We start from the raw sequence: 56,563 nt of genomic DNA, 5'->3' as shown, positions 1-56,563 counted from the left end.
ACCACTTGCCCCGGGCGGGGGCACGATCTCCGTACCGGGCGGCCGGTCCGTCGGGTAGGGTTACCGTCCGGCCGTGGAGGGACCCGGCCGTCGGCAGCCGAGGAGGTGAGACCCATTACCGCTGTGTCAGCGCGGGTGCTCTCCTCTCGTCGTCGCGCGGATCGCCGGTAGGCGATCGCGGGAGCGCCCTTCGGTTCCCGAAAGGCTCTGGGCTTCCATGCCGTCTGTGTCTGCCGTTCCCCCTTCCACGCCGTTGTCCCGCGACTCCGTCGTCGCCGCCCTGCGCACCGCGGGATGCGTCTTCGCCGAGGACGAGGCGGAGTTGATCCTCACCACCGCGCGCGCCCCGGCCGAGGCCGCCACCATGGTCGAGCGCCGCGTCGCGGGCCTGCCGCTCGAACTCGTCGTCGGCTGGGCCGAGTTCCGCGGCCTGCGCATCGCCGTCGCCCAGGGCGTCTTCGTGCCCCGCCGGCGCACCGAGTTCCTGGTGGAGCAGGCCCTGGCGCGGGCGCCCGGGGCCACCGTCGTCGTGGACCTGTGCTGCGGCTCGGGCGCCGTGGGAGCGGCGCTGGCCGCCGCGCTCGGCGACGTCGAACTGCACGCCGCCGACATCGACCCGGCCGCGGTGCGGTGCGCACGCGGCAACATCGCCGCCGCCGGCGGCCACGTCCACCAGGGCGATCTTTTCGAGGCGCTGCCCGCCGCGCTGCGCGGCCGCGTGGACATCCTCGCGGCCAACGTGCCGTACGTGCCCAGCGACGAGATCGGCCTGCTGCCGCAGGAGGCCCGTGACCACGAGCCGCTGGTCGCCCTCGACGGCGGCACGGACGGCCTCGACGTGCTGCGCCGGGTCGCGGCCGAGGCGCCCCGCTGGCTCGCCCCCGGCGGCTGCGTCCTGGTGGAGACGAGCCGCCACCAGGCCCCGGCCGCCGTCGAGGCCTTCGAACGCCACGGCCTCACGACCCGGCCGGCCGCGTCGGAGGAGTGGTACGCCCATGTGGTGATCGGTGCCAGGCCGTAGGGACCGTCGGCCTCGCGGCCCTCAGTCCGGTGCGGTCGCCCGCGCGATGAGCAGCGCCACGTCGTCGAAGTTGTCCGGCTCGTGCAGCGTGCGCAGCAGCAGGTCGCAGACGTCCTCGAGTGGCCGGTCGGGCCCGTCGAGCAGGGACAGCAGCGTGTCGAGCCGATCGTCGAGCGAGTCGCGCCGGGTCTCGACGAGGCCGTCGGTGTAGAGCACCAGCCGGTCGCCGGGGGCGAGGTCGACGGTGGTCGTGGAGAAGGCGACACCGCCCACCCCGAGCGGCACCCCGGTCGGCAGGTCGAGCAGCTCCGGCGACCGGCCCGGCCGGACGCGCACCGGCGGCAGATGCCCGGCGTTGGCGATCCGGCACTGCCGCAGATGCGGGTCGTGAACGGCGTAGACACAGGTGGCGATGGTCTGTTCCAGACCCGCGGTGATCTTGTCGAGGTGCTCCAGGAGCACGTTCGGATCGAGGTCGAGGGAGGCGAGGGTGTTGGTCGCCGTGCGCAGCCGCCCCATGGCCGCCGCCGCGGGGATGCCGCTGCCCATCACATCGCCCACGACGAGCGCCGTCTTGCCGCCGTCCAGCGGGATCACGTCGAACCAGTCGCCGCCGACCTCGCTCGTGGCCCCGGCCGGCTGATAGCGGGAGGCGACCTCCAGCCCGCCCGTCACCGGCGGGTGGCTGGGCAGCAGGCTGCGTTGCAGGGTGAGCGCGGTCTCGCGGGCACTCTGGTACCAGCGGGCGTTGTCGATCTGCACGGCGGCCCGGGCGGCCAGCTCGCGCGCCAGCAGCAGGTCGTCCTCGCTGAACGGCAGCGGATTGCGGGTGCGTTTGAGGTCCAGGGCGCCCAGCACCTCGCCGCGCGCGATCAGCGGCACCGCGAGATAGGAATGCACCCCGGCCCGGCCCAGCAGCTCGGCCGCCTCGGAGGAACGGGCGATGAGGTCCAGGTCCTCGTCCTTGACCTCCGGCAGCATCACGGGGCTCGCCGTGCGCACGCACCGGGTGACGAGCCGGTCGGGGGCGTACCGGGCGACCTGCCCGGGAGGGTCGGCAGCCTCCAGCGCCTCGGCGGAGTCGTACCCCTGGACCGCCAGCGCGCGGATCACGGCCGCCTCGGTGGGGCCCAGGCTGGTGCGCCTCCCCTGCACCACCGCGTCCAGCAGGTCGACGGCCGCGATGTCGGCAAGCTCCGGCACGGCCACGTCGGCCAGTTCGCGGGCCGTGCGGTCCAGGTCGAGCGTGGTGCCGATACGGCCCGAGGCGTCGGCGATCAGGGCCAGCCGTCGGCGTGCGGCCTCGGCCTCGATGCCCGCCCGGTACTGCTCGGTGACGTCGACGATCGAGACCGCCACGCCCAGCACGGTCCCGAAGGCGTTCTCCAGCCGGTACAGCGAGATCGACCAGGCGTGGTCCTGGTGCGGGTCGGCCCGGGTGCGGCCGATCGTGGACTGGTCGACGACCGGTGTGCCCGTCCGGAGTACCCGGCGTGTGGCGGCCTCCAGGGCGTCGACGTCCATCCGGGGCACCACCTCCCGGGGAGTGCGGCCCAGGTGCTCCTCGGCCGGCACGCCGTTGATCTCCTCCAGCGCCGCGTTGACCGAGACGTACCGCAGTTCGGTGTCCAGCACGGCCAGCCCGATCGGGGACTGCGCGATCATCCGCGTCGACAGCGCCACCTCCCGCTCCAGCCGGTGCACGGTCCCCTGGTCGGCACACAGCCCCAGCGCGTAGACGTCGCCCTGGTCGTCCAGCAGCCGCATGTTGCGGAACTCCACGAGCCGCGTGCCGCCGTCCTTGCGGCGGATCGGGAAGGCCCCCGCCCAGCTCTGTCCGGTGCCCATGACGTCGGCGAACAGCTTGACCACGAGGTCGACGTGCTGCTCATGGACCATGATCCGGGCGGCGTACTGGCCGAGCGCTTCCCGGGCCTCGTACCCGAACAGCTCCTCGGCCTGCGGGCTCCACAGCACGATGCGGCCCTCGGCGTCCAGGACCACCGAGGCCACGCGCAGCACGTCCAGCAGCCCGCTCGGGCGCGCCGACCCGCGCACCGGACCGTCGCTCTCGGACCCGGGAGACCCGGCTGCACCCATCCCACGCCCCGCCTTCGCCGTCCTCGTGGCACGCCGTCGTGTGCCGGCACCCCATGTTCTACCGCGCGGAGCCGTTCTCGAAGGCCCCTTCCGTCACCTTCCACCATCTCCCACCACGGCCCGGTCCGCCCCGCAAACCCGTCACCGGCAGCGGGGCACCGCCGGTAGTGCTCGCCGGAAGGTGGTGCTTTGCTGGGGTAGGGGCGGATACGGCATCCGGTGGCCACGAGAGGAGCGATCACGATGGCGATGGACCACGAGCGACCGCACCCCCATTCCGTCTCGGTGGAGATCAGCGGGTGCAGCAAGCACGACGCCCGGATCGTCTTCGACGCACTGTGCTCCTGCTTCGAGTCCGACCGGTGCGCCGACGACGTGCCCGAGGACCTGCACGCGACCCGCCCGACCGTGTGGCTCGGCACCTTCGACGTGGCCGACGAGCACGAGGGCGCGCGACCGGTGCACCTGTCGTCCTCCGTCGAAGCCGACCTGCACGGCGGCTACTGGGCGATCGAACGGTTCCGCACGACCCTGGACTCGCTGTTCGACGTGCACGATCTGAGCACGGTCTCCGGCGACCAGGAGAAGGAACTGCACGTGCGTCTGCGGAGCCGCTGACCGCCGCTCAACTCGTCAGCGGACCCAGTCCGGCCCGCCGCTGAACGGCGCGCGCCACCGGCAGGTCCGCCACGCCCCACCCGTCCACACTGCGCAGCCCCTCGTACGACAGGGCCGTGGCGGGGACGCCCTCGGCCCTGCCGGGACATGCCGGCCTTCGACGCCCCGGCCCGACACGGCCCGGACAGGCCCCCGGTGCGCTCCACCGTCGAGGAGAGCGGTCCAAGGTCCCTGGTCATGGCCCCACTGTGCCCTCCATCACCTTGTGCAACTAGTTGCATAAACCGTCGGTAGTCCTCTACAACTACAGGCACGACACCGCGCACGGAGGGCCCGATGAGCCGTTACCCGCACCTGCTGACCCCCCTCGACCTGGGCTTCACGACCCTGCCCAACCGGGTCCTCATGGGCTCCATGCACGTCGGCCTGGAGGAGGCCGAGGGCGGCTTCGCGCGCATGGCCGCCTTCTACGCCGCCCGCACCCGCGGGGGAGTGGGCCTGATCGTCACCGGCGGCATCGCCCCCAACGACGAGGGGCGGCCCTACGAGGGCGGCGCCAGGCTCACCACCGAGGCGGAGGCCGAGCAGCACCGGGTCATCACCGACGCCGTGCACCGCGAGGGCGGGCGGATCGCGATGCAGATCCTGCACTTCGGCCGGTACGCCTACCACAAGGACCTCGTCGCGCCGAGCCCGCTCCAGGCGCCTATCAGCCCCTTCCCGCCCCGAGAGCTCAGCGACGCCGACATCGAGCGGACGATCGACGACTACGTCCGCGCCGCCCGCCTCGCCCGGCAGGCCGGCTACGACGGCGTCGAGATCATGGGCTCCGAGGGTTACCTCATCAACGAGTTCATCGCCCTGCAGACCAACCACCGCACCGACCGCTGGGGCGGCTCGTACGAGAACCGCACGCGCTTCCCCCTGGAGATCGTGCGCCGGGTGCGCGAGGCGGTCGGCGAGGACTTCATCGTCATCTACCGGCTGTCCATGCTCGATCTCGTCCCGGGCGGTTCGACGCTCGACGAGGTCATCACCCTCGCCAAGGCCGTCGAGGCCGCCGGGGCGACGATCATCAACACCGGCATCGGCTGGCACGAGGCCCGGATCCCCACCATCGCGACCTCCGTGCCGCGCGGCGCGTACACCTGGGTGACCAAGCGGCTGATGGGTGAGGTGTCCGTCCCGCTCGTCACCACCAACCGCATCAACACCCCCGAACTCGCCGAGGAACTGCTCGCGGAGGGCGCCGCCGACATGGTGTCGATGGCCCGCCCGATGCTCGCGGACCCCGACTTCGTCATCAAGGCCGCGGCCGGCCGGCCCGAGGCGATCAACACCTGCATCGGCTGCAACCAGGCCTGCCTCGACCACACCTTCAGCGGCTTGATCACCTCCTGCCTGGTCAACCCGCGCGCCTGCCACGAGACCGAGCTCGTGCTCTCCCCGACCCGGCTGCGCAAGCGCGTCGCGGTCGTCGGCGCCGGCCCGGCCGGCCTCGCCTGCGCGGTCTCCGCCGCCGAACGCGGGCACGACGTGACGCTGTTCGACGCGGCGAGCGAGATCGGCGGCCAGCTCAACGTCGCCCGCAAGGTCCCGGGCAAGCAGGAGTTCGACGAGACGCTGCGCTACTTCCGCACCCAGCTCGACTGGCACGGCGTCGACATCCGGCTGAACACGCCGGTCACGGTCGCGGACGTCGACGGCTTCGACGAGGTCGTCGTCGCCACCGGCGTCACCCCGCGCACCCCCGAGATCCCCGGAATCGACCACCCGAGCGTCGTCGGCTACCTCGAGGTCCTGCGCGGCGGCGCCCCCGTCGGCGACCGGGTCGCGATCCTCGGTGCGGGCGGCATCGGCTTCGACGTCGCCGAATTCCTCACCGACGGCGGCGACAAGGCCCACGAGGACCCGGCGACGTACTTCCGTCAGTGGGGCGTCGACATGGACTACCGCGGCCCCGGCGGACTCGCCGCGCCCGAGCGGCCCGCCCCGCCGCGCACCGTGCACCTGCTCCAGCGCAAGACGTCCAAGGTCGGCGCCGGCCTCGGCAAGACCACCGGCTGGATCCACCGCACGGAACTCAAGCACCGCGGCGTCATCATGGTCCCGGGCGCGCGCTACGACCGGATCGACGACGCCGGACTGCACATCACCGTGGGCGAGGAGAGCACGGTGCTGGAGGTCGACACGGTCGTGCTGTGCACGGGCCAGGAGCCCCGCCGCGGCCTGTACGAGGAGCTGATCGCCGCCGGGTGCAGCGCGCACCTCATCGGTGGTGCCGACGTGGCCGCCGAGCTGGACGCCAAGCGCGCCATCAAGCAGGGCACCGAGCTCGCGGCCGCCCTGTAGTGCGGGAACGCGTCCCTAGGATGAGGCCATGTCACTCCCGCACGCGATCCTGACCGCCCTGCTCGAGAAGCCGTCGTCCGGGCTGGAGCTGACCCGCCGGTTCGACCGGTCGATCGGCTACTTCTGGTCGGCGACGCACCAGCAGATCTATCGCGAGCTCGGGAGACTGGAGGCCGACGGCCTCATCAGGGCCCTGCCGTCCGAGCAGCCGGCCCGCGGGCAGAAGAAGAGCTACGAGGTCCTGCCCGCGGGCCGCGCCGAACTGGCCCGCTGGACCTCCGCCTCCCAGGACCCCAAGCCGCACCGTGACGCACTGCTGTTGCGTCTCAGGGCGGCGGCCGTGGTCGGCACGGCGGGCCTGGAGGCCGATCTGCGACGCCATCTGGAGTTGCACGAACGGCAGCTGGCGGAGTACGAGGAGATCGAGCAGCGCGACTTCCCGCCCGGCCGGGACGGCACCGAGGACCGACTGCGGCATCTCGTGCTGCGGGCCGGCATCGACCTGGAGACCTTCTGGACCCAGTGGCTCAGGCGCGCCCTGGCGGACTTCGCCGAACTCCCGGAGGGCGAACCGACCTGACCGCACCGCGCCGTGACATGACGGCGGCCCGCCCGACCGGAGCGCTTCGGAAGGGGCGGGCCGCCGTTCGCACCGGATCAGAGCCGGTGCGGCTTGTTGCGCCGGCGCAGGTACCAGGCCGTCGCCAGCAGGCCGGATCCGACCAGCGTGCCGCCCGCCACCAGCGTGACGGTGCCGTAGTCCGTCGAGGACCCGCCGACCCCGCCCATCACGCCGCGGGACGGCGAGGCCGACGGGGTCACGGACCGCGAAGGGGAGGGGGCGGTGGACACCATCACGGACTGGGTGCCCGCGGTGGTGCCGTCCGAGCAGACGACGATCACGGTGTACGTGCCCGGGGTGACGCTCGACCAGGCGGCGGACTGACTGGTGGACGTGCCCGACAGCGTCACCTGGCGGCCCTGGGCGAAGCTGCCCTGACTGCTGGTGAGAAGCGAGGCGGTGCCCCAGCTGCCGTTGATCTGGGTGCACGAGCTGGTCGTGACCGACACCGTGGACCCCGTGGTGCTCACGGAGATACCCGGGCCCGCGACAGCGGCCGAGGCCAGGGCGATGGGCAGCGCGGCGGCGACTGCCACAGTCAGACCGGAGCGGAGAACTGACGATGAATTGCGCATGTGGACTGCCCTCCGGCGGCACGGTTGGCGACATCCCTTGCGCCGCCGAGGGTCGGGGAACGCCCGTGCTGCCTCAGGGGTCAGCCAAAGCGCCCGCGGCCCCGGCCGCACTCCAAGCGCCCCCGTGCAGGTGACGGGTGCCCGCTACCGGCCGATGCCGGGGGTACGTCAGCGCCCCGCGCCCGTCGTCACCGACCGCTCCGCCGAGAAGCCTCCCCAGGTGCCGTCCGGCAGCATCGCCCGGACGCGGACCCGGTGGGTGACACCGGCTTTGCGCCCCACGTAGAAGCTGTACGTGGCCCGGTCACGCGGCGCGCTCCCGCCGTACACCAGGGACGTGGCGGGCCGGCCGTCCAGGTGGATCTCGTACTCGGTGACCTCACCGTCCACGCGGGGCGGCACCCAGCTCAGGCCGACGTGGTACGCCCCGTCCTCGCGACGGCTCGTCGCCCGGAAGCCCGTGGGGGCCGTGGGAGCCGTGGCGTGACCGTCGTCCGTGCCCGGGGTGGTGAGACGGACGGCGGGACTGGCGGGGGAGACGTTGCCTGCCGCGTCCCGCGCCCGGACGGTGAACGCGTACTCCCTGCCGGGCCGAAGCCCCGTGAGCACGGTGGCCGTCCGGCCCCCGCCCACACCGTGGATCTTCGTGGCTCCCTGGTGGATGTCGTACGACACCACGCCCCGGTCGTCCGCCGAGGCGGACCAGGACAGCTGGACGGCCCGGCTTCCGGCCGCCCGCCCCTTGAGCGCCGCCGGGCGGGTCGGCGCGGAGCGGTCGTCCGCGACGGCCGTGGGCGTCCTCGCCCGCACCGTGCGGCTCGGCGGCCCGAGCCGCCCGTCGGCGTCCCGCGCCCGTACGGAGAACACGTACAGCGTCGAGGGCCGCAGCCTGGTGACGTCCACCATGTGCTTCGAACCTGGCACCTCTTGAACCTTGGTGGCGCCGCGATACACCTCATAGGCAGCCGCCCGGGCGGTCGTGTTCCACATGACGTGCACGCTCGTCGCGCTGCCCGCCGCGGCGGTGACACCCGTGGGCGCGCCGGGCACACTCCCGCCGTCCCCTCCCTCCGCTCCGGCCCAGCCGCAGGAGGCGACCAGCGCGAGAGCCCCGCAGAGGGCGAGGTGGCGCAGGAGGGGCGGGGGAGCGGAACGGCCTCGCACGGCACTGCCTCCCGGGGGTGGCACACGGGAATGGTCCGGACCAATATGCCGCCGTTGGCGCGATCACATCAAGAGGGCGTCGCGGGCACATCAAGAGAGCGTCGCCCGGGTGCGGAAAACACCTCCGGAAGGGCGTCACCCCCACCGTGCGCGACCACCCGGGGAGTTACGTATGCTGAAGGTCCTCACGGCCGAACTCCTGGCGGTCATCAGGGAGTTCGCGCCAGTCGCGCGGACCGCTGTCGTCGCAGATCCCGCGCCGGCGCGGGTGGCCGGGCGGCCGGAGTCCGACACGGACTCAGGTCCCCGGCCCCTGTCGGAGGTTGGGGACGTGCACCGTCCGGCCCCCCAGGGGTGGCCGGGTGATCGCCCTGGGCCCAGATTGGGCTGAGTGCCCGTCAGGTCCCCCAGGAGAGGCTCTCGTGTCGTGCGTGTCCAGTCGCTCACTCTCGCCGCGGCCAGCGCCGCCCTGCTCGCCCCGACGACACTTCCCGCCGTCTCGCCCCGCCCCGCGGTGTGGCGCGAGAGCACGGTGAGCGCCGCCGAGCTGCTCGCCAAGGTGCGGGACTGCACTCCCCTATCCCGCGGCCGCTACCGCAGTGACAACGGCGCACCCGCGAACATCCCGGTCTGCGGCACCCGCGACGCCGTGTTCTGGAAGGCCGACATGGACATCGACTGCGACGGCCGCCCAGGGCCCCGCTGCAACCGCCGCACCGACCCGTACTTCGCCCCGAGCACGGCCTACGCCCAGTCCGACGGCCGGCCGTTGAGCGCCGAACGCCTGCCCTTCATCGTCGTACCCGCGCCGAGCGGCCTCTGGGACTACCGGGACCACGGCATCGGCGGCGGTTCGGTGGTGGCCGTCGTGTACCGCGACCGGGTGCGGTACGCGGTCGTCGGCGACACCGGCCCGCAGGGCATCATCGGGGAGGCGTCCTACGCGACCGCCAAGGCCCTCGGCATCCGCGCCGACCCGCACGGCGGCGGCGCACCCTCCGGCGTCACCTACATCGTCTTCAAGAACACCAAGGTGTCGCCCATCGAGGACCACGCGGCAGCCGTGACGGAGGGGGAGTGGGTGGCGAGGCGGTTCGCCGACGGGAGCCGGACGGACGGAAACCAAGCGACTGACGACGCGTCACGGGCGCCGGGAGGCTGACGACGCGCAACGGCGCTGGAAGGCTGGCGATACGTCACGGGCACGCCTGCGGCCGGGCACACCGCCGGCCCGGCGTGCCCGGCCGCATCCGTCGCTCACACCTTCCGGTAGGTGTACGCCTCCGCGGCGGCCGCCTCCACCGCCGCCAGATCCGCCCCGGTGGACGCGGTGACGACCGCGGCCACGGCTCCCTCCACGAAGGGGGCGTCCACCAGGCGGGTCCGCTCCGGGAGTTCGTCGCCCTCCGCGAGCAGCGCCTTCACCGTGAGCACCGCGCTGCCCAGGTCGGTCAGGACGGCGACTCCGGCGCCGCGGTCGACGGACGCGGCCGCCGCGGCGATCAGTTCGGAGCTCGTACCCAGCCCGCCGCCCTCGGTACCGCCCGCCGGAGCGACGGGCACCGCCGGGCCACCGCCGGCGAGCCCCTTCGCCAGCTCGGCGACCGACGCGGCCACCTGCGCGCTGTGTGACACCAGCACGATCCCCACCAGCTGCTCGTCACTCACCGGCGGCCTCCGCGAGTCCGGCGATCAGCAGCGCGGACGACGTGGCCCCCGGGTCCTGGTGGCCGATGCTGCGCTCGCCCAGATAGCTCGCCCGGCCCTTGCGCGCCTGCAGGGGCGTCGTCGCCACGGCGCCCTCCTCCGCGGCGGTCCGGGCCGCCGCGAACGAGTCGCCGAGCGCGTCCACCGCGGGCACCAGCGCGTCGATCATGGTCTTGTCGCCCGGGGCGGCACCGCCGAGCGTCATGACCGCGTCCACCCCCGCCCGCAGGGCCTCGGCCAGCTGCTCCTCACTGACCTCACCGGCATCGCCCAGTGCCTTGCCGGTACGGCGCAGGAGCGTGCCGTACAGCGGTCCCGAGGCGCCGCCGACCGTCGAGATCAGCTGGCGTCCGGCCAGGGTCAGGACCCCGCCGGGCGTGCCCGGGGCCTCCTTCTCCAGGACGGCCACGACGGCCGTGAACCCGCGCTGGAGGTTGCTGCCGTGATCGGCGTCCCCGATGGGGGAGTCGAGGGCGGTGAGCCGTTCCGCCTCGCGGTCGACGGACGCGGCGGTCGCCGCCATCCAACGGCGGAAGAATTCGGCGTCGAGCACTGGATCTCCTTGCCTGGTAGGTATGTGGTGATCCTCTACCCCCTGTGGGTCACACGCCCCAGCGCAGGCCCGGGGTCTTCACCGGCGCGTCGTACAGCCGCAGCAGCTCCTCGTCGACCTGGCACAGGGTGAGCGAGGCGCCCGCCATGTCCAGGGAGGTGACGTAGTTGCCCACGAGGACACGGGCCACGGGGACGCCGCGCTGGGCGAGGACCCGGTGCACCTCGGCGTTGAAGCCGTACAGCTCGAGCAGGGGCGTCGCGCCCATGCCGTTGACCAGGACCAGCACCGGATTGCGCGGCTGGAGGTCCTCCACCACCGCCTCCACGGCTGCCTCGGCGATCTCGCCGGAGGTCATCATGGCGCGCCGCTCCCGGCCGGGCTCGCCGTGGATGCCGATGCCCAACTCCAGCTCGCCGGGCGGCAGATCGAAGGTCGGACTGCCCTTGGCCGGCGTGCTGCAGGCGCTCAGCGCGATCCCGAAACTGCGGGCGTTCTCGTTCACCTGCCGGGCGATGGCCTCGACCCGCTCCAGAGGCATGCCCTCGGCGGCGGCGGCGCCCGCGATCTTCTCCACGAACAGGGTCGCGCCCGTACCGCGCCGCCCCGCCGTGTACAGGCTGTCGGTCACCGCCACGTCATCGTTGACCAGCACCTTCGCGACCTGGATGCCCTCGTCCTCGGCCATCTCGGCGGCCATGTCGAAGTTGAGCACGTCACCGGTGTAGTTCTTCACGATGAACAGCACGCCGGCCCCACTGTCGACGGCGGCGGCCGCGCGCAGCATCTGGTCGGGTACGGGGGAGGTGAACACCTCGCCCGGACAGGCCGCCGACAGCATGCCGGGGCCCACGAAACCACCGTGCAACGGCTCATGCCCCGAGCCTCCGCCCGAGACCAGCCCCACCTGCCCGGCGACGGGGGCGTCCCGCCGCACGATCACCCGGTTCTCCACGTCCACGGTCAGCTCCGGGTGGGCGGCCGCCAGACCGCGCAGCGCGTCCGCGACCACGGTCTCCGGGACGTTGATCAGCATCTTCACGGGGTACCTCCAGGTGAGACTGTTCCATGTGCCTCTGGCCTTCATTTTTGCAGTCCAGGATGTGCCAGGCCAGTTGTCGACCTTGGTGGTCCACGATGACCGGCAGTGGGGTGCGGCGGCACGCGTCCGCCGTGGTGGCGCCCTTGATGACGGAACGTCAGGCCGCCGAGGATGCGTCGCACGGTGCGGCAGGGGTGGCCGGCCGGTTGGCGGGTGAGTGGTGCACACAGTGATGCACACCCCTAGACATCCGATCTCTGTCCCGGTGACGATGTTCGCGCCCTCGGCAGTAGTCGATGCGGCGTCATTTCCTCCGCGAATCCTCCGTGAAAGAGCCGATGATTGGGCCGGGAGATCTCACCGTGAGCCATGCATCCCAACCGCAGCGACGAAGCGTCCTCAAGTTCGGCGGTGGCCTCGCCTTCGCACCTCCGCTCACTCAACTGACCGGCGGATCTTCCGCAGGGCAGGCCGCCGCCGCAGGGGCCGACGCACCGGCGTCCGTCCCGTGGCCCACCCTGTCGCGTGAGGCGCTGACCTACTCCGTCCCCGCCGTGGACTGGCAGTCGCAGGCCCTGCCCATCGGCAACGGCCGGCTCGGTGCCATGCTCTTCGGCGATCCCCACGAGGAGCGCATCCAGTTCAACGAGCAGAGCCTCTGGGGCGGTGCCAACAACTACGACAACGCCCTCGCGGGCAAGCCGGACAGCGATTTCGACACCGGCATGACCGGCTTCGGCTCGTACCGGAACTTCGGTGATGTCGCCATCACCTTCGCTCCCCGGGCCAGTCCGAAGGTCACGGCCCCCGGGGGACCGTACAACAGCTCCTCGTCGGAGGGTGTCGACAAGACGTACGACGGTGAGTCGAGCACCAAGTGGTGCATCGAGGGGCCGGGCCCGAAGGTGCGGTGGCAGGTCGAGCTCCCCGTCCCCGCCGCCGTCGCGTCCTACCGGCTGACGAGTGCCAACGACGTACCGCAACGCGACCCGCAGGAGTGGACGTTCTCCGGTTCCGCCGACGGCACCACCTGGACCCCGCTCGACAGACGCACGCTGCAAGCGCCCTTCGAAAGCCGTTTCCAGACCAAGGAGTTCACCTGTGCGGACCCCGCGGCCTACCGCTTCTACCGGTTCGACTTCGTCCCGAAGGCAGGCGTCAGCCATTTCCAGGTGAGCGAGATCGGTCTGACCGGTGTCGACCTCGGCGGGGGCGGTGCGATGTACCTGTCGTCGCCCAGCGGGCACTCCGGGGGAACCGGCGCCGGGGCCCGGCCGCGGGTCACGGGCATCTCGAGCTCGGTGGACCGCGATCCGGCCACCGTCTGGCGGGTCGGCGCCGCCGCACCGGCGGTCGTGTGGCAGGCCGACCTGCCCCGCGCGGTCGCCGTCACCTCGTACGCGCTGACGGCGGCCCCGGACCGCCCGCAGGACGACCCCGGGCAATGGCGACTTGAGGCGTCACAGGACGGGCGTGCCTGGACGACCCTCGACACGCGGAACCCCGGAGTGCCCTTCGCCGGTCGTGGTGAGACCCGGACCTTCCGGATCGCCAACAGCACGGCCTACCGTGCCTACCGGCTCACCCTGACCCCCGGCGCGTCGTCCACCGGCTTCCAGATCGCGGAGATCGCGCTGGAAGGCCAGGGCTTCGACTCGCGCACACAGCGCACGGTCGTCGACTACCAGCGCTCCCTCGACTTCGTGAACGGTGTCCACGTCACCCGCTTCGGCGCGCCGGGACGGCGCGTCCTGCGCGAGGCCTTCGCCGGCCGGTCCGCGGACGTCATGGTCTTCCGGTACACCTCGGAGCGCGCCCGGGAACTCTCCGGAGCCATAGCGCTGACGTCCGCCCAGGACAAGGCCCCGACCACCGTCGACGCCGCCGCCGGGCGCATCGGCTTCAGCGGCGTCCTGGGCAACGGCCTCAAGCACGCGTGCACCGTCCAGGCCGTGCACACCGACGGCGAGCTGCGCTCCGACGGGTCGGTACTCCGGTTCAGCGGCTGCACCACCCTGACCCTCTTCCTCGACGCCCGCACCGACTACAAACTCGATGCCGCCGCCGGATGGCGCGGAGCCGATCCGGAACCGGTGGTCGCCAGGACGCTGGGCAAGGCAGCCGCCCGGCCCTACGGCACACTGCGCGACGAGCACACCGCCGAGGTGCGTGCCCTGATGAACCGTGTCGCGGTCGACTGGGGCACCTCCGGCGCCGCCGTCCTCGCCCTGCCGACCGACGCCCGGCTGGCGCGCTACGCCGCCGGCGGGGAGGACCCGACACTCGAGCAGACGATGTTCGACTACGGCCGGTACCTGCTGATCGGTTCCTCCCGCCCGAACGGCCTGCCCGCCAACCTCCAGGGCCTGTGGAACGACAGCAACCAGCCGGCGTGGGCGTCCGACTACCACACCAACATCAATGTCCAGATGAACTACTGGGGAGCCGAGACGACGAACCTGCCGGAGTGCCACGAGGCACTCGCCCGGTTCATCGAGCAGGTGGCGGTGCCCAGCCGCGTGGCGACCCGCAACGCCTTCGGCAAGGACACGCGCGGCTGGACCGCCCGCACCAGCCAGAGCGTCTTCGGCGGCAACGCGTGGGAGTGGAACACCGTCGCGAGCGCCTGGTACGCGCAACACCTCTACGAACACTGGGCGTTCACCCAGGACCTGGGCTACCTCCGCACCGTCGCCCACCCGATGATCAAGGAGATCTGCGAGTTCTGGGAGGACCACCTCAAGGAGCGCGAGGACGGACTCCTCGTCGCGCCGAACGGCTGGTCCCCCGAGCACGGGCCGCGCGAGGACGGCGTCATGTACGACCAGCAGATCATCTGGGACCTGTTCCAGAACTACCTCGACTGCGAGTCGGTGCTCGGGGCGGATCCCGCCTACCGGGCCAAGGTCGCGGACATGCAGGCACGCCTCGCACCGAACAAGATCGGCAAGTGGGGTCAGCTGCAGGAGTGGCCGGAGGACATCGACAGCCCCACCGACATCCACCGCCACACCTCGCACCTCTTCGCGGTCTACCCGGGCCGCCAGATCACCCCGAAGACACCGGACTTCGCGGCCGCCGCCCTCGTCTCGCTCAAAGCGCGGTGCGGCGAGAAGGAAGGCGTCCCGTTCACCGCCGCGACGGTGTCGGGCGACAGCCGCCGCTCGTGGACCTGGCCCTGGCGGGCGGCTCTCTTCGCCCGCCTGGGCGACGGGCAGCGCGCCCGGATCATGCTGCGGGGACTGCTGACCTACAACACACTGCCCAACCTGTTCTGCAACCACCCGCCCTTCCAGATGGACGGCAACTTCGGCATCTCGGGCGCCGTGGCGGAGATGCTCCTGCAGAGTCACGACGGCGTCATCCACCTGCTGCCCGCCCTGCCGGACGAGTGGAAGGCCAAGGGCTCCTTCACGGGACTGCGCGCGCGGGGCGGCTACGAGGTCAGCTGCACGTGGCGGAACGGGAAGGTCACGTCGTACGGCATCACGGCCGACCGGGCCCGGAGCCGGAGGAGGGTCACCGTGCGGGTGAACGGCATCGAGAAGAAGGTGAAGCCGGCCAAGCCCTGACCGTGTCTTGGTCCACCTGTACGAGTGCGGTTCCGGTCCTGGCCGCCTTGGGCCCGGGCGGCTCGGCCGGCAACGGCGGCGGGGCGCGGCCGGCAGGATGGCCGCCGGCCTGCTCGCCACCCCGCCGCGATCCGCGACGCGGAAAAACGGGCCCGCGGGAGCCGGCCGTGATGAGAAGGTCGACTTCATGTCCACCTCAATGCTCGTTCGCCCCATCCCCCTGGTCGCCGTGGCCCTCGCCGTCGTCGCGACCCTCACCGCCTGCGGCGACCTGCACGCCCCGGACGCAACGGCGAGAGCGACCCCCGGCGCGTCCTCGCCCAGTGCCCTGGGCGCCTCGCCGTACGTGGAGCCGGGCGCCGGTGACGGGGCGCCGCACCACAACGACAACAACGCCTACCGCCGGGCCGGTGAGATGCCTCCCGCCCACGCCGCGGACGCCGGGCGGGAGGCCGCCCGCATCCGGCCGGTGCTCGAGCGGCTGTGGGAGCAGCGCGAGTGGGACCCCGCGACCGTCCGGACGGCCCTGCTCCGGCTCGGCTACGAGGAGGAGCGCATCGCGAAGGACGGCACGCGCCTCGGCGGCACGCTCACCGTCCAGGGAATGTCCTCGCGCTGGAAGGACGACGGCTACGTCACGCCCGAGGGGGCGCGGGTCGCCCTGCGCGTGCACGACGACGCCTGCGTCACGGCCTTCCTGCAGAAGTCGAACTTCGACGTGCGGACCAACGGCCCGTATCCCGAGACCGGCTGCTTCGAGCCGCCCTACGGCCACTGAGGATCGCCGGGCGGGGTCCCGTGGGTGAGGCCGTGTGCACCGGGTACTCGACGGCACATGATCAGGCGCGCACTGTGGCAAGGGCTGGTCGCCGGCACCGCCGGAGGCGTCGTGATGACCCTCGGCGAGAAGATCGAGCAGGTCCTGACGGGCCGCCCCGACTCCCATGTGCCCGCGCGGGTCCTTCAGCGTCTCACCGGCCTGCCCGAACGCCCCGGCACCCAGCCGCTGCCGGTCAACTGGGCCATGCACTTGGGCCAGGCCGCCCTCCTGGGCGTGCTCCGCTCGATCATGGCCCAGTCCGGGCTGCGCGGCCCGGTCGCGTCCGCCAAGTTCACGGTCGTCCGCCTCACCAACGACCAGATCCTCGAGAACGCCACCGGAGTCGGCGCTCCGCCCACCACCTGGCCCCGCACGGAACTCGCCGTGGACGTCCTGCACAAGGCCGTCTACGGCTTCGTCACCGGTGCCGTGGCCGACGCCCTGGCCGCCCGCGACGGCCCCGGCCCCGGTGAACGCCACGCCGACCGCCGCCCCGGCCGCCATGCCGATGCCGGGCCGCTCCCCCGCGAGGAGGGCCAGGGCCGGTGAACCGGACCGTCAGCGGCTGAGCACACCGGCCAGTGCGCTCACCCCGGCGGCACAGGCCAAGACCACGCAGGCACCGGCCGCGTGACGTCGCAGCAGGACGCTCCGGAGCTCGGCGTAGCGGCTCTCGTACTCCCGTCGCAGCTCGTCGGCTCGTCGCACGGTGCCGTGCATCAGCTGCCGGGTGACATCGAGGCGCCCGCGGACGTAGTGGGCGGTGAGTTCCTCGGCCTGGGCGGTGGTCAGCCACGCCATCCGCGCGCAGAGATCCTCGGCCTCGCGCTGTGCCTGGTGGCGATGGGAGTGGGCGAGAAGATAGCCCTCGGTCTCGTCGGCCAGGACGTTGCGCGGCTCGCCCGCCGGTGTCCCGTGCCTGCCGCGTCTCACCGCCGTTCGCCCTTGTGCCCCTCGACGTCGAGCACATCGCGCTGCCCGGTGTTCTCCGCCTGGTCCAGGCTCGCCAGTTCCGGGTGGCGCAGGTCGAAGGCGGGGGACTCGGAGCGGATCTTGGGCAGGGTGAGGAAGTTGTGGCGGGGCGGCGGGCAGGACGTGGCCCATTCCAGGGAGCGGCCGAAGCCCCAGGGGTCGTCGACTTCGACCTTCTCGCCCTTCTGGGCGGTGCGCCACACGTTGTACAGGAAGGGCAGGGTGGACAGGCCGAGCAGGAAGGCGCCGATCGAGGAGACGGTGTTGAGGGCGGTGAAACCGTCGGCGGCCAGATAGTCGGCGTAGCGGCGGGGCATGCCCTCGGCGCCCAGCCAGTGCTGCACCAGGAACGTGGTGTGGAAGCCGACGAACAGCGTCCAGAAGTGGATCTTCTCCAGGCGGTCGTCGAGCATCGTGCCGGTCATCTTCGGCCACCAGAAGCTGAATCCGCCGAACATCGCGAACACGATGGTGCCGAACAGCACGTAGTGGAAGTGGGCGATCACGAAGTAGCTGTCGGTGACGTGCCAGTCGAGCGGCGGAGAGCCCAGGATGACGCCGGTCAGGCCGCCGAAGAGGAAGGTGACCAGGAAGCCGAGCGCCCAGAGCATGGGTGGTTCGAACGACAGCGAGCCCCGCCACATCGTGCCGATCCAGTTGAAGAACTTCACACCCGTCGGCACGGCGATCAGATACGTCATGAAGGAGAAGAACGGCAGCAGTACCGCGCCGGTGGCGAACATGTGGTGCGCCCACACCGTCACCGACAGCCCTGCGATGGAGACGGTGGCGCCGATCAGACCCATGTATCCGAAGATCGGCTTGCGGGCGAAGACGGGGATGATCTCGGTGATCACGCCGAAGAACGGCAGCGCCAGGATGTACACCTCGGGGTGGCCGAAGAACCAGAACAGGTGCTGCCACAGGACCGCGCCCCCGTTCTCGGCGTTGAACACCTGGGCCCCGAAGCGCCGGTCCGCCTCCAGCACCAGCAGCGCGGCGGCCAGCACCGGGAAGGCCAGCAGCACCAGCACCGAGGTGAGCAGCACGTTCCAGGTGAAGATCGGCATCCGGAACATGGTCATGCCCGGGGCGCGCATGCAGATGATGGTGGTGATGAAGTTGACCGAGCCGAGGATGGTGCCGAAGCCGGACAGCGCCAGCCCCATGATCCACAGGTCCCCGCCGACGTGCGGGGTGCGCTCCCCGCCGCTGAGCGGGGTGTACGCGGTCCAGCCGAAGTCGGCGGAGCCCTGCGGGGTGAGGAAGCTGGCGAGCACGATCAGGCCGCCGAAGAGGAACAGCCAGTACGACAGCATGTTCAGCCGCGGGAAGGCCACGTCGGGTGAGCCGATCTGCAGCGGCATGATCGCGTTGGCGAAGCCGGCGAAGGTGGGCGTCGCGAACAGCAGCAGCATGATCGTGCCGTGCATGGTGAACGCCTGGTTGTACTGCTCGCTGGAGACGATCTGCAACCCGGGCCGGGCCAGCTCGGCCCGGATGAGCATCGCCAGCGCCCCGGCGACCAGGAAGAACCCGAACGACGTGATCAGATACAGGTGCCCGATTTTCTTGTGATCGGTGGTCGTCAGCCAGGAGACGACCACCTTCCCTCGGCCGCGGTGCTCCACCGCGGGTACGGGCGCAACCGGTTCAGTATGTGTCGCCATGGGTTCCTCGATCGGCAGCAACGGTGCACGGACGGTCATCCGCCCCGGAGGAACCTATTGCGTCTGGTTCGTCACCCTTGTCTGCCGCCGAGTGTCCCTGCGCCGAATGGCGGAATGATCCATTCGACCGAGCGGCGCGGCCTCAACGTCGCTTACGCACGACCGCGGCGACCGCGGCGGAAACGAGCAGGCCGGTGAGTGCGGTGAGAACCCTCTTCAGTACGGCCGGGGGAAGGATCGGCCCGAGCCTGTCGCGTAGCCGGTCGTAGAGACTGAGCGGCACGCCGAGGAGTGCGTTGCCGGGAGGGCGTCGCGGGACGATCGGGTGGGGGTGCGTGGGCGCGCTCCTGCGTACCGTCTCCCACGCGGCGCCGAGCCGGCGCAACTGAGCGGTGTCCGAAGCCTCTTGCAGCCGGGGCAAAACCAGGTCCTCCTCGTCCCGGATGTCCTGGCGGATCAGGGTGAAGACCCGTGCCACCTTCTCCTCGCGCTCCGGGTCGCCGGGACTCAGACGCTCGATGCCGGCGACGAGATCATTGATCTGTTGGTGCTCCTCCTCGACCCGCGAGGTCAGCTCCTCGCCGTCCGCCACCGAGCGCCGCACGGCCGGCCACAGCACGGTCTCCTCCGCGAAGGCGTGGCTGAAGACGAGCTGGACGACCTCCTTGAGGACCTGCTCCCGCTCTTCGCCGTCGGTCAGGGCCCGATACCGTTCCATGAGCCGGTCCATCTCCGCGTGATCACGCCGTTGCCGCGCGAGGACGCTGCGCGGACCGCCCAGTTGCTCCACCGTCTGCTCTTTCGCCGTCCTGGGCATGGACCGCTCCCTTCCGCGAGCCTGCGAGGACTCCTGCACGGTGACGGCAGCGCCGGGCTGCCGGTGCGCGAGTACCCCGGCCCGGCGGGCGACACCGCGGTCGGCGTCCTTTCCGACGTAAGCGGTTTCTGTATCTGTGTCATGTTTTGTTCCGACCCGACCGCGGCACTCGGTAGCCCACCAGCGTGCCCCCGAGAGGTGACCATCGCTGCGTGAAGGTGCGCCTGCCGCGCGCCGGAATCCGGCCCGGCCGCCGGGCGGAACAGAGGGTGGTCGATGACGACGATCGGCGTGGAAGAGGAGTACCTGCTGCTCGACCCGGTCACGGGTCTGCCGGTACCTCAGGCGGACAAAGTGCGCGCCGCGGCGGGTGTGGGGCATCTCGTGACCGACCAGGAGGTGCAGTACGAGCTGCTCCAGGCGCAGGTCGAGGTGGCCACCCCGGTCTGCGACACCCTGCAGGAGGTCGGAGGCCATCTGCTGCGACTGCGGCACGCGGTCGGCGTGGCCGCGGAGGAGCACGGCTGCCGGATCGGGGTCTGCGGGACACCACCGCTGCGGCACGGCCGCCCCATAGCCGTCACCGACCAGGCACGCTACCGGGCCATGGTCGTCCAGGCGCCGCAGCTGGTGGCGGAGCAGCTGGTCAACGGCACGCACGTGCACGTCGCCGTACCCGGCCGGGAGGCGGGCGTGCAGGTGCTGAACCGGATCCGGTCCCGGCTGCCGACGCTGACGGCCATGGCGGCGAACTCCCCGCTCTGGGACGGCCACGACACGGGCTTCGCGAGCTGGCGCACGGTGATCTTCAGCCGGTGGCCGGTCAGCGGCATGCCCCCGCATTTCCGTGACGCCGAGGACTACGACCGGCGCGTGGCACGGCTGCAGGAGTCCGGCCTGATCTCCGACACCGGTCAGCTCTACTGGCAGGCCCGCCTTTCGGCCACCTACCCCACGATCGAGGTGCGCTGCCTGGACGTCCAGCTGCGGGCGGACGAGGCCGTCATGCTCGCCGCGATCATCCGGGCTCTCGTGGAGACCGCACTGGCGGAAGCGGTCGCCGACACGCCCTTGCCCGACTGCGCGCCGGAACTGCTGCAGGCCGCTATGTGGCACGCCGCCCGGCACGGGCTCGGCGACACCCTGATCGACCCCGCCGGCACATCGCACCGCGCCGGCGACGTGCTCTACGAGTTCCTGCGGCATGTCGCTCCCGCCCTCGACGCATCGGGCGACTCCCGGCAGGTCACGTCCCTGGTCCACCGGCTGCTGCAGGACGGGACCGGCGCGGACCGGCAGCGCGCCGCCCTCGCCCACGGTGGTCTGCGCGCGGTCACCGAGCTGATCAGCGCCCAGAGCACGATGCCGTGACACCGCGGAACCGCTCCTCGGGCCGCCGCGGTGACGGCGGTGCCCGAGCGGGCGTGGGTGACCAGCCCCGCTGTGCCAGTGGATCGGCCCGCACCTGGAGCCGGCCGACCTGACCGGCCTGTCGCCGAGCGGCCCCCGCGACGCCGGCGGACCGGCGGGGGACCGCATGCAGGCAGTGAGCACCCGCTTGGGGTGCGCACAGTGGCCGGAAACCGCCCCGGCCGAAACAGTGGGAGAGACGAACGCGTTCTCGCCGGCCCTGGCGGGGCACTCCGTCGGCGCGCGAGTCCCTTCACCCCCAGGAGACCGTCCATGAGCTTCAACCCATTGGAACAGCGGGGCATCCCGCTCGACCGCCAGGTCCGCAACTGGCGTGAGCTGAACGTGCAGCCCATCGACCCCGACCGCTGCGACCCCTACACCCGCTGCCGCATCATCGCGATGAACGGCATCGAGGTGGAGGCCATCCTCTTCAGCCACCAGCTCGCCCGCAACACCGTCGACCCGGAGGTGAAGCGGCAGCTCGCCGAGACCCGCTACATCGAGGCGCAGCAACAGAAGGCCGTCAACTGGCTGCTGCCCGGCGTGTCCTCCGTCCTGGAGACGACGATCGCCTATGAGCAGGTCGCCGTGGACCTGACGGCGTGGGTGGCACGGATGGAGCCCGACCCGTACCTGCAGCAGGCGTACCAGTTCGGCGTGCTGGAGGACTTCGACCACCTGTACCGGTACGCCAACCTCTACGAGATGATCGAGCACCGCAAGGCGGAGTCGATCGTCGACAACCTCACCGAGGTGATGCCGGGCCGCCCGACGAAGTACCACCACCGCCATCCGTACGACAACGTCCGCGACCCGTACGACAAGAGCGGCACGAACCCGCTGTCCAAGCTGCACGCGCTGACGATCATGGCGGCGGAGCAGCAGACGATGAACTTCTACATGAACACCGGCCCCACCTACATGGAGCCGATCGCTCGGCAGCTCTACCAGGAGATCGGGCTGATCGAGGAGGAGCACGTCACCCACTACGAGTCGCTCGTCGACCCCGGGGAGACGTGGTGGGAGCAGCTGGTCAACCACGAGTACAACGAGTGCTACCTGTACTACTCGTTCATGGAGCAGGAGAGCGACCCCAAGGTCAAGGCGATCTGGGAGCTGCACCTGAACATGGAACTGGAGCACCTGCACGCGGCCTGCGACCTGATGCGCCGCCACGACGGCCGGGAGCCGCAGGAGGTGCTGGCCCCGGAGCTGCCGAACGTGCTCACCTTCGAGCCGAACAAGCAGTACCTGCGGGAGCTGCTGGACACCCAGATGGACCTGACCACCCTCGGCGCCGGCTATGTGCGCGAGGCGCACGAGCGGTTCGAGAAGATGCAGGAGCAGATCCACGGCGGTGAGGAGCCGCCGAGCGAGCGGGTGATGGTCCAGCACGACGAGATGTTCGGCCGCGAGTACCGCGTGCAGTCCGAGGGCGAGCACCCCGACCCCGCGATGCGCGAGAAGTGAGGAGGCCGGCCATGCCCGAGACGCACACCCCCCAGGCCGGCGACGACCGTGCCGCGGACGACGACGTGGTCGCGCTCCTCATGCGCCAGCACGGCGACATCCGCAATCTCTTCGACGAGGTCGAGCAGAGCCGGGGCGAGGAGCGCCGCGAGGCCTTCCGCCGCCTGGTGCGGCTGCTGGCCGTGCACGAGACCGCCGAGGAGGAGGTCGTCCACCCCTTCGCCCGGCGGGCCCTGCCCGGTGGCGAGCAGGTCGTGGAGGACCGGCTCGCCGAGGAGCGGGCGGCCAAGGAGACCCTCGCCGCGCTGGACGAACTGGACACCGAAGACCCGAAGTTCATGCTCCAGCTGATGAAGCTGCGCAAGGACGTGCAGGAGCACGCCCGGGCGGAGGAGCGCTACGAGTTCACGCACATCCGCCGAAGCACCGACACCGACGGCCTCGCCACCCTGGCCAAGGCCGTGAAGGCCGCCGAAGCCATGGCCCCCACCCGCCCCCACCCGGGCGTCGAGTCCGGCGCGGCCAATGTCGCCCTCGGCCCCGTCGCGGCCCTCGTGGACCGCACGAAGGACGCGGTCCGCAAGGCGATGGGTAAGGACTGAACCGTCGTCGGCGTCACGTTCCCGGCCGGGGATCGGTGAGATCCCCGGCACGCCGGCTGTTCGCACGCTCGTAGGCGGTGATGACGTAGCGGGCCTCGTCGTCGACCGCGTTCTCCTCCCGGTCCAGGACGATCCGCACCGGGTGCCCGTCGGCCGCTTACGCCGCCTCGGCCGTGTCCGCGTCGTTCCGTCGCGCCGATTCCAGCTCCGCGAGGCAACGTTCGGCGGTTCCAGGCTACGGCTGCTGTTGCCGGCGCACCATCTCGTTGATCCCTGCGGGTTCTTCCGCACCACGTAGTTCACGAGCCAGTCGTGGACCTTGAGGGCGAGCGCCCGGCGCAGCATGACGTCCAGCTCGTCCCGCCCGAACGCCTTCGGGCGGCAGATCAGGAGCGCCGGCAGCCGCGCCGACGTGTCGTCCGTCTCCCAGAGCCGGCGGGCGAGCTCCTGCTGCGTCTTCAGCCGCTTCGCGAGCGCCCTGTCGTCGTGTGTTCAGACGGGAAGGACGAACGGAGGGTGCGCACCGTTGAGGAAGTAGTCCCCGACGTCCCGGAGCCGGTGGCCGACGGGCTCGTACAGGGTGTGGGTCCGCGCGTTGCGCCAGAACCGGTCGAAGCCCAGCCGTGCGGACGTGGAGCGGGCGCCGATGACGTCGAGGGCGCGGGCGGTGCACTCCTGGGCGGCCCTGCACGCGGCGGCTTCCGCCATGGACGGCGCCGGGGCAACGCCCATCGCAGGGATCTCCTCAAGTTCGTTTGCGCAGGGGGGTGTTGAGCCTCACGAGTAGGAAGGATGTGTGGGCCATGCGCATCATCCTGCGCAGTCCCGCAGTGCCCCGTCAAAATTTCCCTAGTGATTCGATAGGGAACATAGGGAATGGTGCCCCCGCCTGGGACGGACGCCGAACGCGGTCACGACCTGACCGCGTCCCGTGCGACCGTGAGCGCGCAAGCCGCCCGACACCTGGACCACGGGTCGGCACACGAGTCGAAGGCCGAGGTGTACCGATGACCGTTCTCGACGCCAGGGCGCTCAACCGCGCCACCCTCGCCCGGCAGTTGCTCCTCGACCGCGCCGACCTGCCCGTCCTCGACGCCGTCGCGCACCTGTGCGGGCTCCAGGCGCAGGAACCGCAGGAGCCGTTCCTTGGGCTCTGGTCGCGGCTGCGGGCGTTCGATGCGGCGGAACTGTCGGACCTGCTGACCGGGCGGCGTGTCGTGCGCACCCACCTCATGCGCCGCACCGTCCACCTCGTCACCGCCGACGACGTCGTGGCCTGGCGAGCCCGCCACGACGGCATGCTGAGACAGCGGATCCTCGGGGTCTACCGACGCGAGCTCGCCGGGGTCGATCCCGGTGAACTCGCCGCGGCGGGCCGGAAGGTCATGGCCGACGGCGAACCCCGCTCCCTGCCCGAACTCGCGCGAGCCGTCGCCGACGGGTGGCCCGTGGCGGGACCCCGGCCCCTGGGCGAGATGCTGGTCGCCGCCCTCCTCCCGACGGTCCAGCTGCCGCCGCGCGGCCTGTGGCGCATGAAGGCGGGAGTGTGCTACGCGCTGATCTCCTCCTGGCTGGGACGCGAGATCGACCCACCCTCCCCGGACGGCTCCGACCCCGTGGGCCAGACACTGGTACGGCGCTACCTGGCGGCCTTCGGCCCCGCCGCCTCGGCCGACCTGCGTGCCTGGTGCGGCCTCACCGGACTGCCCGCCGCGGTCTCCGCCCTGCGCGAGGAACTGGTCTCCTTCCGTGACGAACGCGGCCGCGAACTGCTCGACCTCCCCGGCGCGCCCCGCCCCGACCCCGACACCCCGGCGCCCGTGCGGTTCCTGCCGGCGTTCGACAACGCGATCCTCGGCTACCACGACCGCAGCCGGATCATCGACGACGCGCACCGTCATCTGTCCGTCGCCGGCGAACGCGTCGTCCTGGTCGACGGCCACGTCGCCGCGACCTGGACCGTCGAGAGGGACACGGTGCTCGTCACCCCGCTGCGCCGCTTCTCCCGGACCGACCGCACCGGCGTCGCCGAGGAAGGACGGGCGATGGCCTCCTTCCTCTCCGACGACGAGAGCGACCGGGTACGGATCGCGGCCTCGCCCGGCTGAACCACGCCTCGCGCCCCGGGACGAGCCGCCGGCGTTGATCGGCGAGCGTTCCGGGCTGTCAGGCGCACACTGGAAGGGTGCTGCCGGTGCTCACGAGGGGGTGTCGGCCCATGGAAGCGTCGGAGCGGATGACCGTGCGGTGGTGGCGGTGGCGGCGCAACGCGCTCAAACGGCGCGTCGACGTCGTCGAAGCCTGGGTCGTGCTCGCCGGCTGGGTGCTCGCCCTCCTGGGCGGACTGGTCGCGGGGGTGACGGCGGCGGGCACGGTCGAGCGGGCCGTCGAACGGCAGCGGGCCGAGAGCCGCCGGGTCACGGCGGTGCTCGTCGAGGACGCGCCCGGCCCGTCACCGGCCCGCGCGGCGAGCGACCACCGGGTGTGGGGGAAGGTGCTGTGGACCGCGCCCGACGGCTCGACGCACCGGGAGGAGGCCCGGGTGGCGGCCAGGGCTCCCGCCGGGAGCACCGTCTCCCTGTGGGTGAACCGGAGCGGCGACATCACGACCCCACCGGTGTCCAGCGGCGAGGCGTGGCTGCACATGGCCATGGGCGGCGCGCTCGCAGGGTTCTTCGCGGGCGGTGCGGTCCTGGGAGCCACATGGGTGACCCGTCTGGCCCTCGACCGGCGGCGCATGGCCCAGTGGGACGCGGAGTGGGAGCGGATCGACACGCGGAGGGGCTGGAAGACGGGCTGAACACGCCGGCACCGCGGCGGTTCCACCGAGCGCGGCCACCGGTTGCCCCGGCGGCATTACGGCCCAGTACCCGCCGGTCGCGTGCGTGGCAGGTGCGGGGTGCTCACTGGCTGTCCCGCCCCGCTGGACGCCATTGAACCCCTGGATGGTCGGCGGTACGTGCCCGCTGGTGGCCGGGCCGGCCGGGACGGCCGGGTTGCCACGGTGCTCATCGGCTGCCCGGCACCGCCGGATCCCATCGCGCTCGCAACGGCCCGGTACCCGGCCCCTGAACCCGGTACCCGACCCCTGACCCGGTCCCCGCTCACGTGCGGCCGACCGTGTCCTGGTCGTCGAGTGCCTCGTGCGCGCCCGAAGGAATCGGCGCCGTCCGTCGGTGGGAGCGTCGGGACAGGCGCGTCGCCAGCGGCTCCGTCCAGCGGGCGGTCAGGGGGCCGAGGAGGACCAGGATGAGGACGTAGGCGGTGGCCAGGGGGCCGAGGGAGGGTTCGATGCCGGAGGTGACGGCGAGCCCGGCGATGACGATGGAGAACTCGCCCCGGGCCACGAGCGTGCCGCCGGCGCGCCAGCGGCCCTTGGGCCCGATTCCGGCGCGCCGCGCGGCCCAGTAGCCCGTGGCGATCTTCGTGGCGGTGGTGACGGCGGCCAGGGCGAGGGCGGGCAGCAGCACGGGCGGAATGCTGGCCGGGTCGGTGTGCAGGCCGAAGAAGACGAAGAACACCGCGGCGAACAGGTCCCGCAGTGGCGCGAGCAGACTCGTCGCGCCCTCGGCGACCTCACCCGACAGCGCGATGCCGACCAGGAACGCGCCCACCGCGGCCGACACCTGCAACTGCTGGGCGAGACCCGCGACCACGAGCGTCACGCCGAGGACGACCAGCAGCAGCTTCTCCGGGTCGTCGCTGGAGACGAAGCGGGAGACGTGGCGGCCGAAACGCACCGCGAGGACCAGCACCACGGTCAGCACACCCACGGCGATGGCCAGGGTGACACCGCCCGCGGCCAGGCCCACCCCGGCCAGCAGGGCCGTGACGATGGGCAGGTACACCGCCATGGAGAGGTCCTCCAGGACCAGGATGCTCAGAACGGCCGGGGTCTCGCGATTGCCCAGCCGCCCCAGGTCTCCGAGGATCTTGGCGATGACGCCGGAGGAGGAGACCCAGGTGACACCGGCCAGGACGACGGCGGCGACCGGGCCCCAGCCGAGCATGAGGGCCAGGACCGCGCCCGGCAGGGCGTTGAGGACGGCGTCGAGGAGCCCGGCCGGGTAGTGGGTCCTGAGGTGGGAGACGAGGTCGGTGGCCGTGTACTCCAGGCCCAGCATGAGCAGCAGCAGGATGACACCGATCTCGGCGCCGACGGCGACGAAGTCCTCGCTGGCGCCCAGCGGCAGCAGCCCGCCCTCCCCGAAGGCGAGCCCGGCCAGCAGGTAGAGGGGGATCGGCGAGAAGCGGAAGCGCCCGGCGAAGCGGCCGAGCAGCCCGAGCCCGAGGATGAGACACCCGAACTCGATCAGGAAGACCGCGGAGGAGTGCATGGCGGGTCACACCCGCCCGAGTATCGCGGCGGCCGCCTCCACGCCCTCGCGGGTCCCGATGACGATCAGGATGTCGCCACCGGCCAGCCGGAAGTCCGGGGTGGGGGAGGGGATCGCCTCCGCCCGGCGCAGCACCGCCACCACGGAGGCACCGGTGTCGGTACGGATCCGGGACTCGCCCAGCAGCCGCCCGTTCCAGTGCGAGGAGCCGGGCAGCTCGATCCGCTCGGCGACGAGCCCCAGGTCGGTGGTGGACAGCAGGTTCGGGGTGTGGTGCGCGGGCATCAGGGCGTCGATGAGCGTGGTCGCCTCCTCCGACGTCAGCCGCACCGAGAGGTCGCAGGCGTCCGGGTCGTCCTCGCGGTAGGCGCTGATCGTCCGGTGCCCGTCGCGGTGTGCGACCACCGAGAGGCGTCGGCTCTCCCGTGTCGTCAGGTCGTAGCGGACCCCTATGCCCGGCAACGGGGTGCTGCTGAGGCGTGGCGCGCTCATCTCCGTCCCCCTTCGGTCGGCCTGCGCGTTCCTGCCTGGGGGCCGCGCCCGGACGAGCGCCCAGATCCGGCCTGTGTGGCTCATCCTAGGCGGCGGGGCGGGACCGTACCCGTCCTGCGTGGGCTATCGGGACGGCTGCGGGAAGGGGGATGCGGACGGGACGGGTGTGGCCGTGGACAGCCGCGCGGTCGCCCCCTCGACCTGCCGGACCGTGCTCTCGCCGGGCCGGTGGCCCGTGCCGGCGCCGGTGGACAGCTGGGACCAGGCGCTCAGGGCCAGGGCGACGGCGGCCGCCGTGGCGACGAACCGTCCCACGCGCCGGACCCTGGCACGGCGGTCCAGGTCCCGCCACGCCACGCGGACCCACAGGTCCTCGGGCTGCCACAGGTCACCGACGGCGTGCGGGGGTTGGAGCCGCAGCCCCGCCGCCCTCTCCTCGGCGGAGGGCTCCCTGGGCGCGGAGGCGCGTATGGCGGACTCGCTGTCCGTGAGGAACCTCAGCCACACGTCGTCGGGGACCGGGGGAACGCCGCGCGGCTCGTGGGGAGTTCCCCGCCCGTCCGGCTCATCGGTGGTCACGTCCCGTCATCCCCTCTCCGACCGTCGGCCCGATCACTGCTCAGCGCAAGATCAGTATGCCGCCCGGGCCCCGGAGCCGCCGCCCCGCCGGCGCCCGCGCAGCGCGTCCGAGACCGAGTTGGAACGTGCCGTACGGCGGAAGCACCGGGCGGCGCTCCCGCCGTACGGGTCAGACCGCGGCCGGCAGGACGTGGTCGCCGACCTTGTCGGTGCTCAGGCACAGCGAGCAGACGACGGCGTCGTGCGTCAGGCAGGCGGCCACGTCCGGCCGCTCGAACTGCTGCCGGCACACATGGCACTCGTAGGTGACGGCGCTGGGATTGCCGTCCTCGTCCAGGAGGGGCTCGGCGATGCCGTCGTCGGTGCGCCGCAGGTAGTACCTGCCCTTGGTGAACACGGCCATCAGCGGCGTGAGGACGAAGGCGATGACGGCCGCGGCGACTGGGGAGTACGGCTGGAGCGTGTCGCCCAGGGCGTGGAAGTACATGGCGATGGACAGCCCCGAGGCGGCGACGAAGGAGACGACCCCGACCGGGTTGACGGCGTAGAGCATGCCGCGGCGGAACTCCGGGGCGTGCGGGGACAGCTTCAGCACGTACTTGTTGATGCCGATGTCGGTGGCCACGGTGACCACCCAGGCGATCGCGCAGTTCGAGTAGAAGCCCAGGATGCCGTTGAGGAAGCTGAACATGTCGGCCTCCATCAGCGCGAGCGCGAAGCCCAGGTTGACCAGGACGAAGACCATCCGGCCCGGGTAGCGCCGGGTGACCCGGGTGAAGGAGTTGGTCCAGGCGAGGGAGCCGGAGTACGCGTTCGTCACGTTGATCTTGATCTGGCTGATCACGACCAGGGCCACGGCCAGCGGGAGGACGATCCAGGACGGCATCATCGCGTCGAAAGCGTGCTTGAACTGCTGGATCGGCTCGGGCGCGGCGGAGGCACCGACCTCGGCGATGATGTACACCGCGAGGAACACGCCGATGGCCTGCTTCAGCGCGCCCAGCACCACCCAGCCCGGACCGGCCATCACCACGGCCGTCCACCAACTACGCTTGTTCGCCTCGGTCTTGGGCGGCATGAAGCGCAGGTAGTCGATCTGCTCGCCGATCTGCGCGATCAGCGACAGGCACACGCCCGCGCCGAGCAGCACGGAGGCGGTGTTGACGCCGCCGTCCCCGTCGGTGCCCGCGTAGGCGAGGAAGCGGTCGACGCTGCCCGGGTCGGTGGCGACCAGGTAGACCAGGGGGCCGACCATCAGCAGCAGCCAGACCGGGGTGGTCCACACCTGGAGCTTGCTCAGCGCCGCCATGCCGTAGATCACCAGGGGGATCACCATCAGAGTGGAGACCAAGTAGCCCAGCCAGAGCGGCAGTCCGAGGCCCAGCTTCAGGCCCTGGGCCATGATCGAGCCTTCGAGGGCGAAGAAGATGAAGGTGAAGCTGGCGAAGATGACGCTGGTGAGGACCGAGCCGAAGTAGCCGAAGCCGGAGCCGCGGGTGATCAGGTCCAGGTCGATGTTGTAGCGGGCGCCGTAGTAGGCGAGCGGGAAGCCGGTCACGAAGATGACGACGGCGGCGACGCCGATCGCGAGCAGCGCGTTGCCGGTGCCGTGGGCCAGGCCGATGCCGGCCCCGATGGAGAAGTCGGCCATGTAGGCGATGCCGCCGAGCGCGGTCGTCGCCACCACCATCGGGGTCCAGCGCCGGTAGCTGCGCGGCGCGAAGCGGAGCGTGTAGTCCTCGAGGGTCTCCTTGACGGCCTGATCCGTGCCCGGCGCTGCCTGCTGTGCGGGTTCCGGCTCGGTGACTTCGGCCAGTCGTGGCTCGGTACTCATGCCACGCCTCCTTGCTGCGGGTTGGGGACTGACAAGGCAGGCACGGTAGGCAGCGGTCGTTACCCCTAAATACTTCCTGCGTGAAGGGAATGTTTCGGAGCCATCTCACCCGGTGCCGACGGCTGTCTACGGCACCCCCAGCACGAACAGCACATATCCCGCGTACGACCCGGAAGCCAACGCGGCCATGCCGAGGACCGTGGCCAGGGACGGCCATCTGAGCCGGCGCATCGCGAGAGCGAGAGGGACGAACAGCGGGAAGAGCGGGAGCAGATAGCGCGAGACGTTGCCGAAGTACTGCTGGGTGGTCATCACCATGAGGTAGGAGAGGACCGTGTAGACGACGAGCACGGCAGGCGGCCGAAGGCGCACCAGCAGCACGGTCAGCACCGGCACCATCAGCACCACGCAGACGCCGATGACATCCTCGAACGGCATCGCGAAGAGGTAGTCGAAGTGACCGACCGGGATGGACGTCAGCACGTTGAACGAGTGGACCCCCCAGTCGAACTTGTGGGCCCAGGCGCCGTCCTGGAGCTTGGAGTAGCCGTTGATGTCGCCCATGCGGTAGTTGACCCAGGCGAGGTAGCCGAACAGGCCCAGCGGGGCGATGGCCACGGCGGCGAGCGGACGGCGCACCCCGTCCTCGCGCCGGCGCAACGACAGCACCGCGGCGACGGCGAGGGCGGCGACGAGCGCGACAGCGGTGGGCCGGCACAGCCCGGCCGCGCAGGTCAGCAGACCGGCGGTGAGCCAGCGGCGGGTCATGACGGCGTGACAGGCCCACGCGGCGAGGGCCGTGTAGAGGGACTCCGAGTAGCCCGACCACTCCGTGCCCGAGCCGGGCCACACCGCCCACAGCCCGGCCGAGACCAGACCGGCCCGGTGGCCGCCCAGGCGCTTCGTCACGGCGTAGATGCCGAGCGCGGCGGCGAACGAGGCCAGGACGGAGACCGTCAGGCCGGCGCCGTACAGGCCGAGTCCGGTGCACTCCGAGACCAGCCGCATCAGCGTCGGGTACAGCGGGAAGAACGCCGCCGAGTTGCCCTCCAGCGTGATCAGGCCCGTCGCGCCCGGGACCGGCTCGAGGGCCGGGTCGTACCCGTGCTCGGCGATCTGCTGGTACCACCAGCCGTCCCAGCTGGCCAGGACGTCCCAGGCGTGCTCGCCGCCACCGAAGCGGGGGTTCTTCCTACGGAAGTCGCCCGCGGAGTCCAGCAGGTACATGAAGACGGCGAAGCCGGCCAGCTTCAGCACGCCGTACGTCAGCAGCACAGGCCCGTAGCGCACGGCGGCGGCGCGCAGCCGCAGACGGAACTCCCGGGGGCCGCGCGGGACTTCGGGGCGGTCGACGCCGGAGGGCGGGCGGCGCAGCTGGACGGTGCTCATGGGGCGGAGGGTCCTGTCGTACGGCGGGCCGGGAACACCCAGGCCCGCAAGAGGAGGAAGCGCAGCAGCGTCGCGGCCAGGTTGGCGGCGATCAGCGTCACCAGCTCGATCCGGCGGCCGGCCCCGGGCGCGCTGTGGTGGAGGACGGCCAGCGAACCGCTGGTCAGGGACAGCCCGACCAGGAAGGCGGCGAGGCCCTTGAGGTGGTGGCGCAGGGCGCCGCCGCGACCCCGGACCCCGAAGGTGAGCCGCCGGTTGGCCGCCGTGTTGGCGATCGCGCTGGCGAGCAGGGCGAGCGCGTTGGCGGCCTGGGCTCCCGTCGCGGGTCTGAGCACGGTGTACAGGAGCAGGTAGCACAGGGTGCTGGCGGCACCGACGGCGGCGAAACGCACCAGCTGCCGGGCCAGGCCCGGGGGCAGTTGCCCGTCGAGGTCGCCGCCGCTGCGGCGCAGCGCGGTCAGCGGCAGCCTGCCGCAGGCCAGGGCCCGGCCGAGCCTGGCCATGCCCCGCAGATCGGCCAGGGCCGTGGACAGGATGTGGACCCGGCTGTCGGGGTCGTCCACCCAGTCCACCGGCACCTCGTGGATCCGCAGCCCCGCGCGCTCGGCGATCACCAGCAGCTCGGTGTCGAAGAACCACTCGCGGTCCTTCACCAGCGGCAGCAGCCGTTCGGCGACGTCCCGCCGCACCGCCTTGAACCCGCACTGCGCGTCGGAGAACCCCACGGCGAGCGTGGAGCGCAGCAGCCCGTTGTAGCAGCGGGAGATGATCTCCCGTTTCGGGCCGCGCACCACCCGCGAGCCACGGGCCAGCCGGGTGCCGATGGCGATGTCCGAGTGGCCCGAGATCAGCGGTGCGACCAGCGGCAGCAGCGCGGCGAGGTCGGTGGACAGGTCCACGTCCAGATACGCGAGCACCGGGGCGCGGGAGCGTGACCACGCGGTGTACAGCGCACGGCCCCGCCCCTTCTCGTCGAGCCGGATCCAGTCCGTGCCGGGCAGTTCCGCGGCCAGCCGTGCGGCGATCCGCGGGGTCCCGTCGGTGCTGGCGTTGTCGGCGATGGTGATGCGGAAGGCGTAGGGGAAGGTCTCGCAAAGGTGCGCGTGCAGCCGCCGGACGCAGGGCTCCAGTCCGCTCTCCTCGTTGTACACGGGAACGACCACGTCGAGAACGGGGTCCGGGTGGTGCGCGGGCAGGGGCGCCCGGCGCGGCAACGCGGACGGCTCGGGTATCGGGCGGTCGATCAGGGCCGACCGCCGTACGGTTCGCATGGCTGTCTCACGGTCTCTTTCTGGCGCGGGGCATGCCCCGCGCGCCGGTTCTCGGGCATGCCGAAGGCGCCCGTGGCGGGTGGTGCGGTGAGGGGTTCGGGGCGAAGTCGCCCCTGACGGGAAGGGCCGCTCAGGCGGCTACTCGGTGGAGGCCGCTACGGAGGGTTCCTCGGAGTCCAGTGCGGACGGAGGGACCGTCGTCGGTGTCGGGGAGGGCGGAGGCGCGGGCGTCGTCGCGACGGTACGGCTCTCGGAGGCCGTGGCCGTCGGCGTGGGGTCGACCGGCTCGCTCGTCGTCCCGGACGGTGTGCTGCCGCCGGTCGTCGTCGCGGGCAGGTTCGTCTCGGGCTGCTGGGTCGGAGGGGGGCTCGTCCTCGACGGCTCCGTCGTCGGCGTGCTGTCCGGCGAGGCCGTCGGGCTCGTCGCCGGCTGCGGCCGGTGATCGGCGGGCTGGGCCCGGGTGAGCATGCTGGGCAGCAGGGCCAGCCCGACACTGAGCCCGGCCACCGCCACGGCGGAGCCGCCCGCCTTCCACAACAACCGCGACCGGCGGCGGGCCCGGATGCCCGCGTGCAGCCGCTGCCGGTGCGCGGGCTCGTAGGGGGAGTGCTGCTGGGTGTCGCGCATCAGCCGCGACAGGTCCCGCTCGAAGTCGTCCATCGGTTCTCCTTTCACCCCACGGGCCTGACGGCGTCGGACAGGATCTGGCGGAGCCGCGCGACTCCGCGTGACGCATGGGACCGGGCGGTGCCCACCGGGCAGCCCAGGGCCTGGGCGACCTGGGCCTCGGGCAGGTCCTCGTAATAGCGCAGCACCACCGCGGCCCGCTGCTTCGGCGACAGCAGGGCCAGCGCGGCCTCCAGCCGCGAACGCTCCGCGACGGCGGACGACATGTCGCCCGGGTGGGCCCGGTCGGGCAAGTGCTCCACCGGGCGCTCCCCCCACCAGCGCCGCCTCGCCGAGCGGGCCGCCAGCCGCACCAGCACCGTGCGGACGTACGCCTCGGGGGCCTGTTCGGCGACCTTCGGCCAGGCGAACCACAACTTGACCAAGGCCTCCTGCACCAGATCCTCGGCACGCTGCCGGTCGCCCCCCGTGAGCAGACGCGCGACATGGAGCAGCGCCGACCAACGGGCGGCCGCGAACTCGTCGAAGCCGTCCGCCCGAACCTGCTCCATCCTCACCGTCCTGCGTCTCAGTGGCCCCCTACACCTCTCAGAAGACGCTGGACCCCGCCGCACGATGCACTCGGAACCTGTGATCCACCTCACCCTCGCGAGGCCGGCCGCGGACATGCAAAAGGGCCCGTGCAAGGCACGGGCCCTTCCGTTCGGCCGCCGGGCCGCCGTAACCGTCGGGTCAGCGGGCTCCCGGGCCGCCGCTGCCGAAGCCACCGCTGCTGCCCCCGTTCCAGCGCGGACGCGTCTGCGAGGCGCTGGTCCGGTCGCTCTGGTTGCCGTGCCCCTTCAACTCGTGCGGCGTCAGGCGCTCCTGGCTCCTCGGCATCTCGTCGGGCTCCCGGCGCTCCTGGGTCTCGCGGACCGGGCCGCCGTCGGGGAGCCTGGGCTGCTCGTCGGGCAGCGGCGGGCGCCGGCGCTTGTGCCGCAGGCCCAGGATGAAGGCGCCCAGCAGCAGGGCCACGACCAGCAGACCCGTCACGACGAACCCGAAGCCGGGGGCGTCCCCGCCCGCGGCCATCTCCATCCATGCGTTATCCATGGCACGCGGGTACCCCCGGTCCCCTCCGTGAACCCGCTGGACACAGGCGGCCGCGGTACCGGACGGAACCCATGGGAACACCGGGTTTGACCGGCATCCACCGGGGCTACCCGCGCGGTGTGACTTCGACGACATCCCAGCAGGAGCTGTTCCGGTTCCTGGAGGACCGTTTCGCCTGTGCGCAGGCGTGCACCGAGTGCGCGCGGGCCTGCGCGCTGCGCGCCAGCCTCGTGGATCCCGACGGCACCGAGAACCAGGAACTCGTACGACGCAAGGGCATCATGTGCGCGGAGGTCTGCGACGCGACCTGCCGTGTGCTGTCCGAGCAGAACCAGGTGGACGAGAGCAGCATCCGGATCCAGGTGGAGTGGTGCCGGACCGTGTGCCTCGAGGCCGCCCATGTCTTCGACCGGCAACCAGGAGCGGAGGACTCGGCGGCGGCATGCCGTGCGTGCGCACGCGCGTGCACGGACTTCCTCGCCACCCTGAACTGACAACGCCATTCCCAATTTCTGAAACACGTTCTACGGTGTGCGCCGACAGGACCGGTCTTGGGAGCCTGGAGGCGCCGTGCACCTCGAATACACGCCCGAGCAGCAGCGGCTGCGCACCGAACTGCGGTCCTACTTCGCCGAACTGGTCCCGGACCACATGTATGCCCGGCACGGCGATCCCGCCACCCAGAAGCGGTTCTACCGCCAGACCATCCGGCGGCTCGGGACGGACGGCTGGCTCGGCGTGGGCTGGCCGAAGGAGTACGGCGGGCGCGGGCTGACGGCCATGGAGCAGTTCATCTTCTTCGACGAGGCCGCCCAGGCCGGCGTCCCGCTGCCGCTCATGGCGCTGAACACCGTCGGCCCGACGATCATGCGGTACGGCACCGACGAGCAGAAGACGTACTTCCTGCCGAAGATCCTCTCCGGAGAGATCGACTTCGCCATCGGCTACAGCGAGCCGGGCGCGGGCACCGACCTCGCGTCCCTGCGCACCAGGGCGGTCCGGGACGATGGGGGCACCTCCCGCTCGAGCGAAGCCGAGAGTGGGGGAGAGTACGTCGTAGACGGCCAGAAGATCTGGACGACCAACGGCGACACGGCCGACTGGGTGTGGCTGGCCGTGCGCACCGACCCGCAGGCCCCGCCGCACAAGGGCATCACCATGCTCCTGGTGCCGACCACCGACCCCGGCTACTCCTGCACCCTGATCAACACCCTCGCCTCGCACGACACCACCGCCAGCTACTACGAGAACGTCCGCGTGCCCGTCTCCCACCGGGTCGGCGCCGAGAACCAGGGCTGGCGGCTGATCACCAACCAGCTCAACCACGAGCGCGTGACCCTGGCCGCCCACGGCACCATGGCGATCCGCGCCCTGCACGACGTGCAGCGCTGGGCGATGGAGACCAAGCTCGCCGACGGCCGCCGCGTCGTCGATCTGCCCTGGGTACGCCGCCTCCTGGCCCGCACCCACACCCGGCTGGACGCGCTGAAACTGCTCAACTGGCGGATGGTCGGCGCGGTCCAGGACGGCACCCTCACCCCGCAGGACGCCTCCGCCGTCAAGGTCTACGGCTCCGAGGCCCGGCGCGACGCCTACGCCTGGCTCATGGAGATCGTCGCGGCCCCCGGCGCCCTGAAGGAGGGCTCGGCCGGCGCGGTCCTGCACGGCGAACTGGAACGCGGTTACCGCTCGGCGGTCATCTTCACCTTCGGCGGCGGCAACAACGAGATCCAGCGGGAGATCATCTCGTGGATCGGGCTGGGGATGCCGAGGGTGCGGCGCTGACGGGTGTGACCCCCGACGCCGGTCGCACATGCGGACGTGAAGCGGCCGGGGCCCGGTTCCCTCACCGGGCCCCGGCCGCCAGGCCTGGCAGGCCCCCAAAAAACCGTGCCTACTGAACGAGCTCCCAGTCCTGGGATCCGTCCGTGAGCGCGTTCTGCAAGGTCAGCTGCGCCCCGGCGGACGCGCCGGTCAGGTACAGGTTCGGGTTCTTGAGGGACTGCAGCTTGTAGAACCCGTCGTCGGTCTTGACGAGGTTCCAGCTGCCCGTGGCGCTGTTGTCCACCCACTGCCCGATCTTCTGTCCGGCCGTCGCGTTCCCGGTCCAGATCGCTGCCGCGCGTCCGCCCGACTTGTTCAGCAGCGTCTTGCCGCCGTTCGGTTCCGTCACGATGTGCCAGTACTGCGTGTCCGGGTCGCCCGCGGAGCCGGGGGCCTCCAGACGGACATCGGGAACGTCGCCGTTGCCGAGGTTGGCGTCGTTGCTGTTGTTCCCGGTGCCGATCACCTGGTCGGTCTTGCGGTTGACCAGCTGGTGGTAGGCGCCGTCGGAGTCGCCGAGGTCGACCTCGGCGAACTTGAGGGTGGAGGTGCCCTGGTTGTTGAGGATCGAGACGCGGCCGGTGTCTTCGACGTACGTCAGGTTGCGGCTGTAGCCGGCCTGGGATGTCGTCTGGTACTCCTTCCATTCACCGTCGCTGCGTCCGCTCTCGTTGACCCAGACACTGCCGCTGCCCGCGGCGTTGTAGACCAGACGCCCGCCGGGGAGCTTGATGAGGACCGGGCTGCCGCCCATCGAAAGCGTGCGTGAACCGGTGTCGACCGGCAGTGAGTTGACCCCCGTGCCGGTCGGCGAGCCGGTGTAGAACTTCAGTGGGTCGTCGGCGAGCCGGTAGCGGGTGTTGGCCCCGCCGCCCCAGTACTCGTAGGTGAGCAGCCACTTGCCGTCCGTCGTGCGGACGACGTTCGTCATGCCCGGCCGGCCGCCGCCGATCTCCGTCTTGCCGCCGCCCATGTCCTGGGTCAGTCCCGCGATGTCGACGACGGGGTTGCTCCACTGCGAGCGGCCGTCCCAGGTCTTGTGCACGAGGATCTGGCCCAGCGAGTCCTTGGCGGTGTCGTTCGCCGGGTCCAGGGTCGGGACGCCGGTGGTGGGGTCGAAGCCGGTGTAGTCGTTCTCGTCGGAGTAGTAGCAGACGAGCTTGCCCTTGTGGACCATCAGGTACGGCTCCCAGAGCGGGTCCACCTGCTTGTTCGTGTTGGCGTTCGCGATGTTCTGCCCGGTCGCGCCCGCGCTGCCGCCCTGCCAGCCGCCCGTCGCGACGATGTTGAGGACCTTCCAGGTCGCGCCGTCGTCCGTGCTGGAGTACAGGGCGATCGCCATGTCCTTGCGGTCCCCGTCGTTGGACGGGATCCAGTCGGGATCGGCTGCCTTGTGCTCCTTGTAGTAGTAGTCGTCGCCCGAGACGACACTCGCGAGGAGCAGGGTGCCCTGCTTCAGGTCCCCGACATCCTGCGGGAGCGCGTAGAGGTAGGGGTTGGTCCAGTTGCTGGTGTACTTGGCGTACTTGGGGTCGGTGGAGAGGTACGCCGGGGCCTTGACCTCGGACAGGGGCTGCCAGGTCGTGCCGTCGTCGTCGCTCTTGTACACCGGGAGGGTCTGCTTGTCGGCACTTCCCGTCTCCGTCACGACGGTGGACTTCTCGAACGACGCGACCAGACGCCCGCTCGGCAGCTGCGCCGACTTGGGGTAGACCGCGCAGTTGCCGCGCCCCTTCAGGCACGGTTCGCCGCCGAGCTGGTACAGCGTCCCGCCCGTCGGGTTGTACGCCTGCGCACCGGACACGGGTATGGCCAGCAGCGCGGTCGCGGCGGTGAAGGTGCCCAGCGCCTTCCCCACTCTTCTTCTCTGCATGGTTCCTCCAACTTGCTTACGGGGCTGGGGTGGTGTCGGCGGACACGAGGACGCGTACATCCCACGGGTCCAGGTCCAGCAGGGTGCCGCCCGGTACGGGGGCCTCGGTCAAGACGTCGGACAGGTTCACCGGAACCTGGACGCGTGCGGGCTCCCAGCTCCAGTTGTGCACGATGTGCACGCGGCGGCCGTCGGGTGACGTACCGGTCGTCGCGGTCACGGACGCGGGCAGCCCCTGCCATCCGTCGCGCGAGGCCGGAGCGATCCAGGCGGCCAGTGCCCGGGCGAGGTCGCGGCCCGGCACGGTGCCCACGCACGTGACGCGCCCTGTGCCGTGGCGGCGGGTGGTGAGGGCCGGCCAGCGGCCGAAGTGCGGGTGTTCGTACGAGGCCAGCACGTCGGCGTCGATGACGGTGAGCCCCTCGATCCAGTGCGTCGCCGTCGCGTCCGCGGGCACATCGAGCGGACTGCCGTGGGCGGTGCGGACGGTGACGTCCCGGGTGAGGTTGCTGAACTCGTCGTACCGGACGCCCGCTGCTTCCGTGAGACGCCCGGGGGCCGGTTCGTGCCGGGCGCGGGCCTCGTGGTCGGCGTAGGCGGTGCGTGGGCCGAGTACGAGGTGACCGCCCGCGTGGGCGTAGGCCGCGAGCCAGTCGACCGTGGAGTCGTCGACGACGTACAGAGCCGGGGCGATCAGGACCGGGTGGCGTCGCACCGCCTCCTCGGGGGTCATCCCTTCCCGCCGGCCGCTCGGGTCGTGCAGCTGCCGGGCGTGGACGATCCGCACCTGGCGGCCCGCGTCGAAGGCACCCCGGTAGAAGGGGTCGAAGACGCGGTGGTAGGAGGACGGGTCGGGGGCGCCGTCCGGCTTGGACAGCGGCGGGTACTTCTGCATCAGCCACTTGCTCGGCATCGAGTAGACCATCGCGATGTCGGCGTCCGGCTCGATCCCGGCGACGAGCGGCCCCGCCTTGTCGAACTCGGCCCCCAGGCGGGCGATTTCGGCGTACGTCCGGCCCGGCTGCCCGCTGTGCGGGAGGACACCGCCCCAGTAGGTCTCCGCGCCGAAGCGCAGGGTCTGCCACTGCCAGTACTCGATCATCCGGGCGCCGCGCGCCACATGCGCCCAGGCCGCCTGCCGCCACTGGCCGTCGTATCCGGGGCGGTTGTCCCAGCAGAAGCCGATGGAGTTCGCGTTGGTCTCGGTGACCAGGAACGGCTCCTGGCGGGAGGAGAACATCCAGTCGGCGGTCTGGTACATCGACCAGACTCCGGTGGTCTTCCAGATCTGCTCGTGCTCGTCCGGCGTGGGGTCGGGGAGCAGCAGGCCGTCCTGCATGTCGTAGTAGGGGTTGCCGGAGGCGACGTCGAGGCGGTCCGACATCTCGTCGTCCTCGACCCCGTTGCGGGTGTAGGAGATGCAGGTGGTGACGAACTGCCCGGGCCGGGCGTACTCGCGGACGATGTCGGCCTGCCAGCCGATGAACTCGGTGACCTGCCGGGCCTGGAACTCCCGCCAGGCGACGTCGTACTGGGGCTGTTCGTTGCCGTCCGGGGTCCACAGGTCGGCCCAGGTGGACAGGCGGTGCGACCAGTAGACCAGGCCCCACTCGCGGTTGAGGGTCTCGACGTCGCCGTACTTGTCGCGCAGGTGGTCCACGAAGCGCTGGAAGACACCGTGGTTGTGGAAGAGGTGCAGGCCGGGCTCGTTGTCCACCTGCCAGCCGATGACCGCCGGGTGGTCGGCGTACCGGGCGACGATCTTGCGGATGACGCGCTCCGCGTGGAAGCGGAAGGCGGGGTGGGTGAAGTCGGCCTCCTGACGGGCGCCCCAGCCGACGCGTTCGCCGGTGCGCCGCTCGCCCGTGATCTCCGGGTACTGGCGGGCCAGCCACGGCGGCACGGCGTAGGTCGGCGTACCGAGGACGACGGACATGCCGCGTTCGTGGGCGCCGTCGAGGACCGGCTGGAGCCAGTCGAGGTCGAACGTCCCGTTCTCCGGCTCCCAGGTCGACCAGACCGATTCACCGACCCTGATGACGGTGAACCTGGCCTCGGCCATCAGGTCGAGGTCGGTCTTCAGCCGTTCGTCGGGCCGCAGTTCGGGGTCGTAGGCGGGTGTGTACTCGTGGTAGTACGCGGCGCCGAACAGGACGCGGGCGGGCAGATCCGCCATGAGGGGAACCTCCGAGGAGTCAATGGGGCGTGCTGGCCTGTGCGCACCGGCGGGGCGTCACTGCTTGACGCCGCCGGTGGCCAGACCGCTCTGCCAGTACCGCTGCAGGAGCAGGAAGGCGATGACGAGCGGGATGATGGAGAGCAGCGAGCCGGTCGTGACCAGAGCGAGCATGTTGCTGTTCGCACCGGATCCGCCGCCGACGGCCTGGGACGCCCAGGAGGAAAGGCCGACCGTCACGGGGTACAGCCGCGGGTCGTTCAGCATGATCAGCGGCAGGAAGTAGTTGTTCCAGGTCGCCACGAGCGTGAAGAGAACGACGGTCACCAGCCCCGGGGCCAGCAGGCGCAGCGCGATCGTGCAGAAGATCCGCAGTTCGCCGGCTCCGTCGATGCGCGCGGCCTCCAGCAGGCTGTCGGGTACGGCGTCCTGGGCGTAGATGCGCATGAGGTAGAGACCGAACGGACTGACGAGCGAGGGCAGGACGATCGCCCAGGGGGTGTTGACCAGATCGACCTTCGCGAAGAGCAGATAGGTCGGGATGGCCAGGGCGGTCGTCGGGATCATGATGGCGCCGAGCACCAGGGAGAAGGCGGCGTTGTCGCCGCGGAACCGGTACTTGGCGAACCCGTACCCGGCGCAGGCCGCCAGGAGCGCGGCACCGAGCGCACTGCCCACGGAATACAGGACCGTGTTGAGCAGCCAGTGCAGGAAGACCCCGTCGTCGTGCGTGACGGTCTCCCGGATGTTCTCCAGCAGCTGCGGAGCGTGCGAGAACCACAGCCCGAACGAGGTGAACAGGTCCTCGGTGCTCTTCGTCGACGCGACGGCCAGCCAGAACAGCGGCAGCAGGAAGTAGGCCAGGACGGCCAGCATGACGATGGTCAGCGGTGTGCTGTGGCGCCGGGCCGGCCTCCGGCGCCGCCGGTGAGCGGTGCGGGGCGCGCCGGACGCGGTGCTGCTCAGCGGCGCCCGGGAGGACGCGGCCGGGGGACTGGTGGTCGTCATGAGGTCCTCCTGCGGTTCGCGGTGAACAGGACGACGTAGGAGAAGATCACGATGACCAGACCGAGGAGGAAGGACACCGCGGCCGCGTAGTTGACCTGCTGTCCGGTGAAGGCGAGGGAGTAGGCGTAGAGGTTCGCGGTGTACGAACTGTCGATGACGTCGGGCGCGATGTCCTGCAGCAGCTTCGGCTCGTTGAACAGCTGGAAGCTGCCGATCACGGAGAACAGCAGGGTCAGCATCAGGGCCGGCCGCAGGGCGGGGAGCTTGATGGACCGGGCGATCCGCCAGGCGCCGGCGCCGTCCATCGCGGCGGCCTCGTACAGCTCCTTCGGGACGGTGCGCAGGGCCGCGTACAGGATGATCATGTTGTAGCCGACGAACTCCCAGGTCACGACGTTCGCCAGGCTGCTGAGCATCCATCCGTCGCTGAGGAAGTGGGGGACCGGCAGGCCGAACTTCTCGCCCAGCTGGGCGAACGGCCCGAAGTCCGGCCCGTACAGGTAGCCCCACATCAGGGTGGCGACCACGCTAGGGACGGCGTAGGGGACGAAGATGCCCAGGCGGATCACCCGCGCGAGCCGCAGCAGACCGCTGTCGAGCGCGAGCGCGAAGAGCAGGGCCAGCAGCAGCATCAGCGGGACCTGGATGACGAAGAACGCCGCGACCCGCAGGACCCCCTCCGCGAGGAGCGGGTCCTTCAGCGCGGCCACGTAGTTGTCCAGCCCGACGAACGTGGTCCCGCCTATGAGCCGTTCCTGGAACAGGCTGAGGTAGGCGGCGTAACCGAGCGGAGTGAGGAACATCAGCAGGAACAGCACCATGAACGGTGCGACGAACAGTGGACCTGCCGCACCATGACGCGGTCCGCCGAGCCGGCGACGCTTCGGCCCCGCTCGGCGCGGGTCCTCGGTGGAGGCCGCGGTTGTGGCGGTCATCATCGGGCCTTTCTGAGGGGGAGGGAGGGCTGGCCGGGTGCGGGTCCCGTGCCCTCGCGGTGAGGGTCGGAGCACGGGACCCGCGGGACCTCACGGGGCTTGGACGGAGAAGCCCTGCTTCTTGGCGTACGTGGTGAGCCGCGTCTGCCACGCGTCGAGCGCGGCGACGGTGTCCTTCTTCCTGGCGAGCGACGTGCCGACGGTCTCGGTCCAGTCGGTGACGGCCTGGTCGAGGAACGGAGGCCACTGGAAGTCGGGGCTGACCGTCTCGCCGATCTCGGCGAACAACTGGTTGACCTTCTGCCCGCCGTAGAAAGCGGACGTGTCGCCGGCGAAGGACGGGTCCGTGAGCAGTGGCTTCGTCGCCGGGAAGAACGACTGCTTGGTGCTGAAGAGCTTCGCGCTCTCCGGGTCGCTGTTGAGGAACTGCGCGAACACCGCCGCGGCGATCGGGTTCTCGGTCGCCTTGATGACCGCGCTGGTGGAGCCGCCCCAGTTGCCCGAGCTCGGCTTCGCCGCGTCCCACTGCGGCAGAGGCGCCGCACGCCACTTGCCAGCGGTGGACTTGGCCGAGCCGGAGAGGAAGACCGGCCCCCAGGCGGCGGTGATCCAGGTGGCGTACTTGCCCTTGTTGAGGGCGGAGAACCAGGCGTCGGTGAAGTCCGGCTCGACGCCGATGACTCCCTCCTGTGCCAGCCCGCCCCAGTAGGCCGCGAGCTTCTTGGAGACGGCGTCGTCGACGTTGATCGAGACATCGCTCTTGCCGGAGGTCGCGTAGGGCTTTGCCCCTGCCTGCCACAGCAGACCGTGCCAGGCGGCGGCCTCGTTCGCGGCCAGGTTGGTCAGGTAGACGTCCGGGTCCGCCTTGTGCAGCTTGCGGGCCGCGGCGGCGAAGTCGTCCCAGGTCTTCGGCGGCTCGATGCCGTGCTTGTCGAATATGTCCGCCCGGTACAGCATGCCCATGGGGCCGGTGTCCTGCGGGATCGCCCAGATCTCGCCCTTGGGGCCGCTGACCTGCCCCCACGTCCAGTCGACGAACGTGTCCTTCAGCTTGGACGCGCCGTACGGGCTCAGGTCCAGGAGGCTGTCCGTGATCGTGAACGTGGGAATGGCCTGATACTCCATCTGGACCACATCGGGCGCGCCCTCGCCGGCCTTGATCGCCGTGCGCAGTTTCGTGTAGTGGTCCACGCCCTGGCCCGCGTTGACGACCTTGACCTTGATGGCCGGGTACTTCTTCTCGAAGAGCGCGATCTCCTGCTTGATATCCGGGACCCAGGTCCAGAACGTCAGCTCGGTCGGAGTCTTCATCGCCTTGTCGATGTCGGCCTGGCCGGCCGGCTTGGCGGTGGAGGCGGAGCCGCCGTCGCTGCCGCCGCAGGCGGTCAGTGCGGCTCCGAGCGAGACCGCTCCCGCGGCGGTGAGGAAGAGCCGACGGCTCATCTGGGAGGTGTCGGGGGTGAAGCTGGCTCTGTGCATGGTGAACTCCCGCCAATGGCTGAGGGAATGGCACGCCGGGCTGGGACGTGCGCAACGAGGGAGACGAGAAGAGCTTGGGCGTGACGGCCAGGACGTGACGTCACCACGGCATGGGCACACGTATCAAACGGACTTCGCCCGGCGGGCGGTCCACCTGCCGGTGAGGTGGAAGCCGGCGGCTCGGGGAAGCAACGGGTGGAGCTGTGAACCGTTCGTGCGGCGAATCCGGTCGGTGGCTACCGCGTGAAGGTGGCCAGACGCGTCGCTCGCACCACGGGGGTGTCCGCACATGTGCGGCGGGCTCTGGGAAGGGGGAAGCGAGCGGAGACCGATTCGACGGCTCGCCTTGCGGCCGCGTGCCCGGAAGTGAGGAAAGCGGCGCGGGCCCTGCGCTGTTCAGCCGTGGTGGGAGGAACCTCCGTTCCGGGGCGGACTGTGTCGCCCCCCACTCGAACGGGAGGCGGCACTCCGGCCACGACCTGGGGTCATCCGGGTCGAAGGGGGCGCGGTCGAGCTGCGGATCACGAGGTCGACCGGGGGATCACTCGCCGGCATGGGGAGCGCCTGTGGATTCTCGATGGCATGGACGAGGCGCTTGAGTCCCTCCTGCGCCACGGCGTCGAACGGCTGACGCATCGTGGTGAGGGGAGGGGTCACATAGGGGGCCAGGGGGATGTCGTCGAAGCCGACGACGCTGACGTCCTCCGGCACACGCCGGCCTGCCTCCGCCAGTGCCCGGATGAGGCCGATCGCCATGTCGTCGTTGCCGGCGAACACCGCGGTCACCTCGCCGTCGCGGGCCAGTTCGCGGCCCGCCGCGTAGCCGGACGCGGCCGACCAGTCGCCCTCGACGACGGGCGGCACCGTCCTGCCGTGCGCGGTGAGCGCCGCCCGCCAGCCCTCCACGCGGTCCCGGGCGGCGTACCACCGCTGCGGGCCGGCGAGGTGGTGAACGGTGGCGTGCCCCAGCTCCAGCAGGTGCTCGGTGGCCGTTCGCGCCATCAGATCCGCGCCCGTGCCGGCGGCCAGTGCCCTGGGTGCCAGGATCGGGGGCGCGCCGAGGACGAGGACGGGCATGTCGACTCGGGCCGACAGGTCTCCCTCGTGCCCCTCGTCGATCGGCTCGGAGATGACGATGCCGTCCACGCCCTGATCGAGGAGCGACTCCACAGCGCCGGCGACTCCCGCGGGGTCGCCTTCCATCGTGTTGACCACACGGAGGGCGTAGCCCGTGTCCCGTGCGGCGCGCTCGACTCCCATGATCAGTGAGGCGGGCCCGTACAGGGCGGTGCCCAGCGTCACGACACCGATGGACCGCGTGCGTCCGGAAGCCAGCGCTCGGGCGGCGTTGTTCCGCCGGTATCCGAGTTCCTCGGCAGCGTCGAGAACGCGTCGGCGCACATCGGCGGAGACGTACGGCTCGTCGTTGAAGACACGGGACACCGTCTTCTGCGATACGCCCGCCAGGCGGGCCACATCCACACTGCGCGGTGCGCCGGAACCTCCGACCCGTCCTGCCTCTCGCGCCATGGTGTCTCCCGACGAATCGTGGTCCGAACCGCTGCTGTCCGAGGTGTGTCTGACTGCGCTGACATGTCTACGCAGTCATAACGCGGCCGTCAAGCGTCTGGAACAAATTCGTGCGCATGTCCTCCGCCCCGGCGGCGCCAGGTCAGCGAGATGCTCCGGAGGCGTCTAAGCGCGTCGTAGGCACCCCTCGGGCAGGGTGGCCCCCGTGCCGCACAGATGCTCGATGGCCGCGGCGAGAGAATGGCAGTCGAAGAGTGCCGAATGCTCCTGCCCGGCCGCGGGCCTCGGGAGGCCGAGCACCTGCCAGAGGCGGCCGACGTTGGACGTCGCCGTCGCCGGGGCGAGGGAGTTCAGCCACGGGCGGATGTTCAGGAAATGGGCGGGGAGGAAGCCGCTCTTGACCTCTTCCCCACGGGCGCGGGCCCAGCCGAGGTTCTCCCCGAGAACGACCATGTCATTTCCGTACGACAGCACGGACTGTCCCCGGCAGAACCCCAGAAATTCGCCCAGCGCCTCGGCCGGGGGAACTCCCTCGCGGTCGACACGGTCCTGGTCGATGCCGGTGAGGCCGGTGAAGTACGCGGACAGCCCCGGGTTGGTCACGGGCCGCACCAGTGCCTCGAACTCCTCGGCGACGGAGAAGTCCTCGCGCAGTCGCAGTGCCCCGATCTGCACGATCTCGCGAAGCTGCCCCGGTGCCCCCCAGTCCTGCTCGAGCGCTCCCTGCCATGACGTGAACTCGAGGTCGAACACGACGAACGTACGCAAGGCGTCTCCCTGTGGCACCGCGGTGGGCGCCAGGCTACTCCCGCGCGACAGCCGGCGTGCTCGTCATGTGCCGGGCACAGCTGTTTCTCGCGCGTCCAGGACCAGCACCGCGATGTGCAGGGACGTGCGCTGCAGACCTGATTCCAGGTCGCAGCCGAGGAGCCGTTCGATGGTGTGGAGGCGCTGGTAGTAGGCCTGCCGGGACATGCCGGCCAGTTTCGCCGCGACCGACTTGTTCCCGGCGGCCGTCAGATAGGCACGCAGCGCGGGCAGCAGGTCGCCGCTGTTGCGGTCGTCGTGCTCGATGAGGCGGGTCAGCTGCCGTTCCGCGTACCGCTGGAGGCGGGTGTCCTCGCGCAGGACACCCAGAAGTTCCGGCAGTTCCACATCGGCGGGGACGTAGAACCACCGCTCGGGGGAGGCCGGCGTGATGGCATCGGCCGTCTGCTCGGCCTCCTGCCACGAGCGGGCGATGCCGGAGAGGTCGGTCACGCCCGGGCCGACGGCGACGACGGCCTCCGGGCCGAGTTCCTCCCGGGCGAGACGGCCGATCCGCTCGGCGACCGGCTGCCAGGCGCTGGCCTGCGCCAGTGCGAGGAGGACACCGATCCGGCCCGGGGCCGTCTCGCCGACCAGGGCGCGGACGCCGGTCTGCGTCAGAGCCTTCGCGATCCGTTCGTCCAGCTGTTCGCCCTCGCCGCCGCGGCGGGTGTGGCGGATGACCACGGCGAAGAGGCGGTGCCCGAAGGCCGGCAACCCCAGCGCCTCGGCGCGGGCGCGGGCGTCGGCGGGGGAGCGGAAACGCCGTTCGCACAGATCGCGCAGTACGGAGCGGTGGGCGCGGCGCTCCCACCAGGCCGGCCCGGCCAGACGTGCCATGGTCAGCGCGACCGCCGCACGCTCCAGCACCAGGACGTGCTCCGGGTCGGGCTCCGTGTTCAGCCGGCTGTCCAGCAGGACCAGCCGCCCCCACAGCCCGTGATGGTCCTGCACCGGGGCGATCAGCCACCCCTCCGGACCGCTCGGCGCGAGCTTCTCCAGGGTCGGTGCGGCCCGGGAGCGCCGGGACCAGGCCGACACGACCGGCTCGTACGGCCGGCCGAGCAGCTCGCACATCAGGACCCGGTGGGTGAGATCCTCCAGCACCACCGGGGCTCCGGTGAGCTCAGCGGTGGTGTGCACCAGTTCCTCGGGGCCCGCGCCCCGCAGCGTCAGGGCAGTGAAAATGTCCTGGATGTCCCTGCCGCGGCGCAGCAGTGCCCCCTGGGCGTCAAGGATGAGCGCGTGCACCGTCTGCGTGACGTCGATGAAGCGGACACCGCGGGCCAGCTCGACCAGCGGTACCTCGCGGGCACGGCAGGCCGCCACCAGCTCGTCGGGCACCTTCCGGTAGCGGTGACCGAGCTCCACGATCAGGCCCGCCGCGCCGACGTCGGCGAGCTGGTCGACGTAGCCCCGCAGCTTGGAGGCGTCCTCCGGATACGGCATGCCGGTCGTCAGCACCAGCTCACCGCCCTCGAGGAAGTCGGCGGGGTTGAGCAGCTCGGTGACATGTACCCAGCGCACCGCGCGATGCAGTTGTGACGCACCGGCCAGGACGCGCGGCATCCCCTCGGCCAGCACCGGCAGGCGCAGAACCTCCGCGATGGTCGGGAAGTGCCCGGTTGCGGGATGTCTGGGCGGCATAGGGGGTGCTTTCTTCCGAGGGACCGTGGGTCACCTTCGCACCGGCCACTCACGGTGACAAGAGGGTGGAGGACACATTCCGAGGCCTGGACGTCGGCCGTGACAGACCGTCTCGAGAAGGCCGCCGGGTGGAACAGAGTGTGGGTTGACCTGCGTGTTCACCCGGGTCGAAAGTGAACGCCATCCCCAGCGGGACACGGACCGGAAGAGTCCGCACGGTGTCCGCCCGGTGCTGGGGCACCACTGTCACCGATGCCGCCCCCGGCGAAAGGAGCGACCTCATGCGCCGCATCCCCAAGCGCGTCGCCGTCATCGGCGCCGGCAGCATGGGCAGCCAGGTCATGTGGCGACTGGCCGCCCGCGGAGCCGAGGTCATCGGCTACGACCGGTACGCGCCGGGTCACGACCGCGGCGCCGCCGGTGGCGAGACTCGCATCTTCCGAGCCGTGCACCTCGGTGACCCCGGCTACATTCCGCTGCTGCGACTCGCCGACCGGATGTGGGACCGGCTCCAGCGCGAAACCGGCTTCTCGCTGCGCCGTCGCAGCGGATGCCTGGTGATGGGCGAGACCGAGTCTGCGTCCATGCGTCTCCTCCTCTCCGCCAGCACCACCCACCAGCTGGACCACGAGGTACTGGACCGGGAGGAACTCGCCCGTCGTTACCCGCAGCACCGACTCCCGGACGGGCACACGGCCGTGCTCGACCGGCAGGGCTCCACCATCAGGCCCGAGGCGTCGATCCAGGCCGCCGCCGCCCGCGCCGAGCAACTGGGCGCCCGGCTGCACCGCTACACGCCGGTGCGTGAGATCGCCCCGGCGCCGGGCGGTGGGGTGCACATCGTCACCGACCAGGGCACGGACCACGTGGACACCGCGGTGGTGACCGTCGGCCCGTGGGTCAACACCCTGCTCCCGGACCTTCCGCGGACGGTCGACATCCGCAGGCTGATCAGCTCCTGGCACATCCCCACCCGCCACGACTGGTTCGCGGGCGGCGCCCCCGCCTTCGTCCGCAGCACACCCCACGACTGCTACGGACTCCCGTCACCCGACGGCATCTCCGTCAAGCTGGGCCTCTCCCTGGCCCGCTACCTGCCCGTACCCGACCCCGAGCGGCTCGACCGCACGGTCCGCCCGGAGGAACTCGCCACCTTCCGCGAGCTCATTGCGGAGCTGATGCCCGACCTGAACCCCGACCCCATCCGGCTGTCGGTCTACATGGAGGGCTACACCGCCTCCGGAAATCCGCTCGTCGGTCATGTCCCCGGCGAGGACGACATCGTCGTCCTGGCCGGATTCTCCGGCAGCGGCTTCAAACTCTCGCCCGCCATGGGCGAGATCGCCGCCGACCTGGCGCTCGACGGCACGACGGACCATCCCGTCGGCTTCCTCGCACCGGCCGGAGCCGGCGCCGCCTGAACCCGCACCGGACCAGATCCAGCACCCTCCCCGAATCCACCCTGCCCGACGACATGTGAGGCACCTCCATGAGCGACCCCTCGTTCCGGCCGAAGTACGTCTCGTTCGACTGCTACGGCACGCTGATCGAGTACCCGATCACCCCCATCACGCGTGAACTCGTCGGTGACCAGATCCCCGCGGAACAGTGGGACCAGTTCGTGCGGGAGTTCCGCGGTTACCGCTACGACCAGGTCCGTGGCGAGTACTACGCCTACGAGCAGGTGCTGCAGGACTCCTTCGAGCGGGTCTGCCGCAAGTGGGGTGTGAAGGCGGCCCCGGACGCGGGCAAGCGGTTCGCCGACGGCGTGCGCAGCTGGGGCCCGCACGCCGACGTGCCCGAGCCGCTGAAGAAGATGGGCGAGAACTACAAGCTGGTCATCCTGTCCAACGCGGACGACTCCTTTCTCGAGGAGAGCGTGCCCCGGCTCGGGGCGGACTTCCACGCGGTCTTCACCGCGGAGCAGGCCGGCTACTACAAGCCCCGTTACGCCGCTTTCGAGTACATGCTCGACCAGCTCGACGCGTCTCCCGAGGACTTCGTGCACGTCTCCTCGCACACCCGCTACGACCTGATGCCGATGCACGACATGGGCTTCCGCAACCTGATCCTCCTGGACCGCGGCTACGACCCTGTCACCCACGGCTACGACTACGTGTCGGTCAAGTCCCTGGACGACCTCAACACCATGCTCGGCATCTGACCCAGACCCGTCGGTCCCCGCACGGATTCCCCGAACCCCCAGCGATCTCCAGGAGCTTTGCCATGGAAGGCAACCGGATAGGACGCAGAACCGTACTCCGCACCGCAGGCGCTCTGGCCGCTGCCTCGGCAGTGACCGGATGCGGCTCCCTCATGGGCAACGGCGAAAGCCGAAGCTCGTCGGGCGGTGGCGGCAAGAAGCGGCTCGTCGTCAGTAACAGCGGTGGCGCCTACAACGACGCGCTGACGAAGGCGATCTACGAGCCGTTCGCCAAGGAGACCGGCATCACGGTCACCACGGTCAACTACCAGTCCGCGCAGATCATCGCCCAGGTCAGGCAGGGCCGGCCGCAGGTCGACCTGATGGACAACAGCCTGCTCATCTTCCAGAAGATGGCGCGCCTTGAGTGTCTGGAGCCGGTGGACCATGACCGGCTGAAGAGTGTCAAGGGTGCCGGTATCGCAGAGCACAACCTGCCGGAGTACGCGGTCGGCAAGAACGTGTGGGCGAGCCTGATGGCCTACCGCACGGACAGTCTGAAGCGCGCACCGAAGGGCTGGGGCGACTTCTGGAACACCCACTCCTTCGCCGGTCCGCGCTCCCTGCAGAGCGCTGAAGCGGACTACCCGGAGCTGGAGTTCGCGCTGCTGGCCGACGGGGTTCCGCTGGACAAGCTGTACCCGCTGGATGTGGACCGGGCGTTCGCCTCGATGTCGCGGATCCGCGGCGAGGTGAAGAAGTTCTGGAACACCGGCGCCCTGCCGGCGGTGCTACTGGGCCGCAAGGAGGTCGTCATGACCAGCCTGTGGAGCGGTCGCGCGGACGAGCTGATCAAGCAGGGGGTGCCGGTCGCCTACCAGTGGAACGGCGCCCGGCGGCTCACCAACGGCTGGGGGATCCCGAAGGGCGCGGACAACACGGACGCCGCCTACAAGCTGATCGACTTCTCGCTGCGTCCCGAGGTGCAGGCGGCTTTCGCCAAGCTCTTCCCGCAGGGACCGGTCGTCCCCGCTGCCACCAAGCTCCTCTCGGACGACGTTCTGGCCACGCTGCCGACCTCGCCCCAGAACCTGAAGACCGGGTTCGACACCGATGTGGCCTGGTGGGACAAGAACCTGGAGTCGGTCACCAAGCACTGGAGGGAGTGGGCCGATGCCTGAGCAGACCAAACTCCTCGCCTCGGCCCTGGCCCCGGGCTCCAACTCGCTGACCGGTAAGTCGTTGTCCGTGACGGGGCTGCGGAAGTCCTACAGCGGGACGACGGTGGTCGACGGTGTGGACATGGAGATCGCGGCGGGTGAGTTCGTCACCTTCCTCGGCTCCTCCGGCTCCGGCAAGACGACGACGCTGATGATGCTGGCCGGGTTCACCGAGCCCGACTCCGGCAGCATCGCCGTGGACGGCCGGGACATCACCAAGCTCAACCCCGGCAAGCGGGACTTCGGTTTCGTCTTCCAGCAGTACCTGCTCTTCCCCCACATGACCGTCAGCGAGAACGTCGCCTTCCCTCTGCAACTGCGCGGTGTGGCCAAGGAGGAGATCCGCCGCCGCGTGGGCGAGACCCTGGAGGCGGCGGGCCTGTCGAAGTTCGCCGGCCGCAAGCCGCGTGAGCTGTCCGGTGGCCAGCAGCAGCGTGTGGCGCTGTGCCGGGTGCTGGTCTACCGTCCGCCGATCGTGCTGATGGACGAACCGCTGGGCGCGCTGGACAAGAAGCTGCGCGACCAGATGCAGACCGAGATCAAGTCCATTCAGCGTGAACTCGGCCTGACTGTCGTCTATGTGACGCACGATCAGGAGGAGGCCCTGGTCCTGTCGGACCGGATCGCCATCATGAAGGACGGCCGCATCGAGCAGTTCGACACCCCCCGCGGCCTGTTCGAACGCCCCCGCACCCCCTTCGTCGCCGACTTCCTCGGCGCCGCCAACTTCCTCACCGGCAAGGTCGAGGACGGCGGAGACGGCTGCACCCGGGTGCGGCTGGACACCGGCGGCGTGCTCACGGCCCGCGCCCACCCCTGCCTGCCCGGACAGAGCGTGCGCGCCGCCGTGCGGCCGGGCAAGCTGCGCCTGGTCAGCGCCGAGGAGAGCTGCTGTACCGGCACGGTCGAGACGGCCGTCTACGTCGGCACACTGACGCGGATCACGGTCCGCCTGGACGGCGCGGCCCCCGGCACACCGCCCCTGCGGATCGAGACCGCCGGCGTCCCGCCCCGCACGGGCGAGCGGGTCTGTGTCACCGCCGACCGGGACGACGTCAGCGTCTTCGACGTCACGGACGGGGGGTGAGCCGTGGCCGGCACCGCTGTCGCACCCACCAAGGTGCGTGTCAAGACGTCCGAGAAGCGCGGACACCGCTCCCGCACCGCCCTGGTCAACGCCGTGCCCGTCACGGTGTTCCTGCTGATCCTGTTCGTCTACCCGATCATCGGCGTCCTTTCCCTCAGCCTCAAGGGCGACAGTGGCGGCTTCACACTCCACTGGTACGCCGACGCCCTCAGCGGTGTGAACCTGTCGGTGCTGATGTCCACCCTGCGGATCTCCGCTGAGACGGCGGTGCTGAGTCTGCTGGTGGGTTTCGTCCTGGCGCACGCCATCGCCCGGATGCGGCCGGTGTTCGCGGCGCTGGCGATGCTGATCGTGGTCGTGCCGCACTTCATCAGCGCCCTGGTGCGCACCTACGGGTGGATCATCATGCTCGGTGAGCACGGGCTCATCAACACCCTGCTGACCTCCGTGCACGCTCCCGGGGCCCCGTATTCGCTGCTGTACAACGAGACCGGTGTGGTCATCGGCACCACCTCCGTCATGCTCCCCTACACCGTCCTGGTCCTCCAGGGCGTGATGCGCGGGGTCGACGGCCGGCTCCTGGCCGCGGCGGCAGGCTTCGGCGCCTCCCGCCTGACGATCTTCACCAGGATCTATCTGCCGCTGGTCGCGCCCGGCATCGGCACCGCGGGCCTGCTCAGCTTCATCCTGTGCCTGGGCTACTACATCACCCCCGCCCTGATGGGCGGCGACAAGCAGACCGTCGTCGCCGCGCTGATCGACCAACAGGTGATGAAGCAGGACCAGTGGAACTCCGCCGCCGCCTTCGGCGTCATCCTGCTCCTGCTCACCTTCGCCGGCCTGGGCGTGCTCGGCCTGGCCAAGCTCCGCCGCAAGAAGACGGCCGCACGAAGGAGCAGCTCATGATGGAACTGCCCCCCACCCGGGCCGGACACATCGGCCGCGGCCTGAGCGCCACCGCGATCCTGCTGTTCCTGGCCATGCCCATCGTGATCATCCTGGTCACCTCCTTCGGCGCGGACGGCATCGGAACCTTCCCGCCGCAGGAGTACAGCACCCGCTGGTACGAGCAGATGGCCGCACCCGGCGGCAACTGGGCCACCTCCATCGCCCTGTCCAGCCTCATCGCCTCGCTGACGACGGTGTTCTCCCTGATCCTGGGCGTCACCGCCGCCATGGCCCTGGCCCGTGGCCGGCTGCCCCTGCACGCCGCGGTCTACGGGCTGGTCCTGGCTCCGATGCTCATCCCGCAGGTGGTCATCGCGCTCGGCCTGTTCCTGTTCTTCGAACCCGCCGGCATGCTCGGCAGCCCCCTGGCCATCGCCCTCGGCCACACCGTGCTCGCCGCACCCATCGCCGTCCTCATCATGATCTCCACCCTGAAGGGCATCGACGAACGACTCGAAGACGCCGCCGCCAGCATGGGCGCCAGCCGGATGACCATCGCCCGCCGCATCACCTTCCCGCTGGCCACCCCCGGCCTGATCGCGGCAGCGGTGTTCTCCTTCATCACCAGCTTCGACGAGTTCTTCATCGCCCAGTTCCTGTCCACCCCCGACACCCGAACCCTGCCCGTACTCGTCTTCAACGCGCTGCAGTTCGACGTCGACCCGACCGTCACCGCGGTCAGCGCCGTCCTCATCGCCCTGGCCATCCTCGCCCTCGCCCTGGTCGCCCTCGTCCGCAAACTCGGCGGACACCGCAACGGCCAGAGCGCCCTCCCCATCGAACCCCTCACCTGAGCCTCGCGTCGGCACGGGCCGCGCCACCGCTGACAGCGCCGTCGGCCGGGCCTCCGCCGAGCCCGGCCGCGCCCTCCCCGAACACTTCCGCAGGAGACCCGAAATGAAGACGATCCCGTACTGGGTGGAAACCGCCGGGGCGTTCCCCGACCGGTCCGGCAAGCCAGTGACCGAGGACACCGACCTGGTGGTCATCGGCGCCGGACTGACAGGTCTGTCCACCGCCCTCCACTCCGCCCGCAAGGGCGCCCGTGTCACCCTTGTCGAGAAGAGCCAGATCGGCTCCGGGGCCTCCGCACGCAACGGCGGCATGGCGAACCTGGGCTTCACCATCGGCATACACCAGGCCATCCGCCGCTACGGACTCGAACGGGCCCGCGAGATCTACAACTCCTACGGCGAAGCCGTGGACACCGTCGAGCGGCTCGTGAGCGAGGAGTCCATCGACTGCCAGTTCCGTCGCGTCGGACGCCTGGGCGTGGCGTCCCGCCCCGCGCACTTCGAGAGCAAGAAGGCCCAGCAGCGCGACCTGGCCAAGTACTTCGGACACGAGACCACGCTGGTCGGCAAATCCGAGCTGCGTGCCGAGATCGGATCCGACGCCTACCACGGCGGCCTGCTCGACCCGTTCAGCGCGGCACTGCACGTCGGCCGCTTCGTGCGCGGCATGGCCGAGGCGTGCGAGCGCACCGGTGTCGAGATCCACGAGCGCAACGCGGCCATCGGCGTACGGCGTACCGCCGCCGGCCGGTTCGAGGTCAGCACCGAGCGCGGTGTGATCCGTGCCGGGCAGGTCATGATGGCCACCGACGCCTACACGGACAAGAACTTCCCGTGGCTGCGTCGCCAGCAGGTCTGCCTGGGCAGCTTCATCATCGTGACCGAGCCGCTCGGCGAGGAGCTCGCCCGGGACATCATCCCGAAGGCCCGCCTCATCGTCGACTCCAACCAGGTATGCCACTACTTCCGGCTCACCCCGGACAACCGGCTGCTGTTCGGCGGCCGCGCCCGCTTCGCACCGTCCGACCCCACCTCGGACAAGAAGAGCGGACAGGTGCTGTTCCGGGAGATGTGCGAGATCTTCCCCCAACTCGCCCGAACGAAGGTCGAGTACGTGTGGGGCGGCTCCGTCGGCTTCGCGATGGACCGTATCGTGCACGCCGGGCAGACCGACGACGGCGTGTACTACTCCATGGGATACGCGGGCCACGGCGTGCAGATGGCCACGCACATGGGGCAGGTCATGGCCGAGGTGATGGACGGCCACCCCGAGGCCAGCCCCGTCCGCGACCTGGCCCCGCCCCGCATCCCGCTCTACAACGGCACCGCCTGGTTCCTGCCCTTCGCGGGCGCCTACTACAAGACGCTGGACCGCATCCGCTGACCCTGCGGCAGCGCACCTCTACGCATACAAGGAGACCCCGAGATGACTGTCGTCCACGATGTTCCCAAGCAGCTTTTCATCGGCGGCGGTTGGCAGGACGCGGAGTCCGGCCGGACGCTGTCCGTCGACAACCCGGCCACCGGCGAGGAGCTGTGCCGGGTCGCCGACGCCTCCCCGGCCGACGGGCAGCGTGCCGTCGAGGCGGCGGTCGCGGCGCAAGCCGGCTGGGCCGCGACCCCGCCCCGGGTGCGCAGTGAGATCCTGCGCCGCGCCTACGACATCATCATCGCGCGCACCGAGGACCTCGCGCTGCTGATGACCTTGGAGATGGGCAAGCCCCTGGCCGAGGCGCGGGCCGAAGTCGCCTACGGCGCCGAGTTCTTCCGCTGGTTCTCCGAGGAAGCCGTGCGTATCGACGGCGGCATGATGACCGCCCCCGACGGCCGCAACCGCCTCCTGGTCACCCGCCAGCCCGTCGGCCCCTGCCTGCTCATCACCCCCTGGAACTTCCCCCTGGCGATGGGCACCCGCAAGATCGGCCCCGCCATCGCCGCCGGCTGCACCATCGTCCTCAAACCCGCCCCCCAGACCCCCCTGACCAGCCTCGCCCTCGCCGCGATCCTGAAGGAAGCAGGCCTGCCCGACGGCGTGCTGAACATCATCGTCACCACCGACGCCGCCGGCGTCGTCGAGCCCCTGCTGCGCGGCGGGCAGATCCGCAAACTCTCCTTCACCGGCTCAACCGGCGTCGGCCGGATCCTGCTGGCCCAGTGCGCCGACACCGTCATCCGCACCAGCATGGAACTGGGCGGCAACGCCCCCCTCATCGTCTTCGACGACGCCGACCTCGACACCGCCGTCGAAGGCACCATGGTCGCCAAGATGCGCAACATGGGCGAATCCTGCTGCGCCGCCAACCGCATCTACGTCCACACCTCCATCGCCGAGGAGTTCGCCACCCGCCTGGCCACCCGCATGGCCGCGCTGAAGGTCGGCG

At 70.9% G+C, this 56,563-nt stretch carries 50 protein-coding genes and 2 pseudogenes (1 of these 52 cut by a window edge); 23 read left to right on the top strand and 29 right to left on the bottom strand.

The genetic code is table 11. The features are described from left to right. Positions 1 to 217: 217 nt before the first annotated feature. Positions 218 to 1,021 carry a putative protein N(5)-glutamine methyltransferase gene (locus tag CEB94_RS03455; RefSeq protein ID WP_175430753.1) on the top strand — a complete coding sequence of 268 codons (804 nt, stop codon included), beginning with the start codon at positions 218 to 220 and terminating at the stop codon, positions 1,019 to 1,021. 21 nt (positions 1,022 to 1,042) lie between these two features. Here CEB94_RS03455 and CEB94_RS03450 read toward each other — a convergent pair whose 3' ends face one another. Next, complete coding sequence (locus CEB94_RS03450; protein WP_175430752.1) at positions 1,043 to 3,121, bottom strand: SpoIIE family protein phosphatase; 2,079 nt, start codon at positions 3,119 to 3,121, stop codon at positions 1,043 to 1,045. A gap of 249 nt (positions 3,122 to 3,370) precedes the next feature. On the opposite strand from CEB94_RS03450, the gene CEB94_RS03445 reads away from it, so the two are divergent. From CEB94_RS03445 to CEB94_RS03435, 3 genes are all read left to right on the top strand, one after another. Continuing rightward, the gene (locus CEB94_RS03445) at positions 3,371 to 3,739 is read left to right on the top strand and encodes a hypothetical protein (protein ID WP_175436869.1); all 369 of its coding nucleotides are present in this window, start codon (positions 3,371 to 3,373) and stop codon (positions 3,737 to 3,739) included. Between the two features lie 336 nt (positions 3,740 to 4,075). Next, complete coding sequence (locus CEB94_RS03440) at positions 4,076 to 6,091, top strand: NADPH-dependent 2,4-dienoyl-CoA reductase (RefSeq protein ID WP_175430751.1); 2,016 nt, start codon at positions 4,076 to 4,078, stop codon at positions 6,089 to 6,091. A gap of 28 nt (positions 6,092 to 6,119) precedes the next feature. Continuing rightward, positions 6,120 to 6,671, top strand: a complete 552-nt coding sequence (locus CEB94_RS03435; protein ID WP_175430750.1) for a PadR family transcriptional regulator — start codon at positions 6,120 to 6,122, stop codon at positions 6,669 to 6,671. A 77-nt stretch (positions 6,672 to 6,748) separates the two neighbouring features. On the opposite strand, the gene CEB94_RS03430 is transcribed toward CEB94_RS03435, so the two are convergent. Together CEB94_RS03430 and CEB94_RS03425 are read right to left on the bottom strand one after the other, a co-directional pair. Beyond that, a complete protein-coding gene (locus CEB94_RS03430) occupies positions 6,749 to 7,288 on the bottom strand; it encodes a hypothetical protein (protein WP_175430749.1) in 540 nt (179 codons plus the stop codon). Between the two features lie 168 nt (positions 7,289 to 7,456). Further along, positions 7,457 to 8,452 (bottom strand): fibronectin type III domain-containing protein, encoded by a 996-nt coding sequence (locus tag CEB94_RS03425; RefSeq protein WP_175430748.1) that lies wholly within the window; start codon positions 8,450 to 8,452, stop codon positions 7,457 to 7,459. A gap of 427 nt (positions 8,453 to 8,879) precedes the next feature. Between CEB94_RS03425 and CEB94_RS03420 the strand changes: the two genes are divergently transcribed. Next, positions 8,880 to 9,614, top strand: coding sequence for a glycoside hydrolase family 75 protein (locus tag CEB94_RS03420; protein WP_175430747.1), 735 nt, complete (start codon positions 8,880 to 8,882; stop codon positions 9,612 to 9,614). A 95-nt stretch (positions 9,615 to 9,709) separates the two neighbouring features. On the opposite strand, the gene CEB94_RS03415 is transcribed toward CEB94_RS03420, so the two are convergent. Genes CEB94_RS03415 through dhaK form a run of 3 tightly spaced genes read right to left on the bottom strand, consistent with a single transcriptional unit; the run spans position 9,710 to position 11,754 of the window. Next, positions 9,710 to 10,120 carry a PTS-dependent dihydroxyacetone kinase phosphotransferase subunit DhaM gene (locus CEB94_RS03415; protein ID WP_175430746.1) on the bottom strand — a complete coding sequence of 137 codons (411 nt, stop codon included), beginning with the start codon at positions 10,118 to 10,120 and terminating at the stop codon, positions 9,710 to 9,712. Beyond that, positions 10,113 to 10,712 carry a dihydroxyacetone kinase subunit DhaL gene (gene dhaL, locus CEB94_RS03410; RefSeq protein WP_175430745.1) on the bottom strand — a complete coding sequence of 200 codons (600 nt, stop codon included), beginning with the start codon at positions 10,710 to 10,712 and terminating at the stop codon, positions 10,113 to 10,115. The genes CEB94_RS03415 and dhaL overlap by 8 nt, the downstream gene beginning before the upstream one ends. Positions 10,713 to 10,761: 49 nt before the next feature. Further along, positions 10,762 to 11,754: a dihydroxyacetone kinase subunit DhaK gene (gene dhaK / locus CEB94_RS03405; protein WP_175430744.1), complete on the bottom strand. Its 993-nt coding sequence runs from the start codon at positions 11,752 to 11,754 to the stop codon at positions 10,762 to 10,764. A gap of 362 nt (positions 11,755 to 12,116) precedes the next feature. Between dhaK and CEB94_RS03400 the strand changes: the two genes are divergently transcribed. From CEB94_RS03400 to CEB94_RS03390, 3 genes are all read left to right on the top strand, one after another. Next, positions 12,117 to 15,326 (top strand): glycosyl hydrolase family 95 catalytic domain-containing protein, encoded by a 3,210-nt coding sequence (locus tag CEB94_RS03400; protein WP_175430743.1) that lies wholly within the window; start codon positions 12,117 to 12,119, stop codon positions 15,324 to 15,326. A gap of 187 nt (positions 15,327 to 15,513) precedes the next feature. Next, positions 15,514 to 16,104: a hypothetical protein gene (locus tag CEB94_RS03395; RefSeq protein WP_175430742.1), complete on the top strand. Its 591-nt coding sequence runs from the start codon at positions 15,514 to 15,516 to the stop codon at positions 16,102 to 16,104. Positions 16,105 to 16,161: 57 nt separating this feature from the next. Continuing rightward, on the top strand, positions 16,162 to 16,695 hold the full coding sequence (locus tag CEB94_RS03390; RefSeq protein ID WP_175430741.1) for a hypothetical protein: 534 nt from the start codon (positions 16,162 to 16,164) through the stop codon (positions 16,693 to 16,695). A gap of 9 nt (positions 16,696 to 16,704) precedes the next feature. On the opposite strand, the gene CEB94_RS03385 is transcribed toward CEB94_RS03390, so the two are convergent. The 3 genes from CEB94_RS03385 to CEB94_RS03375 all read right to left on the bottom strand — a co-directional run bounded on the left by CEB94_RS03385 (position 16,705) and on the right by CEB94_RS03375 (position 19,605). Beyond that, positions 16,705 to 17,079: a hypothetical protein gene (locus tag CEB94_RS03385; RefSeq protein ID WP_175430740.1), complete on the bottom strand. Its 375-nt coding sequence runs from the start codon at positions 17,077 to 17,079 to the stop codon at positions 16,705 to 16,707. Beyond that, complete coding sequence (gene ctaD, locus CEB94_RS03380) at positions 17,076 to 18,788, bottom strand: aa3-type cytochrome oxidase subunit I (RefSeq protein ID WP_175430739.1); 1,713 nt, start codon at positions 18,786 to 18,788, stop codon at positions 17,076 to 17,078. Before ctaD ends, CEB94_RS03385 begins: the two co-directional genes overlap by 4 nt. 142 nt (positions 18,789 to 18,930) lie before the next feature. Beyond that, positions 18,931 to 19,605 carry a hemerythrin domain-containing protein gene (locus tag CEB94_RS03375; RefSeq protein WP_175430738.1) on the bottom strand — a complete coding sequence of 225 codons (675 nt, stop codon included), beginning with the start codon at positions 19,603 to 19,605 and terminating at the stop codon, positions 18,931 to 18,933. 276 nt (positions 19,606 to 19,881) lie between these two features. Here CEB94_RS03375 and CEB94_RS03370 point away from each other — a divergent pair, with 276 nt between their 5' ends. From CEB94_RS03370 to CEB94_RS03360, 3 genes are all read left to right on the top strand, one after another. Continuing rightward, positions 19,882 to 20,976: a carboxylate-amine ligase gene (locus CEB94_RS03370; RefSeq protein WP_175430737.1), complete on the top strand. Its 1,095-nt coding sequence runs from the start codon at positions 19,882 to 19,884 to the stop codon at positions 20,974 to 20,976. Positions 20,977 to 21,288: 312 nt separating this feature from the next. Beyond that, positions 21,289 to 22,488, top strand: a complete 1,200-nt coding sequence (locus CEB94_RS03365) for a hypothetical protein (RefSeq protein WP_175430736.1) — start codon at positions 21,289 to 21,291, stop codon at positions 22,486 to 22,488. An 11-nt stretch (positions 22,489 to 22,499) separates the two neighbouring features. Further along, positions 22,500 to 23,090, top strand: a complete 591-nt coding sequence (locus CEB94_RS03360; RefSeq protein WP_175430735.1) for a hemerythrin domain-containing protein — start codon at positions 22,500 to 22,502, stop codon at positions 23,088 to 23,090. 13 nt (positions 23,091 to 23,103) lie between these two features. Here the strand turns inward: CEB94_RS03360 and CEB94_RS40615 are convergent, their stop codons facing one another. From CEB94_RS40615 to CEB94_RS03355, 3 genes and pseudogenes are all read right to left on the bottom strand, one after another. Beyond that, positions 23,104 to 23,229 carry a hypothetical protein gene (locus CEB94_RS40615; protein ID WP_342789577.1) on the bottom strand — a complete coding sequence of 42 codons (126 nt, stop codon included), beginning with the start codon at positions 23,227 to 23,229 and terminating at the stop codon, positions 23,104 to 23,106. Positions 23,230 to 23,234: 5 nt separating this feature from the next. Continuing rightward, positions 23,235 to 23,570: pseudogene (locus CEB94_RS42140) on the bottom strand (DNA alkylation repair protein); the annotation flags it as partial. A gap of 12 nt (positions 23,571 to 23,582) precedes the next feature. Next, positions 23,583 to 23,801: pseudogene (locus CEB94_RS03355) on the bottom strand (acyl-CoA dehydrogenase family protein); the annotation flags it as partial. A 296-nt stretch (positions 23,802 to 24,097) separates the two neighbouring features. On the opposite strand from CEB94_RS03355, the gene CEB94_RS03350 reads away from it, so the two are divergent. Both CEB94_RS03350 and CEB94_RS03345 read left to right on the top strand, forming a co-directional pair. Then, complete coding sequence (locus tag CEB94_RS03350) at positions 24,098 to 25,198, top strand: winged helix DNA-binding domain-containing protein (RefSeq protein ID WP_175430734.1); 1,101 nt, start codon at positions 24,098 to 24,100, stop codon at positions 25,196 to 25,198. Positions 25,199 to 25,308: 110 nt separating this feature from the next. Next, positions 25,309 to 25,890, top strand: a complete 582-nt coding sequence (locus CEB94_RS03345; RefSeq protein ID WP_246111696.1) for an Rv1733c family protein — start codon at positions 25,309 to 25,311, stop codon at positions 25,888 to 25,890. Positions 25,891 to 26,194: 304 nt separating this feature from the next. On the opposite strand, the gene CEB94_RS03340 is transcribed toward CEB94_RS03345, so the two are convergent. From CEB94_RS03340 to CEB94_RS03300, 9 genes are all read right to left on the bottom strand, one after another. Then, entirely contained in the window at positions 26,195 to 27,427 is a 1,233-nt protein-coding gene (locus CEB94_RS03340) for a cation:proton antiporter (protein ID WP_175430733.1), read from the bottom strand. Between the two features lie 6 nt (positions 27,428 to 27,433). After that, positions 27,434 to 27,919 (bottom strand): cation:proton antiporter regulatory subunit, encoded by a 486-nt coding sequence (locus tag CEB94_RS03335; protein ID WP_175430732.1) that lies wholly within the window; start codon positions 27,917 to 27,919, stop codon positions 27,434 to 27,436. A 123-nt stretch (positions 27,920 to 28,042) separates the two neighbouring features. Beyond that, on the bottom strand, positions 28,043 to 28,498 hold the full coding sequence (locus CEB94_RS03330) for a hypothetical protein (RefSeq protein ID WP_175430731.1): 456 nt from the start codon (positions 28,496 to 28,498) through the stop codon (positions 28,043 to 28,045). Between the two features lie 169 nt (positions 28,499 to 28,667). Beyond that, entirely contained in the window at positions 28,668 to 30,332 is a 1,665-nt protein-coding gene (locus CEB94_RS03325; protein ID WP_175430730.1) for a purine-cytosine permease family protein, read from the bottom strand. 126 nt (positions 30,333 to 30,458) lie between these two features. Next, on the bottom strand, positions 30,459 to 31,721 hold the full coding sequence (locus tag CEB94_RS03320; RefSeq protein ID WP_246111695.1) for a glycosyltransferase family 39 protein: 1,263 nt from the start codon (positions 31,719 to 31,721) through the stop codon (positions 30,459 to 30,461). Further along, positions 31,718 to 32,992 carry a bifunctional glycosyltransferase family 2/GtrA family protein gene (locus CEB94_RS03315; RefSeq protein WP_175430729.1) on the bottom strand — a complete coding sequence of 425 codons (1,275 nt, stop codon included), beginning with the start codon at positions 32,990 to 32,992 and terminating at the stop codon, positions 31,718 to 31,720. Before CEB94_RS03315 ends, CEB94_RS03320 begins: the two co-directional genes overlap by 4 nt. 138 nt (positions 32,993 to 33,130) lie before the next feature. Further along, positions 33,131 to 33,652, bottom strand: a complete 522-nt coding sequence (locus CEB94_RS03310; RefSeq protein ID WP_175430728.1) for a superantigen-like protein SSL4 — start codon at positions 33,650 to 33,652, stop codon at positions 33,131 to 33,133. 11 nt (positions 33,653 to 33,663) lie between these two features. Next, entirely contained in the window at positions 33,664 to 34,170 is a 507-nt protein-coding gene (locus CEB94_RS03305; protein WP_175430727.1) for a SigE family RNA polymerase sigma factor, read from the bottom strand. Positions 34,171 to 34,351: 181 nt separating this feature from the next. Beyond that, complete coding sequence (locus CEB94_RS03300) at positions 34,352 to 34,711, bottom strand: DUF6479 family protein (protein ID WP_175430726.1); 360 nt, start codon at positions 34,709 to 34,711, stop codon at positions 34,352 to 34,354. Positions 34,712 to 34,830: 119 nt separating this feature from the next. On the opposite strand from CEB94_RS03300, the gene CEB94_RS03295 reads away from it, so the two are divergent. After that, a complete protein-coding gene (locus CEB94_RS03295; RefSeq protein WP_246111694.1) occupies positions 34,831 to 35,205 on the top strand; it encodes a four-helix bundle copper-binding protein in 375 nt (124 codons plus the stop codon). Between the two features lie 76 nt (positions 35,206 to 35,281). Continuing rightward, positions 35,282 to 36,496, top strand: a complete 1,215-nt coding sequence (locus CEB94_RS03290) for an acyl-CoA dehydrogenase family protein (protein WP_175430724.1) — start codon at positions 35,282 to 35,284, stop codon at positions 36,494 to 36,496. Between the two features lie 109 nt (positions 36,497 to 36,605). Here CEB94_RS03290 and CEB94_RS03285 read toward each other — a convergent pair whose 3' ends face one another. The 8 genes from CEB94_RS03285 to CEB94_RS03250 form a co-directional block, all read right to left on the bottom strand. Further along, positions 36,606 to 38,408 carry an RICIN domain-containing protein gene (locus tag CEB94_RS03285; protein WP_175430723.1) on the bottom strand — a complete coding sequence of 601 codons (1,803 nt, stop codon included), beginning with the start codon at positions 38,406 to 38,408 and terminating at the stop codon, positions 36,606 to 36,608. A gap of 16 nt (positions 38,409 to 38,424) precedes the next feature. Further along, positions 38,425 to 40,584 (bottom strand): beta-galactosidase, encoded by a 2,160-nt coding sequence (locus CEB94_RS03280; protein ID WP_175430722.1) that lies wholly within the window; start codon positions 40,582 to 40,584, stop codon positions 38,425 to 38,427. Positions 40,585 to 40,641: 57 nt separating this feature from the next. Further along, positions 40,642 to 41,592, bottom strand: coding sequence for a carbohydrate ABC transporter permease (locus CEB94_RS03275; RefSeq protein ID WP_175430721.1), 951 nt, complete (start codon positions 41,590 to 41,592; stop codon positions 40,642 to 40,644). After that, positions 41,589 to 42,527, bottom strand: a complete 939-nt coding sequence (locus CEB94_RS03270; protein ID WP_175436866.1) for a carbohydrate ABC transporter permease — start codon at positions 42,525 to 42,527, stop codon at positions 41,589 to 41,591. Before CEB94_RS03270 ends, CEB94_RS03275 begins: the two co-directional genes overlap by 4 nt. A gap of 90 nt (positions 42,528 to 42,617) precedes the next feature. Then, positions 42,618 to 44,006 (bottom strand): ABC transporter substrate-binding protein, encoded by a 1,389-nt coding sequence (locus tag CEB94_RS03265; RefSeq protein ID WP_175430720.1) that lies wholly within the window; start codon positions 44,004 to 44,006, stop codon positions 42,618 to 42,620. 396 nt (positions 44,007 to 44,402) lie between these two features. After that, positions 44,403 to 45,536, bottom strand: a complete 1,134-nt coding sequence (locus tag CEB94_RS03260; RefSeq protein ID WP_246111693.1) for a LacI family DNA-binding transcriptional regulator — start codon at positions 45,534 to 45,536, stop codon at positions 44,403 to 44,405. 165 nt (positions 45,537 to 45,701) lie between these two features. Further along, positions 45,702 to 46,304: a 3'-5' exonuclease gene (locus CEB94_RS03255; protein ID WP_175430719.1), complete on the bottom strand. Its 603-nt coding sequence runs from the start codon at positions 46,302 to 46,304 to the stop codon at positions 45,702 to 45,704. 63 nt (positions 46,305 to 46,367) lie between these two features. Further along, the gene (locus CEB94_RS03250) at positions 46,368 to 47,990 is read right to left on the bottom strand and encodes a PucR family transcriptional regulator (RefSeq protein WP_175430718.1); all 1,623 of its coding nucleotides are present in this window, start codon (positions 47,988 to 47,990) and stop codon (positions 46,368 to 46,370) included. 281 nt (positions 47,991 to 48,271) lie between these two features. Here CEB94_RS03250 and solA point away from each other — a divergent pair, with 281 nt between their 5' ends. The 8 genes from solA to CEB94_RS03210 form a co-directional block, all read left to right on the top strand. Then, a complete protein-coding gene (solA, locus tag CEB94_RS03245) occupies positions 48,272 to 49,411 on the top strand; it encodes an N-methyl-L-tryptophan oxidase (protein WP_175430717.1) in 1,140 nt (379 codons plus the stop codon). 68 nt (positions 49,412 to 49,479) lie between these two features. Next, positions 49,480 to 50,154, top strand: a complete 675-nt coding sequence (locus CEB94_RS03240) for a haloacid dehalogenase type II (RefSeq protein ID WP_031143703.1) — start codon at positions 49,480 to 49,482, stop codon at positions 50,152 to 50,154. Positions 50,155 to 50,216: 62 nt separating this feature from the next. Next, a complete protein-coding gene (locus CEB94_RS03235) occupies positions 50,217 to 51,314 on the top strand; it encodes an ABC transporter substrate-binding protein (protein ID WP_175430716.1) in 1,098 nt (365 codons plus the stop codon). Further along, the gene (locus CEB94_RS03230; protein ID WP_175430715.1) at positions 51,307 to 52,440 is read left to right on the top strand and encodes an ABC transporter ATP-binding protein; all 1,134 of its coding nucleotides are present in this window, start codon (positions 51,307 to 51,309) and stop codon (positions 52,438 to 52,440) included. Before CEB94_RS03235 ends, CEB94_RS03230 begins: the two co-directional genes overlap by 8 nt. 3 nt (positions 52,441 to 52,443) lie before the next feature. After that, positions 52,444 to 53,346 carry an ABC transporter permease gene (locus CEB94_RS03225; RefSeq protein WP_246111692.1) on the top strand — a complete coding sequence of 301 codons (903 nt, stop codon included), beginning with the start codon at positions 52,444 to 52,446 and terminating at the stop codon, positions 53,344 to 53,346. Further along, positions 53,343 to 54,182, top strand: coding sequence for an ABC transporter permease (locus CEB94_RS03220; protein WP_246111691.1), 840 nt, complete (start codon positions 53,343 to 53,345; stop codon positions 54,180 to 54,182). The genes CEB94_RS03225 and CEB94_RS03220 overlap by 4 nt, the downstream gene beginning before the upstream one ends. 103 nt (positions 54,183 to 54,285) lie before the next feature. Continuing rightward, positions 54,286 to 55,566 carry an NAD(P)/FAD-dependent oxidoreductase gene (locus CEB94_RS03215; RefSeq protein ID WP_175430714.1) on the top strand — a complete coding sequence of 427 codons (1,281 nt, stop codon included), beginning with the start codon at positions 54,286 to 54,288 and terminating at the stop codon, positions 55,564 to 55,566. Positions 55,567 to 55,608: 42 nt separating this feature from the next. Then, positions 55,609 to 56,563 carry the 5' portion of an NAD-dependent succinate-semialdehyde dehydrogenase gene (locus CEB94_RS03210; protein WP_175430713.1) on the top strand. Its footprint extends 497 nt past the window's final position, so the window shows 955 of its 1,452 coding nt (coding positions 1–955); its start codon is at positions 55,609 to 55,611; its stop codon lies beyond the right edge, outside the window.

Origin of the sequence: Streptomyces hawaiiensis, assembly GCF_004803895.1 — a bacterium.
GTDB classification, from domain to species: domain Bacteria; phylum Actinomycetota; class Actinomycetes; order Streptomycetales; family Streptomycetaceae; genus Streptomyces; species Streptomyces hawaiiensis.
This window is presented reverse-complemented; position numbering and strand designations above follow the sequence as displayed.

What these genes read in the sequence shown, in the direction of transcription:
- CEB94_RS03455 (WP_175430753.1), top strand. Translation starts at nt 218, where the DNA reads ATGCCGTCTGTGTCTGCCGTTCCCCCTTCCACGCCGTTGTCCCGCGAC.
- CEB94_RS03450 (WP_175430752.1), bottom strand. Translation starts at nt 3,121, where the DNA reads ATGGGTGCAGCCGGGTCTCCCGGGTCCGAGAGCGACGGTCCGGTGCGC.
- CEB94_RS03445 (WP_175436869.1), top strand. Translation starts at nt 3,371, where the DNA reads ATGGACCACGAGCGACCGCACCCCCATTCCGTCTCGGTGGAGATCAGC.
- CEB94_RS03440 (WP_175430751.1), top strand. Translation starts at nt 4,076, where the DNA reads ATGAGCCGTTACCCGCACCTGCTGACCCCCCTCGACCTGGGCTTCACG.
- CEB94_RS03435 (WP_175430750.1), top strand. Translation starts at nt 6,120, where the DNA reads ATGTCACTCCCGCACGCGATCCTGACCGCCCTGCTCGAGAAGCCGTCG.
- CEB94_RS03430 (WP_175430749.1), bottom strand. Translation starts at nt 7,288, where the DNA reads ATGCGCAATTCATCGTCAGTTCTCCGCTCCGGTCTGACTGTGGCAGTC.
- CEB94_RS03395 (WP_175430742.1), top strand. Translation starts at nt 15,514, where the DNA reads ATGTCCACCTCAATGCTCGTTCGCCCCATCCCCCTGGTCGCCGTGGCC.
- CEB94_RS03390 (WP_175430741.1), top strand. Translation starts at nt 16,162, where the DNA reads ATGATCAGGCGCGCACTGTGGCAAGGGCTGGTCGCCGGCACCGCCGGA.
- ctaD (WP_175430739.1), bottom strand. Translation starts at nt 18,788, where the DNA reads ATGGCGACACATACTGAACCGGTTGCGCCCGTACCCGCGGTGGAGCAC.
- CEB94_RS03375 (WP_175430738.1), bottom strand. Translation starts at nt 19,605, where the DNA reads ATGCCCAGGACGGCGAAAGAGCAGACGGTGGAGCAACTGGGCGGTCCG.
- CEB94_RS03370 (WP_175430737.1), top strand. Translation starts at nt 19,882, where the DNA reads ATGACGACGATCGGCGTGGAAGAGGAGTACCTGCTGCTCGACCCGGTC.
- CEB94_RS03365 (WP_175430736.1), top strand. Translation starts at nt 21,289, where the DNA reads ATGAGCTTCAACCCATTGGAACAGCGGGGCATCCCGCTCGACCGCCAG.
- CEB94_RS03360 (WP_175430735.1), top strand. Translation starts at nt 22,500, where the DNA reads ATGCCCGAGACGCACACCCCCCAGGCCGGCGACGACCGTGCCGCGGAC.
- CEB94_RS03350 (WP_175430734.1), top strand. Translation starts at nt 24,098, where the DNA reads ATGACCGTTCTCGACGCCAGGGCGCTCAACCGCGCCACCCTCGCCCGG.
- CEB94_RS03345 (WP_246111696.1), top strand. Translation starts at nt 25,309, where the DNA reads ATGGAAGCGTCGGAGCGGATGACCGTGCGGTGGTGGCGGTGGCGGCGC.
- CEB94_RS03340 (WP_175430733.1), bottom strand. Translation starts at nt 27,427, where the DNA reads ATGCACTCCTCCGCGGTCTTCCTGATCGAGTTCGGGTGTCTCATCCTC.
- CEB94_RS03335 (WP_175430732.1), bottom strand. Translation starts at nt 27,919, where the DNA reads ATGAGCGCGCCACGCCTCAGCAGCACCCCGTTGCCGGGCATAGGGGTC.
- CEB94_RS03325 (WP_175430730.1), bottom strand. Translation starts at nt 30,332, where the DNA reads ATGAGTACCGAGCCACGACTGGCCGAAGTCACCGAGCCGGAACCCGCA.
- CEB94_RS03320 (WP_246111695.1), bottom strand. Translation starts at nt 31,721, where the DNA reads ATGAGCACCGTCCAGCTGCGCCGCCCGCCCTCCGGCGTCGACCGCCCC.
- CEB94_RS03315 (WP_175430729.1), bottom strand. Translation starts at nt 32,992, where the DNA reads ATGCGAACCGTACGGCGGTCGGCCCTGATCGACCGCCCGATACCCGAG.
- CEB94_RS03310 (WP_175430728.1), bottom strand. Translation starts at nt 33,652, where the DNA reads ATGGACGACTTCGAGCGGGACCTGTCGCGGCTGATGCGCGACACCCAG.
- CEB94_RS03305 (WP_175430727.1), bottom strand. Translation starts at nt 34,170, where the DNA reads ATGGAGCAGGTTCGGGCGGACGGCTTCGACGAGTTCGCGGCCGCCCGT.
- CEB94_RS03300 (WP_175430726.1), bottom strand. Translation starts at nt 34,711, where the DNA reads ATGGATAACGCATGGATGGAGATGGCCGCGGGCGGGGACGCCCCCGGC.
- CEB94_RS03285 (WP_175430723.1), bottom strand. Translation starts at nt 38,408, where the DNA reads ATGCAGAGAAGAAGAGTGGGGAAGGCGCTGGGCACCTTCACCGCCGCG.
- CEB94_RS03280 (WP_175430722.1), bottom strand. Translation starts at nt 40,584, where the DNA reads ATGGCGGATCTGCCCGCCCGCGTCCTGTTCGGCGCCGCGTACTACCAC.
- CEB94_RS03275 (WP_175430721.1), bottom strand. Translation starts at nt 41,592, where the DNA reads ATGACGACCACCAGTCCCCCGGCCGCGTCCTCCCGGGCGCCGCTGAGC.
- CEB94_RS03270 (WP_175436866.1), bottom strand. Translation starts at nt 42,527, where the DNA reads ATGACCGCCACAACCGCGGCCTCCACCGAGGACCCGCGCCGAGCGGGG.
- CEB94_RS03265 (WP_175430720.1), bottom strand. Translation starts at nt 44,006, where the DNA reads ATGCACAGAGCCAGCTTCACCCCCGACACCTCCCAGATGAGCCGTCGG.
- CEB94_RS03260 (WP_246111693.1), bottom strand. Translation starts at nt 45,536, where the DNA reads ATGGCGCGAGAGGCAGGACGGGTCGGAGGTTCCGGCGCACCGCGCAGT.
- CEB94_RS03250 (WP_175430718.1), bottom strand. Translation starts at nt 47,990, where the DNA reads ATGCCGCCCAGACATCCCGCAACCGGGCACTTCCCGACCATCGCGGAG.
- solA (WP_175430717.1), top strand. Translation starts at nt 48,272, where the DNA reads ATGCGCCGCATCCCCAAGCGCGTCGCCGTCATCGGCGCCGGCAGCATG.
- CEB94_RS03240 (WP_031143703.1), top strand. Translation starts at nt 49,480, where the DNA reads ATGAGCGACCCCTCGTTCCGGCCGAAGTACGTCTCGTTCGACTGCTAC.
- CEB94_RS03235 (WP_175430716.1), top strand. Translation starts at nt 50,217, where the DNA reads ATGGAAGGCAACCGGATAGGACGCAGAACCGTACTCCGCACCGCAGGC.
- CEB94_RS03230 (WP_175430715.1), top strand. Translation starts at nt 51,307, where the DNA reads ATGCCTGAGCAGACCAAACTCCTCGCCTCGGCCCTGGCCCCGGGCTCC.
- CEB94_RS03220 (WP_246111691.1), top strand. Translation starts at nt 53,343, where the DNA reads ATGATGGAACTGCCCCCCACCCGGGCCGGACACATCGGCCGCGGCCTG.
- CEB94_RS03215 (WP_175430714.1), top strand. Translation starts at nt 54,286, where the DNA reads ATGAAGACGATCCCGTACTGGGTGGAAACCGCCGGGGCGTTCCCCGAC.